The following is a 57,671-nucleotide window of genomic DNA, read 5'->3' on the forward strand; positions in this document are numbered from 1 at the left end:
CCCGTCCGCCACTCGTCACCCGAGAGCAAGCTCTCTGTGCTACCGTTCGACTTGCATGTGTTAGGCCTGCCGCCAGCGTTCAATCTGAGCCATGATCAAACTCTTCAATTTAAGTTTGATGCTCGTGAATTAAACTTCGTAATGAATTACGTATGTTCACTCAGAGACTTGGTATTCATTTTTCGTCCGAGGACGTTAAGAATCCATGTCACTTTGAGTGCCCACACAGATTGTCTGATAAATTGTTAAAGAGCAGTGCCGCTTCGTTTTCGCTGCGGCGCGGGGTGTGCATATTACGCTTTCCCGCTTCAGAGTCAAGCATTTATTTTCGCTTATCTCTGTTGGTGTTCATCTCTGAACCCCGCTAACCCGGCGGCGTGTGTGCCGTTGTTCCGTGTCAGTGGAGGCGCATTATAGGGAGTTATTCTGAAGTGACAAGCACAAAATACAAAAAACTTTTTCGTTCGCTCACTTTTCAAACTTCACGCCTATTTAAGCCGCGAATCGCCTGATAAATGTGCGATCTCCCGCGCAAAACTGGCGACCTGCGACCAGTCGGTATACACCACCTCTTTGCGCGTATCGGTTTCGCCGCCGGTCATCTTCATAATGAGGCGAATCATAAAGCGGTCATACCAGCGATAGCGCGGATAACGCAGCGCGCCGGCAAAGACGGCGCTGATGTCCGGCTGCCACGGAGAGCTCAACAGAAACTTGCGCGTATAGCTGTTGGTCTGCGGCGTACGTTTCTCAGGTTTACGCGCCACCAGATTGACCGAGTAAAAAGCCCCAGGCAGTTTATTGAGCACTGCCGTATGCTTTTTCACAAAACGATCCAGCGCCGGATGGAAATGCCCGTAACGAATAGACGCGCCAATAACCACACGGTCGTAATCCTGCCAGGCTATCTGCTCCGTGCGGTTCAGGTTCACCACATCAGAGTAAATCCCCAGCTCTTTTAATTCTGAAGCCAGATATGAGGCAATCTCACGCGTTTGCCCATCCCGCGTAGAGAAAAGAATAAGTGTTTTCACCGACGACTCCTTACTCGCGCCAGAATGTTGGGGTGAACAGCACCAGCAGCGTAAAGACCTCCAGACGACCAAACAGCATGTTGGCGATGAGGATCCATTTCGCGACCGGGTTCATACTGGCAAAGTTATCCGCCACAACCCCCAGGCCAGGCCCGAGGTTATTCAACGTTGCTACGACGGAAGCAAAGGCAGAGAAATCATCCACCCCCGTCGCGATAATCGCCAGCATACTGACGATGAAGACCAGCGCATAGGCCGAGAAGAACCCCCACACCGCTTCAAGAATACGTTCCGGCAGGGCACGGTTACCCAGTTTGATGCTGTAAACCGCGTTCGGGTGGACCAGACGTTTAAGTTCACGGTTCCCCTGCTTAAACAACAGCAGAATACGGATCACCTTCAGGCCACCGCCCGTCGACCCCGCACAACCCCCGATGAACGCAGAACACAGCAGCAGTACCGGCAGGAACAGCGGCCAGCGCGCAATACTGTCCGTTGTAAAACCGGCGGTGGTTGCCATCGACACCACCTGGAAGAACGCCTGATTTAACGTGGTCAACGCGGAGTTATAGACATCGTGGAACCACAACACCACGGTACAGATGATGACGAGCGTAAGCTGGACACCAATGAACATGCGAAACTCCGGGTCACGCCAGTACACCTTCAGGCTACGCCCGCTGAGTAAGGAGAAGTGCAGACCGTAGTTACAGCCGGAAATCAGCAGGAAGATGGCAATGATCGTGTTAATGGTGGGGCTGTCGAAGTAACCCACGCTGGCATCGTGGGTCGAGAACCCGCCGATGGCGATCGTCGCAAAGCTGTGCCCGATAGCGTCGAATGCAGGCATGCCGGCAAACCATAACGCTAACGCACAGGCGACCGTCAGTAAGACATAGATAAGCCACAGGGTTTTCGCCGTCTCGGCTATGCGCGGGCGCATCTTGTTATCTTTCAGTGGGCCCGGCATTTCCGCACGGTAAAGCTGCATCCCCCCGACGCCGAGAATAGGCAGGATGGCCACTGCCAGGACGATGATCCCCATCCCCCCGAACCATTGCAGCATCTGGCGATAAAAGAGAATGGCGTGCGGTAAGGAATCCAGCCCGACCAGCGTGGTCGCCCCGGTCGTCGTTAAACCCGAGAACGATTCAAAAAACGCATCCGTGACGGTCAGATTAGGCTGCTCAGAGAAGATAAAGGGTAGCGCACCCACACTTCCCAGCACTGTCCAGAACAGAACAACAATCAGAAAGCCTTCGCGAGATTTCAGCTCACCCTTTTGACGACGGTTTGGCCACCAGAGCAGTGAGCCAATCGCCAGCGCGACAAAGAAGGTCTGGGTAAATGCCCGCCCCGCGCCGTCCCGGTAGATAAGCGCTACCAGTCCTGGGAGAATCATCGTCCCGGAAAAAAGTATGACCAGCAGTCCAACGATTCGGGTAATGGCACGAAAATGCATCTCTGCCGCTTCCTTTGGTATTCAAAAAAGTGAGGTGGGGATTATTCTTCAATCGGCAGCAATTGCAACGAACCGCGACTAAAATCCGCCAGCTTTGCTGAAAAAGCAGCCAGTTCCGCCTGCGGAAGCGCCACGCGCAGTTGCACCATTGCCTGATAGTCACTGTGCGCGATGACGCCGTTAAACTGCTTTAGCAATGCCTCAATGCCGGATAACTGGCCGTAATCGCACAATAAAGTATATTCGGTGAGCGGCGTTTTGCGGGTGGTAATCAGCATATTCAGTGCCTGCTGAACCCCACCGCCATACGCTTTAACCAGTCCACCCGTGCCTAATAAGATACCGCCGTAGTAGCGAACGACCACGGCGGTGATTTCACCCACGCCGCTGCCCATCAACTGGGAGAGCATGGGTTTACCGGCTGTGCCTGCCGGTTCACCGTCATCGGAAAACCCCAGCTGTTGTGAATCGTTCGGCGGCCCTGCCACCCACGCCACGCAATGGTGACGTGCGTCAGGGTGCTGCGCGCGAACGGACTCAACAAACGCTTTTGCCGCCTCAACGCCGTCGGTATGTGCCAGCAGCGTAATGAATCGACTCTTCTTAATTTCCTCAACAAAGGTGACCGGTTCAGCCGGTATCAGCCAGCTATCCATCAGGCCAGCTTCAGGTCTCGCGTCATATTCTCAATACCGTTTTCGTGGATCACCACGTTGTCTTCGATACGAATACCGCCAAACGGTTTCAGCGCTTCAATTTTGTCCCAGTTGAAGTGCTTGCTGAACGGGCCTTCACGCCATGGCGCTAACAGCGATTCGATAAAGTAGATACCCGGCTCGATGGTCAGCACCATACGCGGCTCAAGAATACGCGTGCAGCGCAGGTAAGGATATTTAGACGGCGCGGCCAGGTGCGTACCGGTATCGTCCTGCATAAAACCGGCAACATCATGAACCTGCAGACCCAGCGGGTGACCAATACCGTGCGGCATGAACGGCCCGGTCAGATCGTTTTCCACCATCGCCTCTTCGCTCATGTCTTTCACAATCTGGTGCTTACGCAGCAGTTTAGCGATGCGCTGATGGAACTGGATGTGGTAATCCACATAGCTGGTTCCCGCTTTCATGGTGCCAATAAGCGCCAGTTGCTCATCGTTAACGTCTTTAATCAGCTGTGCAAAATCGGTATCCGCATTTGCCGCCCAGGTGCGGGTCAGGTCAGCCGCATAGCCGTTGTACTCTGCCCCGGCGTCCAACAGGAAGCTGCGCATCTCGGATGGCACCTGGTGATCGAGCCTGGTGTAGTGCAGAACGGACGCATGCTCATTCAGCGCGACGATGTTGCTGTAAGGGACATCAGTGTCACGGTGGCCGGTGGCGGTCAGATACGCCTGGTTAATATCGAACTCGCTCATGCCAGACTGGAACGCTTCATGCGCAGCACGGTGACCATTTACCGCCGTTTTTTGCGCTTCACGCATGCAGTAAAGTTCGTAGTCGGTCTTATAAGCGCGATAGTAGTGCAGATAATCCAGAACCCCTTTCGGATTGAGTTTATCCGCCGGAATATCCAGACCGAGCGCACGCTCAGGAACCGGGCCAATATAAGCAATATTGCCGCGCCCGGCTGGCAAGAGGCTGCCAATGCCATCGGCTTTTGGTAAAGCGATAACGTCCACTTCTTCCGTCCAGAAGCTGGTCGGCAGCGGCTCAACGTTGTGCCAGTAATCGACAGGCAAATAGAACCACAGTTTCGGCTTGTTCACCCCGTCCACCAGCAACCAGCAATTTGGGACCTGCGTGACCGGCACCCAGGCTTTGAACTGCGGGTTGACCTTAAACGGATACGCATGGTCATCCAGGAAGGTGTTAATCAGCTCTCCGGAGTGGATTAACAGCGCATCCAGCTTAAAGCGCGCCAGTACATCACGGGTACGTTCCTGTAGGGTAACGATATGATTTTTATAAAGCGAAGCCAGTGAGTCCATCTTTCTTCCTTTCATTTTTCTGAGCTCAAGTCATCGCATCTTAGCACACCTGACTCCGACTGCGTGATTTCCACCGACCGTGATCAATGCAGCAATTTCTTAATGAGAAATTTGCATTTTATTAACATAAATCCCACACTCCGTCTCATCTGGTATGACCAGATCCACTTGCTGGATTCAGGAGACTGACATGCTCTACAAAGGCGACACCCTGTACCTCAACTGGCTGGAAGATGGCATTGCCGAACTGGTGTTCGATGCCCCCGGCTCAGTCAACAAGCTTGATACCGCGACGGTGGCCAGTCTTGGCCAGGCGCTGGATGTGCTTGAAAAACAATCTGAATTAAAAGGACTGCTGCTGCGCTCAAACAAAGCGGCTTTTATTGTCGGTGCAGATATCACCGAATTCCTTTCACTGTTCCAGGTCCCGGAAGAACAGCTGAGCCAGTGGCTGCACTTTGCCAACAGCGTCTTTAATCGTCTGGAAGATCTGCCTGTTCCGACAGTCTCCGCCGTTAACGGCTACGCGCTGGGCGGCGGCTGCGAGTGCGTGCTGGCAACCGACTATCGTCTGGCCACGCCAGACCTGCGCATCGGCCTGCCGGAAACAAAGCTGGGCATCATGCCAGGCTTTGGCGGTTCCGTACGTATGCCACGTATGCTGGGTGCCGATAGCGCCCTGGAGATCATCGCCGCCGGTAAAGATGTCGGGGCGGAACAGGCACAGAAAATAGGCCTGGTGGACGGTGTGGTTAAACCAGAAAAACTGATTGAAGGCTCCCTCGCCATTCTGCACCAGGCCATTAATGGTGACCTCGACTGGAAAGCCAAACGTCAGCCGAAGCTGGAACCGTTGAAACTCAGCAAAATTGAAGCCGCCATGAGCTTCACCATCGCCAAAGGGATGGTGATGCAGACGGCAGGCAAACACTACCCCGCGCCCATTACCGCCGTTAAAACGATTGAAGCCGCAGCCCGCTTTGGCCGTGATGAAGCGCTGAAACTGGAAAACCAAAGCTTTGTTCCGCTGGCGCACACTAATGAAGCTCGCGCACTGGTGGGCATCTTCCTGAACGATCAATTTGTGAAAGGTAAGGCGAAACAGCTGACCAAAAATGTTGAGACGCCAAAACAGGCGGCGGTACTCGGTGCAGGCATTATGGGCGGCGGCATCGCTTATCAGTCGGCCTGGAAAGGCGTGCCTGTGGTGATGAAAGACATCAACGAGAAATCCCTGACGCTGGGCATGACCGAAGCGGCCAAGCTGCTGAATAAACAGCTGGAACGCGGCAAAATTGACGGTCTGAAACTCTCAGGGGTGATCTCGACAATCCACCCGACCCTGGACTATAGCGGTTTCGACCGTGTGGATGTGGTCGTTGAAGCGGTCGTTGAGAACCCGAAAGTCAAAAAAGCGGTGCTGGCGGAAACCGAAGAGAAGGTTCGTCCTGATACCGTACTGGCCTCAAACACCTCCACCATCCCGATTAGCGAACTGGCAGGCGTTCTGAAGCGCCCGGAAAACTTCTGCGGTATGCACTTCTTTAACCCGGTGCACCGTATGCCACTTGTCGAAGTGATCCGTGGGGAAAAAACCTCTGACGAAACGATCGCCAAAGTCGTGGCATGGGCCAGCAAAATGGGCAAAACCCCGATCGTGGTCAACGATTGTCCGGGCTTCTTCGTCAACCGCGTGCTGTTCCCGTACTTCGCCGGTTTCAGCCAGCTCCTGCGCGACGGTGCGGATTTCCGCAAAGTCGACAAAGTGATGGAAAAACAGTTCGGCTGGCCGATGGGTCCGGCGTATCTGCTGGATGTGGTCGGCATTGACACCGCACACCACGCCCAGGCGGTGATGGCGGCAGGCTTCCCGCAGCGCATGCAGAAAGATTACCGCGACGCGATTGACGCCCTGTTTGACGCCAGCCGCTTTGGTCAGAAAAACGGCCTGGGCTTCTGGCGCTATAAAGAAGACAGCAAAGGTAAACCGAAGAAAGAAGAAGACGCGGCGGTGGATGGCCTGCTGGCCGACGTCAGCCAGCCGAAACGTGACTTCACCGACGATGAAATCATCGCCCGAATGATGATTCCAATGATCAACGAAGTGGTGCGTTGCCTGGAAGAAGGCATTATCGCCAGCCCGGCAGAAGCCGATATGGCGCTGGTGTACGGCCTCGGCTTCCCTCCGTTCCACGGCGGCGCGTTCCGCTGGCTGGATACGCTCGGCAGCGCCCGTTATCTCGATATGGCTCAGCAGTACCAGCACCTCGGCCCGCTGTATGACGTGCCGGAAGGTCTGCGTAACAAAGCGCGCCATAACGAACCCTATTACCCAGCAGTTGAGCCATCCCGTCCGGTTGGCGAGCTGAAAACGGCTTAAGGAGTCACAATGGAAAAGGTTGTCATTGTTGATGCGATTCGCACCCCGATGGGCCGTTCAAAAGGCGGTGCATTCCGTAATGTGCGCGCGGAAGACCTCTCCGCGCACCTGATGCGTAGCCTGCTGGCGCGTAACCCGGCACTGGATCCCGCTGCGCTCGACGATATTTACTGGGGCTGTGTACAACAAACCCTCGAACAGGGCTTTAACATCGCCCGTAACGCTTCGCTGCTGGCGGAGATCCCGCATTCAGTTCCGGCGGTGACCGTTAACCGTCTGTGTGGTTCGTCAATGCAGGCGCTGCACGACGCGGCACGCATGATCATGACCGGTGATGCGCAGGCCTGTCTGGTCGGCGGCGTGGAGCACATGGGCCACGTGCCGATGAGCCACGGGGTTGATTTCCACCCGGGTATGAGCCGTAACGTGGCGAAAGCGGCGGGAATGATGGGCCTGACCGCTGAGATGCTTTCCCGCCTCCACGGCATCAGCCGCGAAATGCAGGATACCTTTGCCGCGCGCTCCCACGCACGCGCCTGGGCCGCAACGCAGTCCGGCGCATTTAAGCATGAGATCATCCCAACCGGTGGTCACGATGCTGACGGCGTTTTGAAGCAGTTCAGCTACGATGAAGTGATTCGCCCGGAAACCACTGTAGAAACCCTTTCTACGCTGCGCCCGGCGTTTGACCCGGTCACCGGTACGGTAACGGCAGGCACCTCGTCTGCCCTATCTGACGGGGCCGCCGCGATGCTGGTGATGAGTGAAAGCCGTGCCCGCGAGTTAGGCCTGACGCCTCGTGCCCGGGTGCGTTCGATGGCGGTGGTGGGTTGCGATCCGTCCATTATGGGTTACGGTCCGGTGCCGGCCTCGAAGCTGGCGCTGAAAAAAGCAGGCTTAACCACCAGTGATATCGATCTGTTTGAGATGAACGAAGCCTTTGCCGCGCAGATCCTGCCGTGCATCAAAGATCTGGGCCTGATGGATCAGATAGACGACAAGATTAACCTCAATGGCGGCGCGATCGCCCTCGGTCACCCGCTGGGTTGTTCCGGGGCACGCATCAGCACCACGCTGATTAACCTGATGGAACGCAAAGACGCTCAGTTTGGTCTGGCGACGATGTGTATCGGGCTGGGTCAGGGTATCGCGACGGTATTTGAGCGAGTGTAAATCTTCGAGGGGTTCTTACAGCCAGTGTCGCCAGAACACGGCGGCACGCGAGCGGCGCCCGATGCGCTTACGGAAGTAAGGGATTCGGGTGAGCACGCGCAGCCATCGCAGTTATGGCGCCAGTGGCGAAGAGATAAAGTTTAGTTGCCGTTCTTCCCGCCTGTCAGGGGCGGGTTTTTTATTTAAATGAACGCGAACGCATCGCCGAAGAGACGGTCTTCACGCGCGTCACGTTCGTTGCAGAACAGGTCACGGGCAATTTTCGCCATCTCAAAACGGCCAGCAATATAGATATCATGTCCCGCCAGCGTGCCGTGATCCTGCAGCACCGCTGTCAGCACCGTACCGCTGCGCCCACGCCAGCCCTCTTCAGGCTGCTCCACCACCGGCTCAATGCGCAGGTGTGGATGATTGACGCTTAATGCTTCCAGTTCAGACAGGTCGTAGAGATGTTTCTCTTCGCGGCCGCCCCAGTAGATGGTGATATCGCGATCCGGGTTACGCGCCAGGGCCGTCAGCAGGATAGAGCGCACGTAAGAGAAACCCGTTCCCCCCGCAATCAGGATCAGCGGACGGTCTTCATCTTCACGCAGCCAGGCATCACCGTGAGGAATATCCACCACGATTTCACGTTCTTTCAGAATGCGATCCATGACGGCCATCGCATACAGGTTAAGCTCAGACGCACCAATATGAAGCTCAATAAATTCCTGCTCTGCTGGCGTAGAAGCCATAGAGAAGGGACGCTTATCACGCTCATCCATCACGACCATCAAGTACTGACCGGCGCGGAAAGAGAATGCCGCTTCAGGTACTAAACGGACGCGATATACGGTGTCGGTGATAGCATCTACCGAGGTCACTTTACAGCTTAAGGTTGTCATTCGCTCTCTCTGTCGTGAAGTCTATAGGGCTTAACGGCCTGTTTCAGGTTTACCGTTATTCATTATGGCCAGTTCATCCCAGATCGCGTCAATGCGCGCGGTCACGGCAGGATCTTTTTTGATCGGTCGACCCCATTCACGCTCGGTTTCGCCGGGCCATTTGTTTGTGGCATCCAGTCCCATTTTTGAGCCAAGGCCGGAGACCGGCGAGGCAAAATCCAGATAATCTATCGGCGTGTTTTCGACTAACACCGTATCGCGCGCCGGATCCATTCGGGTAGTAATGGCCCAGATAACGTCATTCCAGTCGCGGGCGTTAACATCATCATCGCAGACAATAACAAATTTGGTATACATAAACTGGCGCAGGAAAGACCATACGCCCATCATCACGCGTTTAGCGTGACCAGGATATTGCTTCTTCATCGTCACCACCGCCAGGCGATACGAACACCCTTCCGGCGGCAGGTAAAAATCAACAATTTCCGGGAACTGCTTTTGCAGGATCGGCACAAACACTTCGTTCAGTGCCACTCCCAGTACCGCCGGTTCATCCGGTGGACGTCCGGTATAGGTGGAGTGGTAAATCGCATCTTCACGCTGGGTGATGTGCGTGACGGTAAACACCGGGAAGTTATCAACTTCGTTGTAATAGCCGGTGTGGTCACCGTATGGCCCTTCCGGTGCCATTTCGCCCTGCTCAAGGTAACCTTCCAGAACGATCTCCGCGCTGGCAGGAACTTCAAGGTCATTAGAAATACACTTCACGACTTCGGTTTTGGTTCCGCGCAGCAGGCCTGCAAAGGCATATTCGGACAGCGTATCCGGCACTGGCGTTACCGCCCCCAGAATCGTGGCCGGATCGGCGCCTAACGCAACGGAAACCGGGAAACGCTCTCCCGGGTGTTCAGCACACCACTCCTGGAAATCCAGGGCGCCGCCACGATGTGACAACCAGCGCATGATGAGCTTATTCTTGCCAATCAGCTGCTGGCGGTAAATACCCAGATTTTGTCGCTCTTTGTGCGGACCACGCGTGACGGTGAGCCCCCAGGTGATAAGCGGCGCAGCATCTTCAGGCCAGCATTGCATGACAGGAATTTTTGTCAGATCCACCGCATCGCCTTCCAGCACTTTCTGCTGACACGGTGCGCCGCGCAGACGTTTGGTTGGCATGTTAAGCACCTGCTTAAACTGCGGCAGTTTATCGAACAGATCGCGGAAACCTTTCGGTGGCTCTGGCTCTTTCAGAAACGCCAGCAGTTTACCCACTTCGCGCAGCGCCGTGACGTCCTCCTGTCCCATCCCCAACGCCACACGGCGCGGTGTACCAAACAGGTTGCACAGCACCGGCATCGAATACCCTTTTGGGTTTTCAAACAGTAAAGCGGGGCCACCGGCACGCAGGGTGCGGTCAGCAATTTCTGTCATTTCCAGATAAGGATCAACAGGAAGTGTAATGCGTTTGAGTTCGCCCTGCTTTTCCAGCAGCGTCAGGAAGTCGCGGAGATCGTGGTATTTCATGCAGTTAGTCATGGCCTCTCTGTAAGCGCTTCATTATACGGCGTAAGCCTGCTTGATGCTGTAATTTTGTTAAATTAGCGTGAACTTATGCATTCTGTTCCCTTTTCCCCCATTATAATCAACTTAGCGATCCCGCCAGGGTTTTGATATGCTTGCGCCCCGAACTAAGGGAAAGAGTGATTATGCAGGCCTGGTATTTACTGTATTGCAAACGCGGGCAACTTCAGCGCGCGCAGGAACATCTTGAACGTCAGTCTGTAAATTGCCTGACACCCGTGATCACGCTTGAAAAAATGCAGCGCGGGAAGCGCACGACCGTTAGTGAGCCATTATTCCCGAACTATCTGTTCGTTGAGTTCGACCCGGAAGTGATTCACACCACGACCATCAGCGCCACACGCGGTGTCAGCCACTTTGTGCGTTTTGGCGCTCACCCGGCCACGGTCCCGTCAACGGTGATTCATCAGCTTTCGGTGTACCAGCAACCTGAAGGCATCACCGATCCGGAAACCCCCTACGCAGGCGACAGCGTCGTCATCACTGAAGGGGCTTTCGAGGGCTTACAGGCGATTTTCGCCGAGCCTGACGGTGAAGCACGCTCCATGCTGTTGCTCAACCTGCTGAATAAGCAGGTATTGCAGAGCGTGAAAAACACCGACTTCCGCAAAGTTTAAACGTCTATCCCGAACAGGCGACGCACGTTGTCATCCGTCTGTGCGCACAGCCAGTGCGGGTCTTCTCCGCGCCAGCGCGCTACGCTCTCAAGAATATGCCCCAGATAGGCCGGTTCGTTACGTCGAGAAGCCGGTTTGGGTTGCATATCTCGCGGCAGCAGATAAGGTGCGTCGGTTTCAACAAGCAAGCGGTCCGCCGGGATCACCGGCAACAGCTCGCGAAGCTCAAGCCCGCGACGTTCATCGCAAACCCAGCCGGTAATGCCCAGATATAACCCGCGTTCCAGACAATCCAGCGCCTCCTGCCGTGAACCGGTAAAGCAGTGCAGTACCGCCCCGGGCAGTTTATCGAGCCAGGGTTCCAGTAAGGCGAGGAAGCGCTCATGCGCGTCACGGCAGTGCATAAACACAGGCATTCCAAGCTCTGCTGCCAGGGCGAGCTGGGCGGTGAAGGCATTTTCCTGTTCGGCTGGCGTGGAAAAGTTACGGTTGAAATCGAGACCACATTCGCCAATGGCCACGACTTCAGTGGTTTTCGCCAGCCTGTGTATGATTTCAGCGCTCTGCGGCGTCCACTGGCTGCTGTCATGAGGATGCACGCCAGCGGTTGACCAGCAGCGATCATAGCGCTGAGCAAGCTGCTGCGCCTGCTCGCTTTCTTGCAGGTTGGTTCCCGTCAGGAGCAGCCCTTTCACCCCGGCGGCAAAAGCACGCGCGACGACCTCATCGCAGTCTTTCGCAAACTGCGAGCTGGTCAGATTGAGTCCGATATCAAACATGCGATTCCCCATAGCACAACCGCCCTGACGGGCGGCTGGTTTTACTCTTCAGTGGTCTTTTCCGACGTATCGTCTTCGTCATCCGACCGACGCCCTTTTCCCACGTAGAAACGCGAGAAGAATACGCCAACTTCAAACAGACAATACATCGGTATTGCCAGCAGCGTTTGTGAGAAGACGTCAGGTGGTGTGAGCAGCATGCCAACCACAAACGCGCCGACCAGGATATACGGGCGCTTCTTACGCAGGTCATCAGGGGTCGTCACTCCTACCCAGCAAAGCAGCACAATGGCTACCGGCACTTCGAATGCCACGCCGAACGCCATAAACAGCGCCATCACAAAGCTGAGGTAGCTGGCGATATCCGTCGACACCTGAACCCCTTCCGGCGCGGTATGCGTCAGGAAGCCAAAGGCCAGCGGGAAGACAACAAAGTAGGCGAACGCCATGCCGATATAGAACAGCAGCGAGCTGGATACCAGCAGCGGGATCACCAGCTTGCGTTCATGCTTGTACAGCGCTGGCGCCACAAACGCCCACACCTGATATAGAATGACCGGCGCAGAGGCAATCAGCGATACCCAGAAGGTGAGCTTAATAGGGGTAAAGAACGGTGATGCAACGTCGGTTGCGATCATCGTTGCCCCCAGCGGCATCTGCTTGATCAGCGGCGCAGAGACAACCTGGTAGATATCATTGGCGAAATAGACCAGGCATAAGAAAATGAGGAAAACCGCGATAATGCAGTTTAACAGGCGCTTACGCAGCTCTATGAGATGCGTAATCAGCGGTTGGGTATCATCTACTGCCATGTTTACGCTTTATCACTCGACGAGGGGGATGATTCGGAAACAGGCGCGGCGGGCTTAACGTCAGCCGCTTTTACCACCGGTGCTTCCGGCTGCGTCTGTTTTTTCGGTTCAGATTCCTGCGGCGTTTGTTCAGGCGCGGTAGCCTGATGCTCCGCGCTGGCAGGCGTAACGCCCTCGCGCTGCGCTTCGCTGTCCTTCACCACCGGGTTGTGGATGGTGTTGGCTTCATCGCTCGCCTTTTCAGGATCGTTGACGCTGTAGGAGCGCTTCATGGATTCTGCCGCTTCACGCAGTTCATCCATTGAGGCTTTCAGTTCAGGCGTCAGGTTATCCATGCTCGCCTTTTCCACCTTTTTCAGGCTTTCCTGAAACTCCTGCAGCTTAAGTTCCTGCGCCAGCTCATTTTGTACGGTCGAAGCCAGCGATCTCAGCGCGCGTACCCAGCCCACAACGGTTTTCACCGCCACCGGCAGACGCTGGGGTCCTAACACTATCAGGCCAATCACAAAGACCAGCAGCAGCTCACTAAAACCAATGTCGAACACGAATTACACCTGCTCTTTATCGTGGCGTTTAGCGTCTTCTTTTTTCGCCTCTTCCTGCTTGTCGGAGATGGATTTAGCAGTAAAGTCAGCATCCTGGCTGGTTTTATCCTGCTTGCTCTCATCATCGCTCATCGCTTTCTTGAAGCCTTTGATAGACGCGCCCAGATCGGAGCCGATAGAACCGAGCTTTTTCGTGCCAAACAGCAGCACGACGATGACGGCAATGATCAACAATTGCCAGATACTGATACCACCCATACATGTACCTCAGGGATAGATGATTAATGAGTCAGGTCGCATTATACGTAGGCGACCCGTCGATAGCGACGCAAAATCAGCGCGTTTTTCTCCAGCCGGCGAGCCAGACCACAACACCGCCAGCCATCAGCCAGGCGGGCATCATCTGCCAGTCAGGGCGAGTGATCAGCAACAGCGTACCACTCAGCAGCAGCGTTGCTCCAATGCCAAAGAGATAGCGCGACTGCCCCTGTCGAACACGGCTGGACTGAAGCTCGCGGGCGATTTTATCCATGCTGTGCTGAAGGTTCTTGCTCTGACGCAAACTGTCGTAAATCAGTTCAGGAATATCAGGCATTTTTTCTATCCAGAACGGGCCTTTCTCTTTAATAGAGCGCACCAGCGCCGGAATGCCCACCTGATCCTTAATCCAGGATTCAAGGAAAGGTTTCGCAGTCTTCCATAAGTCTAACTGAGGATAGAGCTGTCGACCTACACCTTCAACGTAAAGTAATGTTTTCTGAAGTAAAACTAACTGTGGCTGCACTTCCATGTTGAAGCGGCGTGCCGTGTTAAACAGGTTCAGCAATACGTGTCCGAAGGAAATTTCTGCCAGCGGCTTTTCAAAAATCGGCTCGCAGACGGTACGGATAGCAAACTCAAATTCTTCGACGTTGGTGTCCGGCGGAACCCAGCCAGAATCAACGTGCAGCTCGGCCACCTTGCGGTAATCACGGTTAAAGAAGGCAATAAAGTTCTCAGCGAGATAGCGCTTATCTTCTTTGTTCAGCGAGCCCACAATACCGCAGTCAATACCGATATATTTCGGGTCTTCCGGGTGCTCATAACTGACGAAGATATTCCCCGGGTGCATGTCCGCGTGGAAAAAGCTGTCGCGGAATACCTGGGTAAAGAAGACCTGTACACCACGCTCGGCCAGCAGCTTCATGTTGGTTCCCTGCTTTTCCAGGGCTGCCACATCCGAGACCGGAATACCGTAAATCCGCTCCATTACCATCATGTTCTGGCTGCAGTAGTCCGAATACACTTCCGGCACATAGAGCATCGGGCTGTTTTCAAAGTTCCGGCGCAGCTGGATGGCATTTGCCGATTCACGCAGCAGGTTTAATTCATCAATCAGCGTTTTTTCATACTCCCGTACAACTTCCATTGGGCGCAGACGGCGTCCGTCGGGGAGCAGGCGCGGAACCCAGCGTGCAAGCCGATAGATAAGCTTCATGTCCGCTCGGATTACCGGCAGGATGTCCGGGCGGATCACTTTGATAACCACCTCTTTGCCGTTCTCTTTCAGACGTGCTGTATGCACCTGGGCGATAGAGGCTGAAGCAAGAGGTTCTATTTCGAAATCGTCAAACCAGGTCTCGACAGGAATATTGCCCATCGCCTCTTCGATCTGTTTTTTCGCTCTCACACCGTCAAACGGTGCAACGCGGTCCTGCAGCAGTGCCAGTTCATCGGCAATCTGCGGCGGGAAAAGATCGCGGCGAGTCGAGAGCATTTGCCCGAACTTAATCCATACCGGGCCCAGCTCCTGGAGCGCCAGGCGAAGACGTTCACCCAGCGGCTGATCTTTATGGCGATTAGGCATCCAGAACAACATCCGCCGCCAGATGCGAAGCAGCAGCGTGATACGCATTTTGGGGATAAGCTCGTCGAGCCCGTAACTCAAAAAGGTGTGGACGATAAAATAGAGGCGCCGAATTTCACCAGGCGTCATTTGCCCTCCAGTTTTTCCAGCCGTTTGGTTAAGGCATCCACCGCGCGTTCAACCGCTGCGGTCTCTTCCGCAAACCATGCAACTTCAAGCGCGCCAGGGGCCATACGCCACTCTTCAGTCAGCACTTCCGCCGCATAGCGTTGCTGCCGTTGCAGACTCTTGCGAAGAAAAGACGTACCGCCATGAATGGCTTTACCGATCCCTTCGGCAGCAATGTCGCCAATGAAAGGCGCAAGCAGCTCTGCCGGGTCAAACTCGGCCAGATCGCTGAGCGCAACGAAATTCTGTACGACCTGAATGTCGCCTTCCACTTCCAGCTCACCGCTGCGGATAAGCGCCGTAAGCTGCTGACGGTCACGTAATTTTGGCAGCACGCTCATGTGCGTAATCACGGAGCAGTCGGCTTCACCTTCCCACTCACCCAGAACGTCAAGCTGGCGTTCACTGAAAACCAGCACAAGCGGCGTCGAGAACTCTTTCAGAACAACACGCAGCACCTTGCCGTTAAGCCGCTGACGTGCGGCTTTTAGCGCCGGTGCGCGGTAAAGAAAGGCATTCAGGACATTCTCGATGCCTGCGGTGACTAAGGGTTTAAAGGGCACGGGAAACCTCCACTCAGAACTTATAACCGCGATGCAGCGCGACGACACCTGCCGTCATGTTGAAATACTCAACGTTCTCGAATTCCGCATCCTGCATCATGGCCTTTAAGGTGTCCTGATCCGGGTGCATACGGATAGATTCCGCCAGGTACCGGTAGCTTTCCGCGTCGTTTGCCACCAGCTCACCAATGCGCGGCAGCACATGGAATGAGTAAGCGTCGTAAGCTTTGCTTAACGGCTCAAGAATCGGTTTGGAGAATTCGAGCACCAGCAGGCGTCCACCCGGCTTTAGCACGCGGTACATGGAGCGCAGCGCTTTTTCTTTATCGGTGACGTTACGCAGGCCGAAGGAGATAGTGATGCAGTCAAAGGTATTATCCGGGAAAGGCAGCGCTTCGGCGTTCGCCTGCACATACTCGACATTACCTACCACGCCGATGTTACGCAGCTTCTCACGTCCCATTTTGAGCATTGAGTCGTTAATATCTGCCAGAACAACGTGACCGGTTTCGCCCACCAGACGGGAGAATTTTGCTGTCAAATCGCCTGTACCGCCGGCTAAATCCAGTACCGTTTGTCCACGACGCACACCGCTACAGTCGATGGTGAAGCGCTTCCACAAGCGATGAATGCCGAACGACATCAAGTCATTCATCACATCGTACTTCGCCGCCACGGAATGAAATACGTGGGCCACCATATCAGCTTTCTGCGCTTTGGCGACAGTCTGAAAGCCAAAGTGCGTCGTGTCTTGTGAATCGTCAACCATCTCAGAGCCTGCTTATCAGTAAAATGTTCGTGAAGTGTAACAGATTGGGCGCGTTTGCCCTACGTTTCAACCTTCGCGAAAGAAACGTGCCGGACGCTCGTCTGACGTTAAATCTGTCGCTAACGTATTGTCTTCACTGCTTGTCTTTTGTTCGCCAGCGCCTTCGCGCAGGCGAAACTCTTCATCCTGGGCGGTGGCCTGCTCAACTAATTCCGGATTAATCTCGCGCTTCACCTCCACACCCAGGGAACGAAACGCTTCGGCCTGCGCCAGTAAGTTGCCACGCCCGGAAGAGAGTTTTTTCATCGCCTGGCGATAGTTATCCTGGGCGCGGTCAAGGCTTTGCCCAACCGAGGACATATCATCCACAAAGAGGCGCATTTTGTCGTAAAGCTTGCTGGCGCGATCGGCAATCTGCTGCGCATTGCGGCTCTGATGTTCATAGCGCCACAGGTTGGCAATGGTGCGCAATGCCACCAGCAGCGTGGTGGGGCTCACCAGCATAATGTTATTTTTTAGGGCTTCGGTAATCAGTTCAGGCTGTCTGTCGAGCGCCAGCAAGAACGCGGGTTCAACCGGAATAAACATCAGGACGTAATCCAGCGAGCGCAGGCCGGGTAACTGCTGGTAGTCTTTTCTGCCCAGCAGACGAATGTGGTTACGCACGGAGGCGATGTGCTCCTGCAACGCCGACTCGCGAGTGTAGTCATCTTCCGCATTGAAATAGCGCTCATAAGCCACCAGCGTCATTTTGGCGTCTATCACCACATCTTTGCCCTGCGGCAGCCGCACAATCACATCAGGCTGCATACGCGAGCGGGCATCGTTCTCGATACTCACCTGCGTTTCGTATTCATACCCTTCCCGCAGGCCAGAGGCCTCCAGCACGCGGGTCAGCACCACTTCTCCCCAGTTGCCCTGGGTTTTGTTATCGCCCTTCAGCGCACGGGTCAGGTTGACCGCTTCCTGCGCCATTTGCGCATTCAGCTGCTGAAGATTACGAATTTCATGCGCCAGCGTGTGCCGCTCGCGAGCCTCCTGCCCAAAGCTGTCCTGTACCTGACGACGAAAGCCGTCCAGCTGTTCACGCAGGGGCGTTAGCAGGCTATTCAGGCTTTGGCGGTTTTGTTCGTCTACGCGGCGGTTGCTGTGTTCAAAAATGCGGTTCGCGAGGTTCTCGAACTGCTCGCTGAGGCGTTGCTCGCTGTTCATCATCTGGCGGATTTTATCTTCCGCATGCAGCTGGGTGGATTCGAGGCGGGTAGTCACTTCGCGGAGATCGGCCTCCAGCGAGGTGTTGATATCGCGAAGATTGCGCAGCTCGTTGTTGAGCAGTTCACATTCGTCACGCCAGTGTTCGCTCAGCGCAACCTGCTGTTTTGCCGCGCTTAAATCGGCGACTATCTCTTCGCGCTCGGCCAGCTGATCGGCCTTTTGTTGCGCGTGCTGGTAGCTGGAAATCAGCCAGCCTGCCCCCACGCCCACCAGCGCAATCACTGCATAAATCAGGATTGAGATATCCACAATGCCCCCTGCATCAACGTATTACCTGCACAAAATAGAATTGTGCTGTATAAACGTCCAGTTTGAAAGGATTTTCCTGCGAGGCGCTACGCAAAAAAAAGGCCGAACGGGTCGGCCTTTTTTCGTATAAGAAGGGATTAGATCAGGCGACGCGCTGCTTCAACCACGATTTTCACCGCATGACTTTCGGTCTGCTTCATGGTTTCCGCGTTCGGGATCTCCTGCTGGGTACGGTTGACGATAACGCCCGCCACCATACCGGCACGCAGACCCTGGCTTGCGCACATGGTCAGCAAGGTTGCAGATTCCATTTCGTAGTTCATTACGCCCATAGACTGCCACTCTTCCATAGAACCTTTGAAACGGCTTACCACGCGGCCGGAGAAGGTGTCATAACGCTCCTGGCCTGGGTAGAAGGTATCAGAAGAGGCGGTCACGCCTACGTGGGTGGTTGCGCCAACGGATTTCGCGGCTTCAACCAGTGCAGTGGTGCATTCGAAATCCGCCACCGCCGGGAATTCCATAGGGGCAAAGTGCAGACTCGCGCCGTCCAGACGCACGGAAGCGGTTGTCACCAGCACGTCGCCAACGTTGATATGCGGCTGAATGGCACCGGTAGTCCCGATACGCAGGAAAGTACGAATGCCCAGCTGCGCCAGCTCTTCAACAGCAATTGAGGTGGACGGGCCACCGATACCGGTAGAACAGACGATCACCGCTTTGCCATCCAGCTCAGCGCGCCAGGTGGTGAATTCACGATGGGCAGCAAGCTTAACCGGCTTATCCATCAGCGCGGCGATCTTTTCCACACGCTCAGGATCGCCCGGGACGATAGCCAGCGTAGCCCCTTGTAAATCGTTTTTAGTGAGGCCGAGATGAAAAACATCAGACTTAGACATAGGTGACTCCTCTGTGGGTCGGTTAGTCAGAAGAAGTAAAAAGGTACTTTACAGAAGCAGTAAGCAGAATTACGTGACACATCTCACCATGAATGAAAATGATTGCAGTAAATTTCCATGAAATAGTGATTCACATCACATTAACAAGTTATATCGTCAGGTGCTGCACAAAAGATAGACCGTTTAAGGCACTGTGAATTGTTAACCTGGTGACTATATTTACCTTTGCGCTAACTCATTGGTACGGAGAATGCCATGACTGAAAAAACCGGTTTTGCACCTGCAGCGGCCCCTCATACATCAACCATCGTCTCAACACCTGAAGAGGCCATTACGGCAGGTGAGACCTCCATCCCCTCGCAGGGGGAGAATATGCCTGCTTACCACGCGCGGCCAAAATCGGCCGACGGCCCGCTGCCCATCGTGATTGTGGTTCAGGAAATTTTCGGCGTTCACGAACATATTCGCGACCTTTGCCGCCGTCTGGCGCTGGAAGGTTATCTGGCCGTTGCGCCAGAGCTCTATTTCCGTCAGGGCGATCCGAACGACTACAGTGATATACCGACACTGTTCAGCAACCTGGTCAGCAAAGTGCCGGATGCACAGGTACTGGCCGATCTGGACCACGTGGCCAGCTGGGCTGCGCGCAATGGCGGCGACGCACATCGTCTGATGGTGACGGGTTTCTGCTGGGGAGGACGTATCAGCTGGCTGTATGCCGCACATAATCCGCAGCTTAAAGCCGCCGTTGCCTGGTACGGCAAACTGGTGGGGGAGAAAACGCTGAACTCGCCGAAGCATCCCGTTGATATCGCCACCGAGTTAAATGCCCCAGTCTTAGGGCTTTATGGCGGCCAGGACACCGGGATCCCGCTTGATACGGTAGAGACCATGCGCCATGCGCTCCGCGCAGCCAATGCAAAAGCTGAAATCATCGTTTACCCGGATGCCGGCCACGCCTTTAATGCCGACTATCGTCCGAGCTATCACGCGGAATCAGCTAAAGATGGCTGGCAGCGGATGCTGGCATGGTTCAGCCAGTACGGCGGGAAAAAAGCGTAAAACAAAAGCCCGGTCGCGGCTACGCCTTGCCGGGCTTCGGATTTATCAGGCCTGACGCAAATTCTGCGCCGCCCTGACCATGTTCGCGAGTGCCGCACGGGTCTCCGGCCAGCCGCGGGTTTTCAGTCCGCAGTCCGGGTTGACCCACAGGCGCTCAGCCGGGATCCGCTGGGCGGCTTTTTTCAGCAGGCTCTCAATCCACTCCACGCTCGGTACGTTCGGGGAGTGGATGTCGTAGACACCCGGCCCAATTTCGTTTGGATACTCGAACGCTTCGAAGGACTCCAGCAGTTCCATGTCTGAACGCGACGTTTCGATGGTGATCACGTCGGCATCCAGCGCGGCAATCGAATCCATAATGTCGTTAAATTCGCAGTAACACATGTGGGTGTGGATCTGCGTGTCGTCTTTCGCGACCGCGGCGTTGAGGCGGAAAGCCTCCACACCCCACTTCAGATAAGCATCCCAGTCACTGCGACGCAGCGGCAAACCTTCGCGTAGCGCCGGTTCATCAATCTGGATGATGCCAATACCCGCCGCTTCCAGATCGGCCACTTCATCACGCAGCGCGAGCGCAATCTGTTTGGCGATGGTTTCACGGGTCACATCTTCACGCGGGAAGGACCAGCAGAGGATCGTCACCGGGCCGGTCAGCATCCCTTTCACCGGTTTGTCGGTCAGGGACTGGGCGAATTTTGCCCACTCTACGGTGATTGCTTGCGGGCGGCTGACGTCACCAATCACCACCGGTGGCTTCACACAGCGGGAACCATAGCTCTGCACCCAACCGTTCTGCGTAAAGACGAAACCGTCCAGATGTTCGCCGAAGTATTCCACCATGTCGTTACGCTCGGCTTCACCGTGCACCAGCACGTCCAGACCTAAACGTTCCTGCTCAACAATCGCCTGTCTGATGTGCTCAGCGATGCCGGTGCGGTAGTGATTCGCATCAAGGTTGCCTTTTTTGAAATCCAGACGCAGGCCGCGGATCTCCGTCGTCTGCGGGAAGGAGCCGATGGTGGTGGTTGGCCACGCTGGCAGGTTGAAACGGGCACGCTGGGCTTCGGCACGCACTTCATAGGGGCTCTGACGCTGGCTGTCCTGCGCGGTAATGGTCGCCAGACGTTTTTCGACCGCCGGGTTGTGGACGCGCGCCGAATGACGACGCGCCTGAATGGGGGCGCTCCAGTCGGTAATGGCCGTGGTGTCACCGCTATTTAACGCATCACGCAGCAGCGCCAGCTCTTCACATTTTTGCAGCGCAAAGGCAAACCAGCTCTTCACCTCGGGATCCAGACGGGTTTCCACACTCAAATCGATTGGGCTGTGCAGCAGAGAGCAGGAGGAGGCCACCCACAGCTCACGTTTGCCGACGAGATCTTTAATCTGTGCATATTTCTCGCTCAGATCGGCGCGCCAGACGTTACGGCCATTCACCAGTCCGGCCGAGAGCAGCCACTCTTCGGGCAGACGTTTGTGCAGTTCGGCCACGTCATCTTTGCCGTGGACCAGGTCAACATGAAGACCCTGAACCGGCAGCGCAGTAATGGTACTCAGGTTCGGCGTCACGCCTTCAAAATAGGTGGTCAGCAATAGCTTCACCTGACCAGTAAGGGCATCGTAAGCGGGTTTAAACGCTTTCAGCCACGCCTGCGGCAGCTCCAGCACCAGCGCAGGCTCATCGATTTGCACCCACTGAATTCCGCGTTTACCCAGTTCAATCAGCACCTGTTTGTAGACCGGCAGAATATCGTTCAGCAGGCTGAGACGGTCAAACTGCTCGCCTTTCACTTTACCCAGCCACAAATACGTTACCGGCCCCAGCAGTACCGGTTTCACCTGGTGGCCCAGCGCCAGCGCTTCATCGACTTCGTCGAGCAACTGGGTCCAGCTCAGTTTGAACTGCTGGCCTTTCACAAATTCCGGCACCATATAGTGATAGTTGGTGTTGAACCACTTGGTCATTTCCGCCGCTGCCGCAGGCTCTCCCGTTGGCGCACGACCACGGCCAATGCGGAACAGGGTGTCGATATCTACCGATCCATCTTTGTTCTGATGACGAGCCGGCACGTTGCCAAGCAGCAGGCTGGTGGTCAGAACATGGTCGTACCAGGCGAAATCGCCCACGGGCAGCAGGTCAATGCCCGCCTGCTTTTGCTGTTCCCAGTGGCGCGCACGCAGTTCGCGGCCCACTGCCAGCAATTCTTCACGGCCAGAGGTACCTGCCCAGTAACTTTCCTGCGCTTTTTTCAGCTCGCGGCGAAGGCCAACGCGAGGGAAACCGAGAGTGTGATTGCGAATTGTCATGGTGTGTCCCCTGTGAATTTTTCGTATTTAGCCATCCAGATGTTTACACATCCATAATTGGCAGTTACTGTATATTCCTCAAGCGCAAAATGTTCATGGCGAAGTGAAGGACTTTCATGATCGAGATTAAACACCTGAAAACGCTACAAGCGTTGCGAAATTGCGGTTCTCTCGCGGCGGCGGCAGCCACGCTGCACCAGACCCAGTCCGCCCTTTCTCACCAGTTCAGCGATCTGGAACAACGCCTCGGCTTTCGTCTTTTTGTGCGTAAGAGCCAGCCGCTACGCTTTACGCCTCAGGGCGAGATCCTGCTGCAGCTGGCTAATCAGGTGCTGCCGCAAATAGCCAGCGCGCTGCAGTCCTGTAACGAGCCGCAACAAACCAGACTGCGTATCGCCATTGAGTGTCACAGCTGTATTCAATGGCTGACACCCGCGCTTGAGAACTTCCGCCAGAGGTGGCCGCAGGTGGAGATGGATTTCAAATCCGGCGTGACGTTCGACCCGCAGCCGTCGCTCCAGCAGGGCGAACTGGATCTGGTGATGACCTCAGACATTCTGCCCCGCAGCGGCCTGCACTATTCGCCAATGTTTGATTATGAGGTACGTCTGGTGCTGGCTCCGGATCATCCGCTGGCCAGTAAAACGCGTATCACCCCGGAAGATTTAGCCAGTGAAACGCTGCTGATTTACCCGGTACAGCGCAGTCGGCTGGATATCTGGCGTCACTTCCTGCAGCCGGCCGGCATTAGCCCGCAGCTCAAAAGCGTGGATAACACCCTGCTGTTGATTCAGATGGTTGCCGCCAGAATGGGCATCGCGGCGCTGCCACACTGGGTTGTGGAGAGTTTTGAACGCCAGGGTCTGGTTGTCACTAAAACCCTGGGTGAGGGACTATGGAGCCGGCTGTACGCCGCCGTGCGCGATGGCGAGCAGCGTCAGCCGATTACGGAAGCGTTTATTCGCTCTGCGCGGAACCACGCGTGCGATCATCTTCCGTTTGTGCGGAGCGCGGAGCGACCCAACGGCGATGGACCCACAGCGAAGCCAGAATCACTGCTCCCCCAATAAGGAAGCTCGGCCAGTGAGGCTGCTGCTGCCAGATGGCAAGGTTCACCAGCAGCCCTGCAGGCACATGCACGTTGTTCATGATCCCCAGCGTACCGGCGTCTACCTGCGTAGCGCCGTAGTTCCACATGAAGTACCCCAGCCCCGATGCCACCACGCCCAGCCAGACCAGAACGCCCCACTGCAGGCTTGTCGTCGGGAGCTTTTGCGGGTTGCCGAGCATAAACCATGCCGCCACCGCGACGATAGCTGCCCCCATATAGAACCAGGCGAACGCGTTATGCTGTGGCATCGGACGGGTTTCCATCAGGCGCTTGTACCCGACCATACCGATGGCAAAGCTGAGGTTCGCCAGCTGCACGAACATCAGCCCGGTCCAGAAGTGGTCGCTCACTTTGTCGTAGCGAATAATCGCCGCCCCGATCACCGCCAGCGCCGCGCTCAACAGATATCCCCAGCGCAAACGACGTTTGCTGAGTAGATCGTAAATCAGCGTGATATAGAGCGGCGTAAGCACGGTGAAAAGCAGAAATTCAGAGACAGACAGGTAGACGTAAGCCCGGAAGCTGAACAGGTACATGATGCCGAGCTGCATCGCCCCCACCAGCATGTACAGCAAAATGGTCTTCAGCGATTGCCCGCGTGTACGCAGGAAGGGCAGGAATACCAGCGCCGCCAGCCCCACGCGCATCAGCACCGAGAAGTAGCTGTCGACGTGCCCGGCGAGGTACTCGCCAATCAGGCTAAAAGAGAAGGCCCACAGGATAGTGGTAATAATGAGTAGCGCCACAATGCTTGTCTCTCAGAAAGAAGGACAGGCATTGTAGCGAACTCTTTAGTTGACAACTGAGCAATAAACAATCAAATGAAGATTATTCAAGGAACAGTTTGCGCAGGTATTTTGGTACCGCGTTGTCAGCGTTAGACCCAATCACTTCCAGTTCCGGGTGCAGGTCTTTCAGACGCTGGTGTGCATTCTGCATAATGCAGCCTTTGCCCGCCATAGAGAGCATCTCGGCGTCGTTCATGCCATCACCGAAGGCGATACAGTCTTTCAGTTCGAAGCCAAGACGTTTCGCCACGGCTTCCAGCGCGTGCCCTTTGGAAACACCCCCGGCCATAACTTCCAGACAGGTCAGGGTCGAGAAACTCACGTTGACGCGGTCACCCCAACGCGCATTAATCGCCTGTTCCAGCGGTAACAACGCTTCGTGGCTTTCGCAGGTAAAGAACACCTTGCTGATCCCTTCCGGCTCCAGCAGGCCTGGCTCGTACAGGGAATAGTTAAATACCGCTTCCTTGAAGAAACGCATTTCATCCGGGCGATGGCGATTCATGAACCAGTCGTCATCGCGATAAACGTTAGTGATAATGTCCGGGTTGTTATGCACTACGCCGAACAGATCGGCGGCAATGTCGCGATCCAGGTTATGCGTAAAGATCAGGTTGCCATCGGTATCGTGCACGCGCGCACCGTTGGAGGTGATCATGTACGATTTGATCTCAAGATTATCGCGGATCTGCCCCACGTCCACGTGGTGGCGGCCGGTGGCAAACACGAAGTTCACTCCGCGGGCGGTCAGAAGCTTTAAGGTCTCTTTCGCGTAAGGCGACAGGGTATGGTCGGGCGAAAGCAGCGTGCCATCTAAATCAGATGCAACAACCTGGTACATAGGGATTTCAACCTCTGGTGGTAAAACAACAATCAATTATGCCTGTCGAAAAATTCAACAATGGCGTTGAGCGCGACTGAGCGCATAGCGTCCTTTTCAAAAAGGATCTCATGGTACGCGCCGTTGATGACCAGCGGTTTACCCCCTTCGCAAGGGTGACCGGCCGCAGCGCGGAGTTCACAAAAGCGGTCATGCATGCGGTTATCCACCACACGCTCTTCTTCAGCCTGAATCAGAAGTGTCGGCGTATCATCTTTACCAACACCAGCAAGCACCTGTTCACCGGCAAGGATCCCTTCCCGCACCCAGTGATATGTCGGGCCACCGACGCGCAGGCGCGGTTCATCGGCATAAAAACGCAGGTTACGGCGATAACGCTGCCGGCTATGGGTCAATACGTTGAGGGCAAACGGCAGCGCGCGCCAGCGCCCTGTCCCGATGGCATACCCTTCACGAATGCGCTGATGGCCCTCAGCCCAGTCGAGAATATGGCGCACCATCCAGTCCGGAAAACGCATGACGATGCCATACATCGGCGCGGTGAGCGCAATGGCATCACACTGGTGGTCATAGCGCTGTAAAAACAGCGTCGAAATCGCCCCACCCATGGAGTGCGCCAGAATATAGCGCTTACGCCACGGGCCCGGCTGAACTTCCTGCTGCCAGAAGGCGGCAAGATCGTCGACGTAATCGCTGAAGTTATCCACATGACCGCGATGCGTGTCCGACAATAAGCGGCCAGAAAGCCCCTGCCCGCGATGGTCGATAATCAACACATCGAAGCCCAGATGGAACAGGTCATAGGCCAGTTCAGCGTATTTGATGTAGCTCTCAATACGTCCCGGACAGACCACGATCACCCGATCGTTTTTCTCATCATGGAAACGCACAAAGCGTACCGGAACATCGCCAACACCCGTAAACTCATCTTCCTCACGCTGACGCCAGAAATCGGTCAGCGGCCCCATAGAGAAAGCAGCAAATGCGTTTTCTCGTGTTTCCCAGTCCTTTTTCTGCTGAAACATCGGGTTTCCACCCCCGTAAGCCAAGGAATATCGTTTTTTCGTCACCGGTCACAAAATGACGTAACAATAGCGTATTGTGGCATAAAAACAGACAATTCGGGAGTTTCAAATGACCTTCGAGTGGTGGTTCGCTTATCTGCTGACATCCATCATCCTTAGCCTTTCCCCAGGTTCAGGCGCCATTAACACCATGACCACCTCCATCAACCACGGCTATCGCGGTGCCGCGGCGTCCATTGCCGGTTTGCAGACCGGTCTGGGCATTCATATCGTGCTGGTGGGCATTGGTCTGGGTACGCTGTTCTCCCGCTCGGTACTGGCCTTTGACGTGCTGAAATGGGCCGGTGCCGCGTACCTGATTTGGCTTGGTATTCAGCAGTGGCGTGCGGCAGGCTCAATTGATCTTAATACGCTCGCCCAGACGCAAACACGCGGGCGCCTGTTTAAACGCGCGGTGTTTGTGAACCTGACCAACCCGAAAAGTATTGTTTTCCTCGCCGCGCTGTTCCCGCAGTTTATCGTCCCGCATCAGCCACAGGTCATGCAGTACGTGGTGCTGGGTGCGACCACCATTGTTGTCGATATCATCGTGATGATTGGTTACGCGACGCTGGCGCAGCGGATTGCGGTGTGGATTAAAGGGCCTAAGCAGATGAAGGCCCTGAACAAAGTCTTTGGTTCGCTGTTTATGCTGGTAGGCGCGCTGCTTGCGTCAGCGCGTCATGCTTAGCGAGAAATAATGAGATGAATGCCAAAGCCGGCGAACAACGCGCCGGCGAAGCCGTCAATCCACTTCGCAATACGCTGGTAACCGCGGCGCATCGCCGGTAAGGCAAACAGGCTGGCAACCACGGTAAACCACGCAAAAGTTTCCACCACGATCAGCAGGAAAATGCCCCAACGCGCACCCGCCCCCACGTTGTCACCCACAAACAGGGAGAACACGGAGCCGAAATAGATAATCGCTTTTGGGTTCGCCAGGTTGGTGAGCAGCCCTTTAATAAAACTCCGGCCGCCCGTTGCCAGCTCAACTTTCGGCTCTTCCGGCTTTTTCTCTTCTTTCTTCAACGCCCCACGCAGCATCTGGTAGCCCATCCAGCAAAGGTAAAGCCCCCCGCCAACCATGATGATGTTGTGCAACCAGGCCATCTTCGCCAGAATCAGGTTCAGACCAAGCAGCGCCACGGCCGCCCAGACCATAACGCCCATGGTGATACCCAGCACCCCCATCATCGCTTCTTTGCGGGAGCGGCTGACGGCGGTTTGCGACACGAAGAAAAAGTCAGGGCCCGGGCTCATGAGCGCAACGATGTGCACTAACGCCACGGTAAGAAATAGCATTAACATAATTAACTCGCAGGGAAATAATTAAGTGAGTCACCATCCTGACATTTTTTAGGCTGGCTGACTACTCCTCATCGTCACCGTCGACATGAGCGCGGATAAGCGCCATAAACTCTTTGCCAAAGCGCTCCAGCTTGCGCGTGCCAACACCGTTGACGCTGAGCATTTCGCTGGCGCTGAGCGGCGTCTGCTCTGCCATCTCGATAAGCGTCGCATCGTTGAAGACCACGTAGGGCGGAATGTTCTCTTCATCAGCAATGGCTTTACGCAGCTTGCGCAGTTTGGCAAACAGCTTGCGGTCGTAATTGCCGCCGTACGATTTTTGCATCACCCGCGGCTTCAGGGCGACAACGCGCGGAACCGCGAGCTTCAGTTCGATATCCCCGCGCAGCACCGGACGTGCCGCTTCGGTAAGCTGAAGCGCGGAGTGTTGGGCAATGTTTTGCGTGGCAAAGCCCAGGTGAATCAGCTGACGGATGATGCTCACCCAGTGCTCGTGACTCTGGTCTTTGCCGATACCGTAGACGGGCAGTTTATCGTGTCCCATGTCGCGGATACGCTGGTTATTCGCCCCACGCAACACTTCCACCACGTAGCCCATGCCGAAGCGCTGGTTCACACGATAGATGGTCGAGAGCGCTTTGCGCGCATCCATCAGGCCATCGTATTGCTTTGGTGGGTCAAGACAGATATCGCAGTTGCCGCACGGCTCCTGACGCCCCTCGCCAAAGTAGTTGAGCAGCACCAGACGGCGGCAGGTTTGCGCTTCGGCAAACGCGCCCATCGCGTTGAGCTTGTGACGTTCGATATCCTGCAGTTGGCCCTGCGGTTTCTCTTCCAGACAACGGCGCAGCCACGCCATGTCGGCCGGATCGTAAAACAGCATGGCTTCTGCAGGCAGCCCATCACGCCCGGCGCGGCCAGTTTCCTGGTAGTACGATTCGATATTGCGCGGAATGTCGAAGTGTACGACGAAGCGCACGTTCGGCTTGTTGATCCCCATTCCGAACGCCACCGTCGCCACCACAATCTGCAGGTCATCGCGCTGGAATTTCTCCTGCACATCGGCGCGAACCGCGTTTTCCAGCCCGGCATGGTAGGCGGCGGCGCTAAAACCACGGTTCTGCAGGCGCGCGGCCGTGTCTTCCACCTTCGCGCGGCTGTTGCAGTAGATGATGCCGGACTTCCCGCGCTGCTCCTGCACGTAGCGCAGAAGCTGATCCAGCGGCTTGAATTTTTCCATCAGCATGTAGCGGATGTTCGGGCGGTCGAAGCTGCTGACCTGAATCAGCGGATCGTTCAGCCCCAGCAGCCGGACGATATCCTGACGCGTGGTGTCATCTGCCGTCGCGGTGAGTGCCATAAACGGCAGTTCGGGAAAACGCTGACGGAGCTGGCCGAGCGCCGCATATTCCGGGCGGAAATCATGTCCCCACTGGGAGATACAGTGGGCTTCATCCACCGCCAGCAGGACCGGATTCCAGTGCGACAGATGATCGAGGAAGTTATCCAGCATCAGACGTTCCGGCGCGATATACAGCAGGCGAACCTGCCCGGTACGGCAACCGGCCATGACCTCTTGCTGCTGCTCGCGGGTCTGGCTGGAGTTAAGACAGGCCGCCGCCACGCCGTTGGCAAGGAGCTGATCGACCTGATCTTTCATCAGGGAAATAAGAGGCGATACCACGACCGTCAGGCCGTTGAGCACCAGCGCGGGCACCTGATAGCAGAGGGATTTACCGCCGCCGGTAGGCATGACCACCAGACAATCGCGGCCTTCCAGCACGGTTTCAATGATGGTTTCCTGGCCAGGGCGGAACTGCTGGTAGCCAAAGGTTTCATGCAAAACCTGTTTAGCCAGCGATTCCTGATTCAATACTTCCGCCTGCGCCACGTTAACCCCATTTGCCAGAAATAAAACAGGCGCTATTTTCAGCGCCTGAGAGAGAAACTTCAACGTTTAACGAAAAAACATTCGAGCTGCCTAGAAAATATCGTTCAGCATCACGCCCACACCTACACGGGTCTGGTTGAAGTTGTAATCGATAAGCGACTCGCCGTAACCGCTGTAAACCTGAGTATAGAGGCGAACGTGCTTGCTCACCGGATAACTGAGACCCAGTTCCGCACCACCGTAACCGGTGTTCCAGTTGTACTGACCTTTGGCGCTCAGCACCGCGTCACCCAACTGATAGCCGATTTTGAGCTGATAATAACCCATATATTTGGTGATATCCGGGTTGTCGTCGGTATCGCCCACCACAAACCACGGCTTCACTTCCGCCATCCAGTTGCCGTTTTGCGCCATCAGTCGCGTATAGGCACGGTTCCAGCTGCGCGAGGTAGGGTCGGAGCGTCCATTTGAATCGTGGTTAAAGCCCACCTCAATGTCACGCAGCGTCCAACCCGCGAATTCATAATCGGTCGCAAAACCGAGGAACAGCTGCGGCTCATAGTTGGTTTCACGGAACGGTGAAGATTCGCCACTGTTGGAAAGCTGCCACCAGGATTTCTGCGTGTAAGAGGCGCCGAGCACCGAATTCGGTCCCAGAATGCCGCGCCAGAACGGGAACGCGAGACTTAACTGGAACTTCACTTCGTCTTTACGCGCATTATCGGACCAGTTATAGGAGCTTATCGCCTCTTTGTTGAGATCGCTGGTCTGCGTGTATATCACGTAGTTGGTGTCATACGGATACAGCGTGAACGGATTATCATGTTCCTGAAGAAGGTTCGCGATAATGCTGCCCTGCACGGCAGGTTGATCGTGAACTTCTTTAATCGTCGCTTCCTGGGCATATGCTGTGAGGGGCAGCGCAACCGCCGCCAGTAACCAGGCCAGATACGTCCGCATCGGTGGTGTTCTCCTGCAAAGAGTTAATTAGTTGAATTGTTATGTGGCGGATATTCTACATACTTCTGCGACAACTGCTGCATCCTCGTTTCTGAAAGTGGAATTCCTTATTGCTGAAGCATAAAATCAACATTTTATTAACAATAAGGATGTGATGCCTCATGTCAGCCATGCTTACCGCCGAAGAAGCGTTAAAACTCGTGGGCGAGATTTTTGTTTACCATATGCCGTTTAACCGTGCACTGGGTCTGGAGCTCGAGCGCTACGAGAAAGCGTTTGCCCAGCTCAGCTTCAACAACCAGCCGATGATGGTAGGCAACTGGGCGCAGAGTATTTTGCACGGCGGGGTGATTGCCTCAGCGCTGGATGTGGCGGCGGGTCTGGTCTGTGTGGGCAGTACGCTGACGCGCCATGACACCATCAATGAAGACGAGTTGCGCCAGCGTTTGTCGCGTATGGGCACCATCGATTTACGCGTCGATTACCTGCGTCCCGGGCGCGGAAACCGTTTTACCGCCACCAGCAGCCTGCTGCGCGCCGGGAATAAGGTTGCCGTCGCCCGCGTTGAATTGCATAACGAAGAGCAGGTCTATATCGCCAGCGCAACTGCCACTTATATGGTGGGTTGAAACCCTAAAATCGGGTAAAATTAATTCACTTTTTTGTAACGGATTATCCCGATGGATGCTAAACAAACGCGGCAGGGCGTACTACTCGCCCTTGCCGCTTATTTTATTTGGGGTATCGCACCGGCGTACTTCAAGTTTATCGCTTACGTTCCCGCTGACGAGATCCTCACACACCGTGTGATTTGGTCGTTTTTCTTTATGATCGCGCTGATGAGCGTTAGCCGTCAGTGGTCTGGCGTCAAAACGCTGCTGAAAACGCCGAAAAAGGTGTTCCTGCTGGCCCTCTCAGCCGTGCTGATAGGCGGCAACTGGCTGCTCTTTATCTGGGCAGTCAATAACCATCACATGCTCGAAGCAAGCCTGGGCTATTTTATTAATCCCCTGGTCAACATTGTTCTGGGCATGATTTTCCTGGGCGAGCGTTTCCGTCGCATGCAGTGGCTGGCGGTCATCCTCGCTTTTTGCGGCGTGCTGGTTCAACTGTGGACCTTCGGTTCGCTGCCCGTGATCGCTCTGGGCCTGGCGTTCAGCTTTGCGTTTTACGGGCTGGTCCGGAAGAAGATAGCCGTTGAAGCGCAGACCGGGATGCTGTTTGAAACCCTGTGGCTATTGCCGGTCGCGGCGATTTACCTGTTTGGTATTGCCGACAGCGCAACCAGCCATATGGGCAGTAACCCGTTGTCGTTGAATCTGATGCTGATGGCGGCCGGTGTGGTAACCACCATTCCTCTGCTGTGCTTCACCGGTGCCGCAACGCGCCTGCGTCTCTCCACGCTGGGCTTCTTTCAGTACATCGGTCCGACGCTGATGTTCCTGCTGGCAGTGGTGTTTTACGGCGAAGTACCGGGCGCAGATAAGATGGTGACGTTTGCCTTTATCTGGGTGGCGCTGGCGATTTTTGTTGCAGACGCCCTTTATACCCAGCGCAGAACGCGCAAAGGATTGTAAGCGGTGATAAGGCGGGCAGGCACAACGCCACCCGCCTGATGTTTACAGCCAGTTACGGCGCTTGAAGTAGAGGTACGGCGCCAGCCCGGCGAGGATCATAAAGATAATCGCGCCGGGGTAGCCAAAGCTCCACTTAAGCTCCGGCATAAACTCAAAGTTCATCCCGTAGCTCGAGGCCACCAGCGTTGGTGGCAGGAAGACCACCGAGACCACCGAGAAGATCTTGATGATGCGGTTCTGCTCGATATTGATAAAGCCCATCGCCGCCTGCATCAGGAAGTTGACCTTCTGGAACAACGATTCATTGTGCGGCAGCAGGGATTCGATATCGCGCAGGATCTCACGCGCCTGCTCCAGCTGACCGCCCGGCAGACGCGCCTTACGCACCAGGAAGTTCAGCGCGCGCTGGGTATCCATCAGACACAAACGCACCTTCCAGCCGATATCTTCCAGCTCTGCCAGCGTCGAAAGCGCTTCGTCGTATTCATCGCCCTGATGCCCTTCCATAATGACGCGGCTCAGCTTTTCCAGGTCGCTGTAGATGTTTTCAATTTCATCCGCCAGCTGTTCGATTTTGGTTTCAAACAGGTCCAGCAGCAGTTCGTAGGCATTACCGTCGACCATCGCCTGGCTACGGGCGCGCATGCGGTAGAGACGAAACGCGGGCAGCTCACGTTCGCGCAGGGTAAACAGGCGACCGTCACGAATGGTAAACGCCACGGTGGAGTTACCTGCGTGATCGTCGGCGTCTTCAAAGAAGAAGAAGGAGTGAATATGCAGACCGTCTTCATCTTCAAAAAAACGAGCAGATGCTTCGATGTCTTCCAGTTCCGGGCGGGTTGCCAGGCTTTGCCCCAGCTCAGATTGTACGCGAAGGCGCTCATCGTCGTCCGGCTCGACCAGATCCACCCATACGGCATCAATGAGGGGCTGTGACTCTTCGGCTTCAAGCCGAGTCAGTCGGTTATTTTCGAGTTGAAATGCGCTCAACATGACCGGGACTCCCAATGCAAAAAATATCGGACAGTTCGGTGGGCACACAGAAACAAATTGGGTTTCAGACCATTAAACAGCCTGACTCAGCGCGACGGGAATAATGCAGGTCGCTGACAACCACTAAGGCCATCAGCAAGAGGAGATAGCCTTAGGAGTTGTTCCTGGATGACAGGGAATTGAGCCAGTATCTACTGGGTGTGTCCAAGGCGAATGTCCTCTTAGCGTAATCGTGCGCGCATGTTACGCCAGCAGTAATAGTGGCGTCAACACGCAACGGAACGCTGAAGGGCATTAATTGACCTTCAACGTATAAGGCTAGCAGATTATTACAAAATAATGATATTTTTCTGAAAGTTACACAGTTTCCAGTCTGGCGTAGGCTGCCACCAGCCATTTGATACCTTGCCCCTGGAACGCCACCTGCAGGCGGCTGTGCTCGCCGCTACCTTCCAGATTGACGATGGTGCCTTCACCAAACTTAGCATGACGCACGCGCTGACCCAGCTTGTAGCCGGTGTCCGTTTCAGCAATCGGCGAGCCCATACGCTGATGGCTGACCGGGCGGCTGATACTGGCGCGCAGGCGTACCTCTTCCACGCACTCTTCCGGCAGTTCGCCGATAAAGCGCGACGGACGGTGATACACCTCTTTACCGTACAGGCGTCGGGTTTCGGCATAGGTCAGCGTCAGCTTTTGCATCGCGCGCGTCACGCCAACATAGGCCAGACGACGCTCCTCCTCCAGACGCCCACCTTCATCCAGCGACATCTGGCTCGGGAACATCCCCTCTTCCATCCCGACGATAAACACCTGCGGGAACTCCAGACCTTTGGCGGAGTGCAGGGTCATAAGTTGAACCGCATCCTGCCAGGTGTCTGCCTGCCCTTCGCCCGCTTCCAGCGCCGCGTGGGAGAGGAACGCCTGCAGCGGCATCAAATCTTCGTCTTCTTCGTTGTAGCTGAACTGGCGCGTTGCCGTCACCAGTTCCTCTAAGTTCTCAATACGGGTCTGGCCCTTTTCGCCTTTCTCCTGCTCATACATAGTGCGCAGGCCGGAGTCTTTAATCACCCGGTCGGTCTGAACGTGCAGAGGCATATCGGCCGTTTCCTGTGCCAGGGCATCAATCAGCTCCAGGAAGCGTTGTAAGGCGCTGGCTGCACGTCCGGCGAGCGCTTTCTCCTGCAACAACTCGCGGCACGCCTGCCAGAGTGTCAGCTGGCGATCGCGGGAGGCCTGACGCACCACGTCCAGGGTACGGTCACCGATGCCGCGAGTTGGGGTGTTCACCACGCGCTCAAACGCCGCATCGTCATTACGGTTTGCGATCAGACGCAGATACGAGAGTGCGTCTTTGATCTCCTGACGTTCGAAGAAGCGCATGCCGCCGTAAATACGGTACGGCATACTCACCTGCAGCAACGCCTCTTCCAGCACGCGCGACTGGGCGTTGCTGCGATAGAGAATGGCACACTGCTCCAGCGCGCCGCCGTTGTCCTGCCAGGTTTTAATACGGTTCACCACAAAGCGCGCTTCATCAAGTTCGTTGAATGCGCAGTAGATAGAGATCGGTTCACCGTCAACGCCATCGGTCCACAGCTTTTTACCGAGACGCCCGTTGTTGTTCTCAATCAGGGCGTTGGCGGCGCTCAGAATGTTGCTGGTCGAACGGTAGTTCTGCTCCAGACGGATGGTCTGAGCACCGGGGAAATCATTGAGGAAGCGCTGAATGTTTTCCACCTGCGCCCCACGCCAGCCATAGATAGACTGATCGTCATCACCAACGATCATCACCTTGCCGGTATCACCGGCCAGCAGGCGGATCCATGCATACTGGATGTTGTTGGTATCCTGGAATTCGTCCACCAGAATATTGGTGAAGCGTTCACGATAGTGCTGCAGGATATGCGGTTTGTTGAGCCACAGCTCGTGCGCACGCAGCAGCAGCTCAGCAAAGTCCACCAGACCTGCGCGATCGCACGCCTCCTGGTAGGCTTTATAAACGTTCTGCCAGGTTTGCTCGACCGGGTTGCCGAAGCTCTGAATATGGTGCGGACGCAGCCCTTCGTCTTTCTGGCCGTTGATGTACCACATTGCCTGACGCGGCGGCCACTGCTTCTCGTCGAGATTCATCGCCTTGATAAGACGCTTCAGCAGACGCAGCTGATCTTCGCTGTCGAGGATCTGGAAATCCTGCGGCAGGTTAGCGTCCATATGGTGCGCCCGCAGCAGGCGATGCGCCAGACCGTGGAAAGTACCCACCCACATGCCGCCCTGGCTGGTGCCCATCAGCTGTGCGATTCGGTGGCGCATCTCTGCCGCCGCCTTGTTGGTAAACGTCACCGCCATAATGGAGTACGGCGAGCAGTTTTCCACGCTCTGCAGCCACGCAATACGGTGTACCAGCACGCGCGTCTTACCACTGCCCGCCCCAGCCAGCACCAGCATGTTGGTGCGCGAAGCGGCAACCGCGTCACGCTGTTTGTCATTAAGGCTGTCGAGCAGGTAAGAAACGTCCATTGGCACCGTCACGTAATGTCAGGCAGGCGAATGTGATTCCTTCGCCAAAACCCTGTTAATTTATACAGAACAATTGATGATTATATCAGCGTCGTGAGGGATGCCAACCGTGAAATTTCCACGTGCGGCAGAAGACGGCTGTCCGGCGTTGTCATCAGGTCAGCGTTTTCCGGCTTGATCCAGCAGGCCTGCATGCCGCAGCGGATCGCCCCGGCCACGTCCGTGGTCAGGTCATCACCCACATGCAACATTTCGCCGAGCGGCAGGTTCAGTTTTTCCGCCGCCAGGTGATACATATCGTTAAACGGTTTCGAGCGCCCGTGCGGGCCCGCGCGCAGCACAAACTCAAAATAATCGCCAAGACCAAACAGCTCAGGCTGGGCATTGCCATTGGTAATCGCCACCAGCGGCCACTTCTCTGCCAGCGCGGCCAGCGTATCGTGGGTTTCCTGTGGCACATCAATACGGCTGCGCCATTTGGCGAAGTTTTCCATGGACGCTTCAGCCCCTATCGCCGCATCACGCGCGCTCATGCCAACATTCAGCATCGCCTGTTCAACCGCACGTCGACGCCATTCGGTCACGTCATGGTAAATGTCCGGCTCGGTCTCCCGCAGGGACTGACGCAGCTGCTGGAAGTCCTTGTTCTGCATCGTCTTCAGCGCCGGGTGATAGTTCTGCACAAACGTCAGCGACTCCTGCTCGGTACGCAGGATCACCTGGCGGTTATCATAAAGGGTGTCATCAAGGTCAAAGGTAAGGGCTGAAATCTGACCCAGTGGGCGGTAAAAACGCATTATTTCCCCCGTTTGGCGCGTGGATGCGCCGCGTCATACACCGAGGCAAGGTGCTGGAAGTCTAAGTGGGTATAAATTTGGGTGGTGGACAAATTCGCGTGGCCGAGCAGTTCCTGCACACCGCGCAGATCGCCGCTTGATTCAAGCATGTGGGTCGCAAAAGAGTGGCGCAGCTTGTGCGGGTGAACATGGCTGTTCAGCCCCTGCTTAATGCCCCACTCCGCAAAACGCTTCTGCACATTACGCGCCGAGATCCGCTTGCCGAGTTTCGACAGGAACAGCGCCTCTTCTTCCGCGCCAAACAGCCCGCGCAGGTCAAGCCAGTGCTCAATCCAGGCGACAGCGTTGCGACCAATCGGCAGGCGGCGCTCTTTGCTGCCCTTGCCCATCACCCACACTTCGCCGGTGTCCAGATCGAGATGTTTTATATCGAGATTGACCAGTTCTGACAGACGCAGTCCGGCACCGTACATCACCTCCAGCATCGCGCGGTCACGCACCGCCAGTGGATCGTTAAGATCGATATCCAGCAGGCGATTGACATCATCGACGTCGATATTTTTAGGCAGATGACGCGGTGCTTTTGGCGTGGCAATGCCTTTCGCCGGGTTGGCTTTAAGGCTGCCCTGGCTCACCAGCCAGTCGAAGAAACTGCGCAGGGCAGAGAGCCTGAGCGCCAGACTCGCCGGACCTAACCCTTTCCTGCGGCTACGCACGACGACGCCACGAACCGTCGCAGCGTCACATTGTTGCCAGCTTTTCAGGCCGATTTCATCGGCAATCTGCATGATGGCATCAAGCTGACGCTGATAGTTCAGCAGCGTTATGGGGCTAAGCTGGCGTTCAACCCCCAGGTAGCGCAGAAATCGCGCGACGTCAGTGGCAAGAAGTCCGTCCGTCATACGCGCTCAATCCAGCGCTCCAGCAGCTCAGGCAGCATCAGGGCGATCTCCTGCAACAGGTGCGTACCTTGCCCCTGCTCATAGTGATGCGCGTCGCGACTGGTAAATAACATCACGCCTAAGTCGCCATCGCGCCCCATCAGTGACATGGCCACCGAACCAATCGCTTTGGCTTCTGGCAATACCACCAGCAGTTCTGGTCCGTTCAGCGGCCCCAGATAGTGATGTTGATGCCCCAGACGCTGAATACGTAGCGGCTCAAACGCCTGACGGCTCAGTGCCAGATGGGTGAAACCAGACGGTGCACCAATGCGCCAGCGGTCGGGGAAGAGACGAAGGGTTGCGCCTGCAAGCCCCAGTTCTCGCGCCCAGCGGTGGAAACGGCTGAGAAACTCGTCAAGGCTGTGGGCCGAGGCCAGACGCGCCTGCAGATGCAGCAGTCGATAGAACAGGCTTTCGTTATTGTTCGCCTGTTCCATGAGCAGCGTCATGTTCTCTTCAAGCTGATTGATGTGGTTGCGCGCGCGGGCCATGTGCCATTCGACCAGCGACACGGTCCCGCGCACCGGATGCGGCACGCGCATCTGTTCGACAAGACGTGCATTGCGAATAAAAAACGCGGGATTGTTCAGCAGATAATCAACAACAGCACTGTCGTCCAGTTCCGTCACCGTTTCCTGCAGTTCTTCCCCTGGTTGCTTCATAGATGGATAAACCCGTCATAGACATGTACCGCCGGGCCAGTCATAAACAGCGGATGACCCGGTCCTTTCCAGGCAATATCAAGACGACCGCCTGGTAACTCCACGCGAACCTCTTCTGCCAGTAACCCCTGAGCGATGCCGACGGCCACTGCCGCGCAGGCACCGCTTCCGCAGGCCTGGGTTTCGCCCGCGCCGCGTTCATACACCCGCAGACGGATGTGTTCACGCTTCACCACCTGCATAAAACCAATGTTCGCGCGTTCCGGGAAGCGTTCATGGCTTTCCAGCACCGGGCCGAGGGTTTCAACGGCGGCGGTCTCCACATCATCAACCTGAATCACGCAGTGCGGGTTTCCCATCGAGACGACGCCACACAATACTGTCTGCTCGGCCGCACGCATAATATAGGTCTTTTCCGCTTTGTTTGCGCGAAACGGCACGGCGGAAGGTTCAAAGTTCGGCTCGCCCATATTCACACGAACCAGATCGTCATCGGTGACGCTGAGCACCATGCGACCATTCGCGGTACTGACGCGGATATCGCGCTTGTTCGTCAGCCCTTTCAGGCGGACAAAGCGGGCAAAACAGCGCGCACCGTTGCCACACTGGGAGACTTCACTACCGTCAGCGTTAAAAATACGGTAGTGGAAATCGAGGTCAGGATCGTACGGCGGCTCAACCACCAGCAGCTGATCGAACCCCACGCCCAGATGCCGATCCGCCAGGCGGCGGATCAGTTCCGGGGAGAAAAAGACATTCTGCGTTACCGCGTCGACGACCATAAAATCGTTGCCAAGGCCATGCATCTTAGAGAACTGCATCATTCGCTCCATTGCGCGGGTACAGAACGTAATCGTCAGAGATTAACCTGAGTCGGACCACCATTATTGCCACGATCGTTCGTGTCTGGCGTGGAAGACTCAATACCGCTTTGCACAGGTTTCGTCGGCGGCGGCGCCGTTTTATCCGCTGGCGGGAAGTAAAGCGGTCCCTTCAGTCCACAGCCCGTCAGACTAAACAGCGTGATGAGAACGGCAAGCGTTCGGAAAACGTTTTTCATTATAAAGTTGCCCGTAAGTTCAAATCTGTTTCTATCATCGCAGGAGAAGACACAAAAGCAAGAGTTTGCCGCTTTCCTGCAACGGGAATTATTTAGCGTTATACTGCCGGCATCACGAAAAACAGGAACAAAACCATGAATGACAGTGAATTCCATCGCCTTGCAGACACCTTATGGATGACCATCGAAGAGCGGCTTGACGACTGGGACGGCGACAGCGATATCGATTGTGAGATCAACGGCGGCATTCTGACCCTGAGCTTCGAAAACGGCAGCAAAATTATTATTAACCGCCAGGAGCCGCTTCACCAGGTCTGGCTGGCCGCCAAACAGGGTGGCTACCATTTCGATCTGAAAGAGGGCGAATGGGTGTGTGACCGTAGCGGCGAAACGTTCTGGGATCTGCTGGAACAGGCGGCGACCGCGCAGGCAGGCGAAGACGTGCGTTTTCGTTGAGTCTGTTTTGCCCGGTGGTGCGCTGCATACCGGGCAAAAACTGTCAGGAGAAATACTGCTGCAACAGCGGGGTAGTGTCCTGGTTGGCGGGAAGCGCTGGCGTAACGGCCTGCGTACGGAACGGAATCACCTGCGAACGTCCGTCTACATTCACAATCTGGTAGAACTGCGGCAGGTTAAAGTTGATGAAGCTGGAGCCGTAGGTAAAGCGGTCATGTGAGGACGAGTAGAAGCGGCTGACGTCGCGCACCAGCTCTTCTTTACTGCCTTCACAGTGGTGATAAACCTCAGCGCGGTTCGTCTCATCCAGGATGTAGATGTTGAAACCGGCGTCGTCACCCGACTCTTCAAAGAAGAACTGAATAATCCCTTCGCTCGCAAAGCCATCCACGACCTGTGGCAGTTTCACGTGGTTGGTTTCCACCTGCACTGACAGGCCATGCAGCTTGTTGTGCGAAATGGCGCCGTAGAACTCGATGGCGTTTTCCAGCTTCTGTACTGAAACATTCAGGCGCTCGAAGAACAGGCCCCAGGTCTGTCCGGAGACGCGCAGCGCTTTAAAGCGACCGGTTTCCTGACGGGTACTGGAGAGGCGCAGTTCGATGCACTCTGAAACCAGCTGCTGCACGCGGGTACGGATCAGACCGCGCAGATGCTGGCTATAGCAGAACACCTCAACGCTGTCCGGCGGTGCAGCGTCCTGATGCATCTTGCCGAGAATCGTTTTCAGCGCTTCGATCATCGCTTGCTCGCCGTTGAAGTGCAGAGTACGCACTTCGTTCCACGAGTTGCGGTACAGCAGGTCTACGCTGCCCACCAGGCAGTTTTGCTGCTCGCCAAAGCTAAAGACATCCAACTTGCGGAAATCAAAATGGACCACCTGATTGCGGAAGGCCGCCGTCGGGTCATATTCCAGGTTGACGATGATCGCCAGATGGCGAATTTCACACGGGCTGTAGAGCGCTTTTGGCGTCGGCGCCGGCAGACGCAGCGGGAAGTGGTGGGAGACATCCGCCACCATCTCCTGCAGTTTGGCTAAATCGACAACCTCGTTGCCTTTGATAAACAGCCGGGTACGCGAGGTCAGCAGGCCGTTGAACCAGGCCCAGGCCACCAGCTTGTTCAGGTAGCGGTTATATTCCAGCGGCTGATGGCTGATGATCGAGTCCATGCTTGGCGCACGGTTGTACAGGTACCAGCCGGTGCGGTTTGCGCGGCCCGGCGGCACATAGATAAAGGTCAGGTTCGGTTCTGACAGGTCCGGCGAAATCTGCGGGTTAACCAGCGTGACTTTACCCGGCAATGCTTCAAACGCCGCATACAGTTTACGCGTCAACACCCCGATATCCTGCGGGCTGGCGGAAACGCTGAGATTGTTACGACGCGCAAAGCGGATAAGGTTGCGGTAGCTTTGCATCATGGCATCGAGCAGTTCGTTGTGCGCTTCACGCACCTGATCGATTTTCCAGTTGGCGCGGTTATCAAGCATCGACAGACGTTCTTCGTCCCATCCCCACTCTTTCACCAACTGACTGACCACTTCACGACGCCAGCCCACGCATGCGCGTTCGCGGCTGAGTTTTTCACAGACTTTGAGATAGAAACATCGACGCACCAGATCGAGACGCGTGGTGTCATCAATGGCTTTCAGGTATTCGGTGACGCGTTCAAGCATCATGCAGTAAGCATCCAGCCCGTAGGAGACAATTTCTCCGTCGTGCAGACGCTGTTTGATATCTTTCGCCAGCAAACGCGGCGTGGGGTATTCCCAGGAATAGGCTTCCAGCAGCAGGGTTTTCAGCACGGCCTTATACGGCGAATCAATGCTTTTATAGAGCTGCCAGAGGCTCGCGCCAAAGTACTCTTCGGCGGAAAGCGAACTGAGGCCACCCAGATCCAGCCATTCATTTGGTGTCAGCACACCCTGGGAGTACAACGACATTACGTAATCGTCGTAATGCTCTTCTTCGTCGCACGGCACCATATTCCACAGAATACGCTTACCGGCCAGGCGAACGGCAGTACGGTAAAACTCGTCCAGCAGTAAGATGTGCTGGGTTGAGCCGCAGTCTTCACCACCCAGACTGCCACTTTCGTTATGACGGAAACGGTTTTCATCAATCAGGAAGAAACTGACTTCCACGCCAAGCGACGCGGCCCAGCTTTCCAGCAGGCTGCACTTTCGTTGCAGCAGCTGACGCTCGTCGTTATCGAGCCAGGACTGATGACAGACCCAGATGTCCAGGTCCGAAGAACAGCTTTGCCCAACCGAGGAGGTGCTGCCCATGGTGTAAACGCCTGTAATCGGCAGTTCACCTTTCGGTGATTCCTGCGGCGGCATGCCACGGTAGAGTTCAAGTTCGGTCAGGTAGTGTTGTTGGGTTTCATCAGGCGTGAAAAGACAGATGCCTCTGGGAACGTTACCGTCAAGGTAGCCAGGCATCAGCGGATGGTGATAGTGCAATAATGTCGGCAGAAGACTGTATACCTGCTGGAAAGCAGGGCCCATAGCAGCAAGCGCGCGATCGACACGCAGTTGGTTTATGGCATCCAGTCTCTGTTTCAGAGTCTCAATATAGAGGTACAAGACGTATCGCCTGATGTTTCCGGGTGTCGCACGCTATTCAAAACAGAAATAACAGCGGACCCGCAGTATTACAAAAAGAGAACCGTTACCTTTTTTCGCCCTTATCATTATGGTGGTACCGACGAAAAAATGGTCTAAAACGTGATCAATTTAACACCTTGCCGGTTGACCGTAAAGAAAGATGCGCTACATACAGTGTAGCACCGTTCTGTACGTGTAAATTCCTTAATACGGCTGTGGCTGACGAGAACCCCGCCCTGTCCCTCTCTTCTTCATCACCGTAAAACTGCCATCCCAGAGTCAACAATGTTAGGATGGTTAGCGATTGATAATGACGGTAACAAGCATGTTAGACAATGTTTTGAGAATTGCCACACGCCAAAGCCCTCTTGCGCTCTGGCAGGCACATTATGTTAAGCAGCGCCTTGAAGCCTGCCACAGTGGATTGTGCGTCGAGCTGGTGCCGATGGTCACGCGCGGTGACGTGATCCTTGATACGCCACTGGCTAAAGTGGGCGGCAAGGGCCTGTTTGTCAAAGAACTGGAACTGGCATTGCTTGAGAACCGCGCCGATATCGCCGTACATTCGATGAAAGATGTGCCCGTCGAGTTCCCGGAAGGGCTGGGGCTGGTGACCATTTGCGAGCGTGAAGATCCGCGCGATGCGTTTGTCTCCAATCACTATGATTCGCTCGATGCGTTGCCAGAAGGCAGCGTGGTTGGCACGTCCAGTTTACGTCGTCAGTGCCAGCTGGCAGAACGTCGTCCGGACCTGATCATTCGTTCGCTGCGCGGTAACGTTGGTACGCGTCTGAGCAAGCTGGATAACGGCGATTACGATGCCATTATCCTCGCGGTTGCGGGTCTGAAGCGCCTGGGGCTGACGTCGCGCATTCGCGTCGCGTTGCCGCCTGAGCTGTCGCTGCCGGCTGTGGGTCAGGGGGCCGTCGGCATTGAATGCCGTCTGGATGATGAGCGTACCCGCGCGCTGCTTGCCCCACTGAACCATGATGAGACCGCTATCCGCGTTAACGCCGAGCGCGCCATGAACACCCGCCTCGAAGGAGGGTGTCAGGTGCCGATTGGCAGCTATGCTGAATTAATTAACGGTGAACTGTGGCTGCGAGCGCTGGTTGGCGCACCGGACGGTTCACAGATGGTCCGCGGCGAACGTCGTGGTAAAGCGCAAGATGCCGAACAGCTTGGCGTGTCGCTGGCAGAAGAGCTGCTGGATAACGGCGCCCGTGAGATCCTGGCTGAGGTTTATAATGGAGAACCCCCTGCATGAGTATTCTTGTCACCCGCCCTTCTCCCGCAGGAGAGCAATTAGTGAGCCGTCTGCGCGCACTGGGGCAGGTGGCCTGGAGTTTTCCGCTCATTGAATTCTCCCCCGGTCGGGAGCTGTCCGCGCTTGCCGACCATATGAATACCCTCCAGCAGGGCGACTTGCTGTTTGCGCTGTCGCAACATGCGGTGGAATTTGCCCAGGCACAGCTGCAACAGCAGGGTCTTAACTGGCCAACCGCTCCTCACTATTTTGCGATTGGTCGTACAACGGCACTGGCGTTGCATACCGTAAGCGGAACAGACGTTCGTTACCCGTTAGATCGGGAAATCAGCGAAGTCTTGCTACAATTACCTGAATTACAAACTATTGCCGGAAAGCGTGCACTCATTTTACGCGGTAACGGCGGGCGCGAACTGTTGGGCGAAACGCTGCGGGAACGCGGGGCCGAGGTCACGTTCTGCGAATGCTATCAGCGTTGTGCAAAACATTACGATGGTGCGGAAGAGGCGATGCGCTGGCATATGCGCGGCATTACGACCCTGGTGGTGACCAGCGGCGAAATGCTGCAGCAGCTCTGGTCGCTGGTGCCCCTTTGGTATCGTGAAAACTGGTTACTCCACTGCCGGCTTCTGGTCGTCAGTGAGCGTCTGGCGAACCAGGCCCGGGAACTGGGCTGGCAAGATATTCGGATCGCTGATAACGCTGACAACGATGCGCTGCTGCGCGCATTACAATAACTCTCATAATGGGAAGCCATAATGACGGAACACGATAAATCCTCCGCCGTGGTTGAAGAGACCAGGGAGACTGTGGACATCACGCCGCAGTCAGAAACGACTGAGAAAACCGTTGAGAAGAAGAACGGCAGCAATAAAACCAGCCTCGCGCTGAGCGCGATAGCCATCGCCATTGCGCTGGCCGCCGGCGTTGGTCTCTATGGCCTGGTGAAACAGCAAGGTTCCAGCCAGACGGCGACCAACGACACGCTGGTCAATCAGCTTACCGCCCTGCAAAAAGCGCAGGAGACGCAGAAAACTGAACTGGAAACGGTGATTAAACAGCAGTCCGCGGCGCTCGCTGAGGCGAACAGCAAACAGGAAGAGCTGACCAAACAGCTGGACGACGTGCAGCAGAAAGTCGCCACGATTTCCGGTACCGATGCCAAAACCTGGCTGCTCTCGCAGGCCGATTTCCTGGTGAAGCTGGCCGGACGTAAGCTCTGGAGCGATCAGGACGTCACCACCGCCGCCGCACTGCTGAAAAGCGCTGATGCGAGCCTGGCAGACATGAACGATCCGAGCCTCATTACCGCGCGTCGTGCCATTACCGAAGATATCGCCAGCCTCTCTGCCGTTTCGCAGGTGGACTACGATGGCATCATCCTGAAGGTCAATCAGCTTTCAAACCAGATTGATAACCTGCAGCTGGCGGATAACAACGACGATGACTCCCCGATGGATTCTGACGGCACCGAGCTTTCCAGCTCCCTGAGCGAATGGCGCGTGAACCTGCAAAAAAGCTGGCAGAACTTTATGGATAGCTTCATTACTATCCGCCGCCGCGACGAAACCGCCGTTCCACTGTTAGCGCCGAATCAGGACATTTATCTGCGCGAAAACATTCGCTCCCGCCTGCTGGTGGCGGCTCAGGCCGTGCCGCGTCATCAGGAAGAAACCTACAAACAGGCGCTTGATAACGTCTCGACATGGGTACGTGCTTACTATAATACCGATGATGCCACGACCACGGCTTTCCTCGATGACATTGATAAACTGAGCCAGCAGAACATCACCATGAACGTGCCGGACAAGCTGGAAAGCCAGCCGATTCTGGAGAAACTGATGCAGACGCGCGTGCGCAACCTGCTGGCGCAACCGGGCGTTCCGGCAGAACCTCACGCCCAGGCCCCTGCCGCCGCGCCAGCGCCAGCGCCTGAAAGCGCGCCACAAGGAGAGTAATGATGCTTAAAGTACTCTTACTCTTCATCCTGCTGATCGCCGGGATCGTGCTGGGGCCGATGCTTGCCGGTCATCAGGGTTACGTCCTGATCCAGACCGATAACTACAACATCGAAACCAGCGTAACGGGTCTGGTGATCATCCTGATCCTCGGTGTGGTGGTGCTCCTTGCGGTGGAGTGGATCCTGCGCCGAATTTTTCGTACCGGTGCGCATACGCGTGGCTGGTTCGTTGGCCGTAAACGCCGCCGCGCCCGTAAGCAGACTGAGCAGGCACTGCTTAAGCTGGCCGAGGGTGACTATCAGCAGGTTGAAAAGCTGATGTCGAAAAATGCTGACCATGCCGAACAGCCGGTGGTGAACTATCTGCTGGCCGCCGAGGCAGCGCAACAGCGGGGTGACGAAGCCCGCGCCAACCAGCATCTGGAACGCGCGTCAGAACTTTCTCCGAAAGACCCGATTCCCGTTGAGATCACCCGCGTTCGCCTGCAGCTGGCCCGCAACGAAAACCACGCCGCGCGTCACGGTATCGACCGTCTGCTGGAAGTCTCGCCACGCCACCCGGAAGTGCTGCGTCTTGCCGAGCAGGCCTATATTCGCACCGGTGCCTGGGGTTCACTGCTGGATATCATTCCGTCGATGGCCAAAGCCGACGTCGGTGATGATGAGCATCGTGATGAACTCCAGCGTCTGGCATGGATTGGCCTGATGGATCAGGCGCGTGCCGATCTCGGCAGCGATGGCCTGAAAACATGGTGGAAGAATCAGAGCCGGAAAACGCGTCAGCAGGTTCCGTTGCAGGTTGCGATGGCAGAACATCTGATTGAATGTGACGATCATGACACGGCGCAGGAGATCCTCCTCGACGGACTGAAGCGACAGTATGACGATCGCCTGGTTATGGTGATCCCGCGTCTGAAAACCAATAACCCTGAGCAAATTGAAAAAATGCTGCGTCAGCAGATTAAAGCCGTCGGCGACCGTCCACTGCTGTGGAGTACGCTGGGCCAGTCGCTGATGAAGCACGGTGAATGGCAGGAAGCGAGTCTCGCCTTCCGTGCAGCGCTGAAACAGCGCCCGGACGCGTTTGACTACGCGTGGCTTGCCGATTCGCTGGACAAGCAGCACAAGCCGGAAGAGGCTGCCGCCATGCGCCGCGATGGGCTGTTATTAACGCTGCAAAATAATGGCATCCAGCAATAAATAACAAGGAGGCCAGACGGCCTCCTTTTTTTATTCCCCTTCGCCTGCTACATTCTTTACCACGTCATCTGAAAACGAACCCGCCAATGTAACGACGTCTTTTCATTAACTTTTTTCCATACACGCGACGAGTGCCGCGTGGACTGAATCGTTTTTGAAAGGAAATCGTCATGAACTCCCTTTTGTACGCGCTTATTGAAGCGCTGCGCTGCCACCGCTGGCTGCGCCTGCTGGCCTGTGCCTTTATCTTTACATCACTGGGAAATGGCGTCACCCAGGTGGTGGTCTTCGGCTTACTGTTAGCATGGTCCGCCCCGCCCGCACTGCTTACCCTCGCCTTTCTTTTCGCCACGCTACCTGGCTTTGTCGGCAGCCTCATCAGTGAAAAGCTGTGCGCGCGCTATTCTCCGATACCCCTGTTGATACTCACCGAGGGGCTTGGCTTACTGGCCCTGCTCTTTCCCCTGCTGGGCGTGCACTATCACAGTATCCCTGCGTTACTGGCCGTGCAGTCCACCGAAGCACTGCTTAGCGGAATGAGCTGGCCTGCCCTGACGCTGCTCTTTAAACGCGGACTCAGAGAAGCAGAACTGCCTGCCGCAACCTGCCTCGAGAATGTGATTTTTGCCGCTCAGGTTTTGTTAGGCACCGGGCTGGGGATGGTACTTTTCCAGAAGATCGCCATCCTCGCCTTGCTGGCCATTGATGCCATCAGCTTTCTCGGATCGCTGTTCATGCTCTGGCAGGCGGGTCGTGTATTTTTAGCGCCCACACTGGCAGTACCCGCTGAAGAGAAAGCGCCTGCGACTTTACGCTGGCAGATGTTGACCATCCGGCAGAAACGCAGTTTGCTGATTTTGCCTGCGCTGGCCGCCGTCGGTTCACCGGCCATGGCGCTTCTTCCGGCAATGGCACAGCAGATCCATCCTCAGGATGCGGCCAGCCTTGCTTTGCCACTGCTTTTTGCAAGGAGCATGGGACAACTTTGCGGTCCCCTGCTGCTAAAAAGAGACAGCCTGACGCGTTTTGCAGCACGCACGCCACGGATTTTACTGTGTCTCGGCATCTTCCTTGCTGCGTATGGGATGCTCCCGCTGTTGTCCGGGTGGATGGCATGCGCGCTGGGGATGATATTTGTCGCACACCTGGCCTCAAATGTTCTCTTTGCGGCCGGCACGTTTGCCGTACTCAGCAGTTTTCAAACCACACACATGGCTTCGGCCAGCAGTAAAGTCTGGCGCTGGCAAACGCTCAGTGCCTCGCTTTTCACCGGTATTGCCGCGATGGCGGCAGCAGGGTTTGGCTCCATACAAGCGCTTTACAGCGTTTCGTCAGCCGCTCTCATACTGGTCGCCCTGATCATGTACGTTTACCGGGAATAAGGCATAAAAAAACGCCTGCTATAAAAGCAGGCGTTAAAACAGGTCTGTAAGACAACATATTTGGTGCTTCACTCAACGTTATGCCCATGGTGTCTGATGAGGCCGAAGCGACATCTGTCAGTGGACGATAAGCACCGTAAATGGCTCTGCGTCATTCCTGAGTTTATGAGGCACTAAGGCGAACATAAGAGATGGAATGAGCATCTACACGTACATTATTGCACGTAACGTGCCAACTTGACACGCAGAACTTTTACATCGCGCAACATTTTAAGATAAAAGGAAATTATGTTGTTGAGCGGTATCTTAGACCCTACAACCTGCTGATAAACACGACGAAATGTCGTCTGGAGGAGACACGAAAGCCGCCAAATTATTATATCTTTTACTTTCAGTGTGTTATGTGTCGCTGAATCGCGACAAGGAAGCCAGCTGTTGTCGTGGAATCACTACAGAGGGGGAAAGGCGCAGAAAACAAAAAACCCCGCCGAAGCGGGGTTCAAAATTGGTCGGCGAGAGAGGATTCGAACCTCCGACCCACTGGTCCCAAACCAGTTGCGCTACCAAGCTGCGCTACTCGCCGATGTACTGCTTTTTGAATTTTTAGTTCAATTCATTAAAAAGTCGTGGTGCGAGGGGGGGGACTTGAACCCCCACGTCCGTAAGAACACTAACACCTGAAGCTAGCGCGTCTACCAATTCCGCCACCTTCGCAATTCACAACTCTTTCAATAATGGGGTGGCTAATGGGATTCGAACCCACGACAACTGGAATCACAATCCAGGGCTCTACCAACTGAGCTATAGCCACCACTGTATTCTTTCACGCGGTACTGACTACTTCTCAGACCACCGCAGCTCTAGCGCCGGGACTAAAATGGCGCGCCCGACAGGATTCGAACCTGAGACCTCTGCCTCCGGAGGGCAGCGCTCTATCCAGCTGAGCTACGGGCGCTTAGCGCCGTTGCGGGGCTGGATATTACGTACCTCCGACCCCGCTGTCTAGTGCTTTTTTGAAAAAAATGCGCGTTTGGTTATGGTTTGCACATTTTGCCGCTTATTCCTCCACTTTCTGCGAGGTAGCGCGGCGGCCCAGACCAAAAAGCTTATACGCCGCGGTCACCGCCGCCAGGAAGATCATCCCGACAAACAGCGACATGCGCGTATCTTCATTAAAGTACATTCCGATTAATACGCAAACCAGGAACGCCATCGTCAAATAGTTGGCGTACGGGAACAGAATGGAACGGAACGGATGGCTGGCGATGGCCTTTTTATGTGCCTGGCGGAAACGCAGCTGGCTAATCAGGATAACAAACCAGGGCACCATGCCTGGCAGCACGCTGGCGCTGTAGACATAAACGAACACGCGCTGCGGATTCGGGATGATGTAGTTCAGGCAAGAGCCAATCAGCAGGATCACAATCGACACCGCCACACCCGCAACCGGTACGCCCGCACGCGAAACTTTCGCCATTGCCGCTGGCAGCTGATTGTTTCTGGACAGCGCGTAGAGCATACGTCCGCAACTGTACATCCCGCTGTTGCAGCCTGACAACGCCGCCGTCAGAACCACAAAGTTAATGATGCCTGCTGCTGCCGTGATGCCAATCTTCGCGAAGGTCAAGACAAACGGGCTACCGGTCGTGCCAATTTCATTCCACGGGAAGATGGTTACGATAACGAAGATCGCCCCCACATAGAAAATCAGGATACGCCACAGCACCTTGCCTACGGCGCTGCGCAGCGTAACCTGCGGGTTTTTCGCTTCACCCGCGGTAATACCGATAAGCTCGACCCCCTGATAAGAGGCCACAACGATACACAGTGCCGTCAGGAAGCCCTTCCAGCCGCCCGCAAAGAAGCCGCCGTTTTCGGTCAGGTTACCAAAGCCAATGGCGTGCCCGCCGTTGCCAAAGCCGAAGAAGATAACGCCCAGCCCGACCACAATCATCACGATGATGGTGGTGACTTTGATCATCGCAAACCAGAATTCGATTTCACCATAAAGACGAACGGCAGCAAGGTTTGCCAGTGCCACCAGCCCCACGGCAATCAGCGCCGGTATCCACTGGACCATGTCCGGGAACCAGAACTGCACGTAGACCCCTATCGCCGTGATTTCAGAGATGCCGACCGCCATCCACATAAACCAGTATGACCAGGCCGTCAGGTAGCCAAAGAACGGGCTCATATATCGGTGCGCGTAAACGGCGAAGGAACCCGTGACGGGCTCCATGAAGAGCATTTCGCCCATCGAACGCATGATGAAGAAAACGAACAATCCCGCAATGATATAAGCCAGCAAGACCGAAGGTCCTGCCCATTTGAGCGTGCTTGCGGAGCCCATAAACAGGCCCACGCCGATAGTGCCGCCCAGCGCTATCAGTTCAATATGACGAGCCTCCAGCCCACGCTGTAGCTCCGGTTTTTTCTCTGCCATAGATCCTCGATTGTGTTTGCTGTTTCCCGACTTAAGGCCGGGTATTGTTTTTTAGGGGTACTAAAATACGGGGCGAATGGTTTCTTAAAATGCGGCAAATGGCAAACGATGCATAAAAAAAATGAATGCATTGCACAGATTCGCAGCAGTTTTGCAGGGGAGTTGCAGCGCGAACAGCATATCGCGCTACATTTTGATTACATTTTCCCGGTGTAGTGCCAGGTAAGGTAGCGAAGCAGACGGATCTGTCGTGTAATCCGCGTCGGCTGAGATAGCAGGCGATACAGCCACTCCAGCCCCAGGTTTTGCCAGACTTTGGGCGCGCGCTTAACGTGGCCGGTAAAGACGTCATACGTTCCGCCGACGCCCATATAAAGGGCATCCGGACACACCTGACGGCAGTCACGCATCAGGATCTCCTGGCGTGGGGAGCCCATCGCCACGGTGATGATTTTCGCGCCACTGTCGCGAACGCGTTCAAACAGCGCCTGCCGGGCCTCTGGTTTGAAGTAGCCATCCTGGCTGCCCACGATGTTAACATTCCATTGACTGCGCAATTTCGCTTCGGTCTGCGCCAGCACCTCCGGCTTACCGCCAATCAGGAATACCGGCGTGCCTTCCGCCCCTGCGCGTGCCATCAGTTGCTCCCAGAGATCGGCCCCTGCCACGCGAGATACATTAGCGCCAGGATACTTTTTGCGGATTGAACGCACCACGCTGATACCGTCGGCATATTTAAATTCAGCCGCTTCTATCAGGCTTCTCACTTCGGCGTTGTCTTCCACCGCCAGCATCTTTTCCGCATTGATGGCGACCAGCGTACCGGATTTCATCTGACCACCAGCGAACAGAAAATCCAGCGCGTGTTGCATATCGCGCCAGCCAATAAGCTGCAGACCGCGCAGCGTATAGCGCGGTGCAGAAGTTTTATCCGTCATGACTTTCCCTACTCACACTTGCGACAGCGTTGTGCTGCCCTGCGGCTCGCGCTTATGCACAAGCCCTGCACTGTCAAACAGCCAGTACAACAGTTTGGCCAGTAACAGGCAGATGCCAAAAACGACCATGAAGAAAACCACGCGCGACACGAATGAATCCAGCCCTTCACGCGCCAGAACGATCATATTGAAAATGGCACCAAAGCAGAAACTGTGCAAAATAGCCGCCTTATAGCGGTTTGTTTCTTCGTTGCCGCGCACGTAGAGCCAGTCAAACCACTTGATGATCAGCCCCACCACCACCGCCCCCGGCAGGATAAACCAGCTTCCCCCCATCACCACCAGCGAGCCAATCAACGTAGGTGAGATCGCAAGGCCTGAGTGGTTGTTCAGCACTTCCCAGGTAAAATAGTTTGCCGTGTTGAGTACGACGCCGGGGCGGTCTGGCCACAGCCAGGTTGGGATAAAGACATAAAAGTCGCGCACAATAGGCGCAAGGCCCTGGAAATCGATTTTGTCGTAGTTTTGCAGCAACAACGCCAGGTTTTCCCACGGCGAGAAGGTGTCGCGCGTGAGATAGAGGAACGTGTAAAACGCCTCGTCACCGGCTACGTTGAGCCCGTAGCGCTTCAGGGCAAGCCAGAACATACCAACAATGCCAAACACCCCAGCAGCCACCAGCATCCATAAAGAGATCCACCCGCGGATGATGCCGATAAACAGGAAGATTGCGAAAGCGATGATGATATTTGCACGCGTCCCTCCCACAATCATGTAGGTCAGGAAACCGAAGGCGACGGTACTCACCAGGAAAAACAGCCAGGCTTTGCTGTCCTGACGCAGGAAAAAGATCACCAGCATCGCCGGAATGAAGAAGTAGAAGAAGCGCTTAAGCGCCACGCCCGACACTTCGGCAGAAAAAATCTGGCTGTAGGACTGGAGCTTGAACAGCAGAAAACCATTGTGCATGAAGAAGATACCCACGCTTACCAGCGCGATCGTCATCAGCATCACCCACGTCAGGTGCGTCTCCACCCGGTTCATGGTGAAGAGCGCCCGGCGCGGCGCGGTGGATTGCGCTGAACGCAGGCGCGTTTTATAGGTGGCGTAGTAGACGGCGTAGAAGCAGGTCGCTGCCAGGATCGCCTGAAGCAGGATCTCGGGCGGGGCAACGCTCACGTCAAACCGGAAGACCAGAATGCTGGTCAGCGGGAATCCGAAAAAGAAGGTCAGAAGAAACAGTAACGAGAAGAAGACGTTAAAGTTAAAACGCACCCGGCGAAACTCGAACCAGGTGAGCGTGGCGATAAATAAAGTGCTCAGAAGCCAAACGATCAGTAAGCCGCTGAATTGCAACTGGCTCATGCTTTGTCTCCTGCAGCGATACGCAGCGCGCGGTGCCACGGCGTGAGGTAGTTCGGGCTAAAGAAGTCGATGGCACTTTTGTCCACCAGCGCCAGTTGTCTCTGCGCTTCGCGGACCACCTCTTCGTTAAGCACATCGGAAGTAAACAGCACCGGCAGATGCTGCTCCGCCATGTCCTGCCAGAATGGGTTTTCGCGATTGAGTACGCAGGGCACACCCGCCTGAATCAGCAGACACAGCGTGCCAATTCCTTGCTGACGCGCAAAGATGAAATAGCCCAGATCGCACCGACGCAGCAGCGCAAGATACTCATCAAATTCCAGCTTATCGTGGAGAATGTGCACATTCGCGGCGCTAAATAACGCGAGTGCCTGCTGGCGGACCTCATTGATATAGGCATCGTTATTGGCCGGATACCCCATCGGCACAATCACATTGACGGTGTCGCCAAACTGCTGATGTACCGCCCTGAGCGCGGCAAGATGTTCATTGCTGCGATCGCCTGAGTTACCCACCAGAATCGTCAGTTTACCCTCGCGCGGCGTATCATTCGCCATGTTGTTCAGCGCCGGGTTCATTCGGGTCGGGAAATAGAGTAGCTCACCGCGTACGTCAGGGTGGCGTTTAGCAAAATAATTGAGATCGCCACGGGTCGCGAAAACGCATCCCACACGCCCCTGCGCCATGCGCCGCAACGGGTAGAAAAGACGGAATTTCCAGCCGCTGGAGACTTCGTAGAGATCGGCTCCCCAGATATGCCAGCTGCACTGCGAAGGTTTGATCCCCCCGCTCAGGAGCGCCAGCCACAGGCCGGTATTAAACTGCCCATGGAAAAAGAAACGTTGCTCACGATCCGCTTTGGCTTTGGCAACAACCGCCTTCGCCAGCGCAGCCTTGTCCGGCCAGAAAGAGAGTGTCAGCGTCGGACACGCCACGCTCAGGCCATTATCCTGACCGGCAACCATAAACTCACGAGCGTCGGGATCCCCCGATGCCAGTTCATCATTGAAGAACCGTAACACGGTCTGGTTATGGTGTGGGATATCCGATCCCAGTATGTGAATCAGTGCAGTCATGCGCGTTTACGCCAAAGTAAAAATACGCCGCAACAGGCAGCGAAATAAACGATATAGGTTGCCATATAGGCCTGAGCCGCCCCCAGCGCACCGTGTGCCGGGATCAACCAGTGTGAGAATGCGGTCAGTAATGCAAACTGGCTGATTTCCGCCAGGATATACAACCGTAGCGAGGCTTTCGCAATCACCAGATAACCAAAAACGTAAGCCCCCACTTTCAGTACATCGCCCACCAGTTGCCAGGCAAACAGATCGCGCATGGCGGTAAACTTCGCGGAGAAGAGCAGCCAGATGGCGACATCGCGCAATAGCCATACGGTTAAACTGGCTGCCGCAACGGCGGGAAGGACAAACCGCAGTGAGCGGGAAATTTCGCGCGTGATATCCTGCCTGGAGGTCAGGCGCGATAAGGTTGGCAGCAAATAGACGCTAAAGGAAGCCGTTATAAATTGGAGGTAGGCATCGGAAATACTGCTCACCCCTTGCCAAATCCCAACTTCGTCCCAGCTGTAATGCGCCGCCAGCAGGTTTCGCATCATCACATAGGCGACGGGGAGCGTGACGGAGGTGATGAGCGCCATCAGGGTAAATTTTCCCAGCTGGCTTGCCAGCACCTTATCCCATTGAGGTTTCAGGTAACTCAACGGAATGGTGCCCCGACGCATTAGCATGAACGCCGCCGGAACGACCACTAATGCCGGTACCAGCGCCAGCCCCAGCAACGCGCCTTCATAGCCGCCCAGCCGATAGCAAAAATAGTAGGCAATCACGCCGATGACGCTGCCGAGGATTAACGCCAGTGCGTTCCCGGCCGCATCACGAAAGCCTTTCATCAGCGCCAACAACAGGTTAGCCCAGGCAATGCCCAGCTGAACCAGCGCGACCAGACGAACCAGCCCCTGATAATGGGTGTGTCCAAATAACCCCTGGCTTATGGGTGCCGCTGCCAGCAGGAAAATAACCGCCATCAGGGTCGAAAAGCCGGTGACCATCGCCGAGGATGTACCGACAACACGGCGAAGCTGGGCCGCATCATCATGGTACTGCGCAACGTATTTCGTGACGCCGTTGAAAATCCCTGCGCCAGCCAGTACCCCAAGGACGGTCACAAGCTGACGGAAATTGCCCGCCAGCCCGACGCCTGAAGGGCCGAATGAGACGGCCAGCAGCTTGACGACCAGTAGCCCGGCGCCAATTTTGACAAGTGTGGACGCGGCGGTCCACACCGATGCTTTTGCCAGAGACATATCAGCCGAAATAACTCAGAAGGGTGTTAATCACCGTACGCTGGTTAACAGGCGCGAGGTTGTAGAACAGTGGCAAACGAAGCAAACGCTCACTTTCTTTCGTGGTGTAGCGATCTTCACCCGCGAAGACCCCAAATGCCTCTCCTGCAGGGCTGGAGTGCAGCGGGATATAGTGGAACACCGCCAGAATTTCGGCTTCTTTTAGCCAGGCAATCAACTTGCTGCGATCGTCGTTATCGCGCAGTTTGATGTAGAACATATGGGCATTATGGACGCAATCAGCCGGAAGGGTCGGCAGCTCAATTCGCCCGGCTTGGGCCAGCGGTTGCAGCGCGTCGTAATAAGTTTGCCACAGGGACAGGCGCTGCAGATTAATGCGGTCCGCTGCCTCCAGTTGCGCCCACAGGTATGCCGCCTGCAGATCGGCCATCAGATAGCTTGAGCCAATATCGCGCCAGGTATATTTGTCTACCTGCCCCCGGAAGAACTGGCTGCGGTTGGTGCCTTTTTCACGGATCACTTCCGCGCGCTCGACCAGCGCACGGTCGTTAATCAGCGTCGCACCACCTTCGCCACCGGCGGTATAGTTTTTGGTTTCGTGGAAGCTAAAGCAGCCGATATGGCCGATCGTTCCCAGCGCTCGCCCTTTATAGGTCGACATCACGCCCTGAGCGGCATCTTCAACCACGAACAGGTCATGTTTTTTGGCGATCGCCATGATGGTGTCCATCTCACACGCCACACCCGCGTAGTGAACCGGCACAATCGCGCGCGTTTTGTCCGTGATTGCCGCTTCAATCAGCGTCTCATCAATGTTCATGGTATCCGGGCGAATATCCACAAAGACGATTTTCGCACCACGCAGGACAAAGGCATTCGCTGTAGAGACGAAGGTGTAGCTCGGCATGATCACTTCATCGCCCGGCTGGATATCCAGCAGCAACGCCGCCATTTCCAGCGATGCGGTACAGGACGGGGTCAGCAGGACTTTAGCGCTGTGAAACCGCTGCTCCATCCACTGCTGGCAGCGACGGGTAAAACCACCGTCACCACAGAGTTTGCCGCTGCCCATAGCAGACTGCATATAGTCGAGTTCAGTGCCCACGACGGGTGGTGCGTTAAATGGAATCATCTTGTCACCTGTATAACCAGTAAGCGGTGGCGTCGATGTTGGCACCACTCGCGATATAACGTTTAAGCGCGGTGGTGTTGCCCATCTGGGTTGCCACCCGCAGAGTCAAAAGCTGTTGCTGCTGCGCCCAGTGAAGCGCCGCCTGCATGAGTTTTTCGCCCATGCCGTGCCCGGCTAATAAACCAATACGCCCCTCGTTCGCGTTGAGCTTACGAAGCGAGACAAATCCCTCAATCTGGCCGTCTGCAGTGCGAAACACCAGGCACACATGGTCAAAGGTGCCTTTTACCGCGTTCTCTACCCACTGGGCGTAGAAACGCCCGCTGTCGTCCGGTGCATACCACGGTGCGCGAAAGCGGCTCCGGGCAAACACCTGTGCCGCCATCTGACGCAGCGCGGGGATATCCTGCTCCGTTGCCACTTCCGCACCGGGCGAATCATGGCGGACGAGCGTAATGGACAGATCAACCTCGCCTTCAACCAGCTGAAAACCTTGTTGCTGGAGCGCATCGAGCAGGTCGGCACGGTCTGCGGGGATCCTGGCCTGCACCCGCGGCCAGGCGGTGAAATCGGCGTCAGTCAGAACCGGCGCATCGTCGCGCAGGCGCACGATGGCTGATGGCAGACCAAAAAAGGCACTCTCCCACTCAAGGGACTCGAGAACCCCCTTCAGGTGGCTCAACGCCAGACACCTTTCGTATCAACCACGTACTGTTGGCGTACGGCATCACCGGACGTCGCTTTAAATTCTTTATGATCCACCAGCAGCACCAGCACATCCGCCGTCGCCAGTGCCTCATCCAGCGCGGTCAACGTACAGTGGCCCGCCAGTTTTGCCGGCAGTTCATGAATATTGGGTTCAACCACCAGCGTTTCGCCGGTGTGCCAGCCAGCGATCATCTCTGCAATCTCCATCGCCGGGCTTTCGCGTAAGTCGTCAATATTCGGTTTGAATGCCAGACCAAAGCAGGCAATTTTCAGCTCACTGGCGCGTTTGCCGCTCTCAGCCAGACAGTCCGCTACGGTGGCTTTCACCTGACTGAGCACCCAGTGTGGCTTGCTGTCATTCACTTCACGCGCGGTGCGGATCAGGCGGGCCTGCGCCGGGTTTTGCGCCACAATAAACCACGGGTCGACGGCGATACAGTGACCGCCCACGCCCGGGCCAGGCTGGAGGATATTCACGCGCGGATGGCGATTCGCCAGGCTAATCAACTCCCAGACGTTAATCCCCTGATCGGCGCAAATCAGCGACAGTTCATTCGCGAAGGCGATATTCACGTCCCGGAAACTATTTTCCGTGAGCTTGCACATTTCGGCGGTGCGGGAGTTGGTCACCACACATTCGCCTTCAAGGAAAATCTTGTAAAGCGCGCTGGCGCGTGCAGAACAGACTGTCGTCATGCCGCCGATCACGCGATCGTTTTTAATCAGCTCTACCATCACCTGACCTGGCAGCACGCGCTCAGGACAGTAAGCAATATTGATATCAGCTTGCTCGCCCGCCTGCTGCGGGAAGCGTAAGTCAGGTCGGGCTTGCGCCAGCCACTGCGCCATCTGTTCGGTAGCACCGACGGGCGAAGTGGATTCCAGGATCACCAGAGCCCCTTTTTTCAGGACCGGTGCAATCGATTTTGCCGCCGCTTCGACGTAAGCCATGTCGGGCTCATGGTCGCCTTTAAAGGGGGT

Annotated in this window: 53 protein-coding genes and 4 tRNA genes (1 of these 57 only partly in view); 14 read left to right on the forward strand and 43 right to left on the reverse strand. The window is 55.6% G+C overall.

Annotated elements, in window-relative coordinates; all coding sequences use genetic code 11:
• Positions 1-488: 488 nt before the first annotated feature.
• The 4 genes from hemG to pepQ are packed head-to-tail and all read right to left on the reverse strand — an operon-like array spanning position 489 to position 4,483.
• Complete coding sequence (gene hemG / locus L462_RS05655) at positions 489-1,034, reverse strand: menaquinone-dependent protoporphyrinogen IX dehydrogenase (RefSeq protein ID WP_020882866.1); 546 nt, start codon at positions 1,032-1,034, stop codon at positions 489-491.
• A gap of 10 nt (positions 1,035-1,044) precedes the next feature.
• Entirely contained in the window at positions 1,045-2,496 is a 1,452-nt protein-coding gene (trkH, locus tag L462_RS05650) for a Trk system potassium transporter TrkH (RefSeq protein ID WP_025202793.1), read from the reverse strand.
• 41 nt (positions 2,497-2,537) lie between these two features.
• Positions 2,538-3,152 (reverse strand): IMPACT family protein, encoded by a 615-nt coding sequence (locus L462_RS05645; RefSeq protein WP_020882868.1) that lies wholly within the window; start codon positions 3,150-3,152, stop codon positions 2,538-2,540.
• A complete protein-coding gene (gene pepQ / locus L462_RS05640) occupies positions 3,152-4,483 on the reverse strand; it encodes a Xaa-Pro dipeptidase (RefSeq protein WP_020882869.1) in 1,332 nt (443 codons plus the stop codon). Before pepQ ends, L462_RS05645 begins: the two co-directional genes overlap by 1 nt.
• Before the next feature lie 190 nt (positions 4,484-4,673).
• On the opposite strand from pepQ, the gene fadB reads away from it, so the two are divergent.
• Together fadB and fadA are read left to right on the forward strand one after the other, a co-directional pair.
• A complete protein-coding gene (gene fadB, locus L462_RS05635) occupies positions 4,674-6,863 on the forward strand; it encodes a fatty acid oxidation complex subunit alpha FadB (protein ID WP_032679204.1) in 2,190 nt (729 codons plus the stop codon).
• Positions 6,864-6,872: 9 nt separating this feature from the next.
• Complete coding sequence (gene fadA, locus L462_RS05630; RefSeq protein ID WP_014172105.1) at positions 6,873-8,036, forward strand: acetyl-CoA C-acyltransferase FadA; 1,164 nt, start codon at positions 6,873-6,875, stop codon at positions 8,034-8,036.
• Positions 8,037-8,218: 182 nt separating this feature from the next.
• Here the strand turns inward: fadA and fre are convergent, their stop codons facing one another.
• Positions 8,219-8,920, reverse strand: a complete 702-nt coding sequence (gene fre, locus L462_RS05625; RefSeq protein ID WP_014172106.1) for an NAD(P)H-flavin reductase — start codon at positions 8,918-8,920, stop codon at positions 8,219-8,221.
• A 30-nt stretch (positions 8,921-8,950) separates the two neighbouring features.
• Positions 8,951-10,456: a 4-hydroxy-3-polyprenylbenzoate decarboxylase gene (ubiD, locus tag L462_RS05620; RefSeq protein ID WP_014172107.1), complete on the reverse strand. Its 1,506-nt coding sequence runs from the start codon at positions 10,454-10,456 to the stop codon at positions 8,951-8,953.
• A gap of 170 nt (positions 10,457-10,626) precedes the next feature.
• Here ubiD and rfaH point away from each other — a divergent pair, with 170 nt between their 5' ends.
• On the forward strand, positions 10,627-11,118 hold the full coding sequence (gene rfaH, locus L462_RS05615) for a transcription/translation regulatory transformer protein RfaH (RefSeq protein ID WP_020882871.1): 492 nt from the start codon (positions 10,627-10,629) through the stop codon (positions 11,116-11,118).
• Here rfaH and tatD read toward each other — a convergent pair.
• From tatD to udp, 9 genes are all read right to left on the reverse strand, one after another.
• On the reverse strand, positions 11,115-11,897 hold the full coding sequence (gene tatD, locus L462_RS05610; protein WP_032679206.1) for a 3'-5' ssDNA/RNA exonuclease TatD: 783 nt from the start codon (positions 11,895-11,897) through the stop codon (positions 11,115-11,117). The two genes, rfaH and tatD, sit on opposite strands and share 4 nt — an antisense overlap.
• A gap of 41 nt (positions 11,898-11,938) precedes the next feature.
• Positions 11,939-12,709, reverse strand: coding sequence for a Sec-independent protein translocase subunit TatC (gene tatC, locus L462_RS05605; protein ID WP_014172110.1), 771 nt, complete (start codon positions 12,707-12,709; stop codon positions 11,939-11,941).
• Between the two features lie 2 nt (positions 12,710-12,711).
• Positions 12,712-13,254: a Sec-independent protein translocase protein TatB gene (gene tatB, locus L462_RS05600; protein ID WP_032679208.1), complete on the reverse strand. Its 543-nt coding sequence runs from the start codon at positions 13,252-13,254 to the stop codon at positions 12,712-12,714.
• A gap of 3 nt (positions 13,255-13,257) precedes the next feature.
• Positions 13,258-13,512, reverse strand: a complete 255-nt coding sequence (tatA, locus tag L462_RS05595; RefSeq protein WP_020882874.1) for a Sec-independent protein translocase subunit TatA — start codon at positions 13,510-13,512, stop codon at positions 13,258-13,260.
• 76 nt (positions 13,513-13,588) lie between these two features.
• Complete coding sequence (gene ubiB, locus L462_RS05590; RefSeq protein WP_014172113.1) at positions 13,589-15,229, reverse strand: ubiquinone biosynthesis regulatory protein kinase UbiB; 1,641 nt, start codon at positions 15,227-15,229, stop codon at positions 13,589-13,591.
• Complete coding sequence (gene ubiJ, locus L462_RS05585; protein ID WP_025202788.1) at positions 15,226-15,831, reverse strand: ubiquinone biosynthesis protein UbiJ; 606 nt, start codon at positions 15,829-15,831, stop codon at positions 15,226-15,228. The genes ubiB and ubiJ overlap by 4 nt, the downstream gene beginning before the upstream one ends.
• Positions 15,832-15,844: 13 nt before the next feature.
• Positions 15,845-16,600 (reverse strand): bifunctional demethylmenaquinone methyltransferase/2-methoxy-6-polyprenyl-1,4-benzoquinol methylase UbiE, encoded by a 756-nt coding sequence (gene ubiE, locus L462_RS05580; RefSeq protein WP_032679209.1) that lies wholly within the window; start codon positions 16,598-16,600, stop codon positions 15,845-15,847.
• 66 nt (positions 16,601-16,666) lie between these two features.
• On the reverse strand, positions 16,667-18,124 hold the full coding sequence (rmuC, locus tag L462_RS05575; protein ID WP_032679210.1) for a DNA recombination protein RmuC: 1,458 nt from the start codon (positions 18,122-18,124) through the stop codon (positions 16,667-16,669).
• 137 nt (positions 18,125-18,261) lie between these two features.
• Complete coding sequence (udp, locus tag L462_RS05570; protein ID WP_003860792.1) at positions 18,262-19,023, reverse strand: uridine phosphorylase; 762 nt, start codon at positions 19,021-19,023, stop codon at positions 18,262-18,264.
• 255 nt (positions 19,024-19,278) lie between these two features.
• Between udp and L462_RS05565 the strand changes: the two genes are divergently transcribed.
• The gene (locus L462_RS05565) at positions 19,279-20,085 is read left to right on the forward strand and encodes a dienelactone hydrolase family protein (RefSeq protein WP_032679211.1); all 807 of its coding nucleotides are present in this window, start codon (positions 19,279-19,281) and stop codon (positions 20,083-20,085) included.
• Positions 20,086-20,130: 45 nt separating this feature from the next.
• On the opposite strand, the gene metE is transcribed toward L462_RS05565, so the two are convergent.
• Complete coding sequence (gene metE, locus L462_RS05560) at positions 20,131-22,392, reverse strand: 5-methyltetrahydropteroyltriglutamate--homocysteine S-methyltransferase (RefSeq protein WP_032679212.1); 2,262 nt, start codon at positions 22,390-22,392, stop codon at positions 20,131-20,133.
• A 116-nt stretch (positions 22,393-22,508) separates the two neighbouring features.
• Between metE and metR the strand changes: the two genes are divergently transcribed.
• A complete protein-coding gene (metR, locus tag L462_RS05555; RefSeq protein ID WP_014172120.1) occupies positions 22,509-23,462 on the forward strand; it encodes an HTH-type transcriptional regulator MetR in 954 nt (317 codons plus the stop codon).
• Here metR and L462_RS05550 read toward each other — a convergent pair.
• From L462_RS05550 to pldB, 3 genes are all read right to left on the reverse strand, one after another.
• On the reverse strand, positions 23,350-24,249 hold the full coding sequence (locus L462_RS05550; protein ID WP_025202785.1) for a carboxylate/amino acid/amine transporter: 900 nt from the start codon (positions 24,247-24,249) through the stop codon (positions 23,350-23,352). The two genes, metR and L462_RS05550, sit on opposite strands and share 113 nt — an antisense overlap.
• 82 nt (positions 24,250-24,331) lie before the next feature.
• Positions 24,332-25,132, reverse strand: a complete 801-nt coding sequence (gene yigL / locus L462_RS05545) for a sugar/pyridoxal phosphate phosphatase YigL (protein ID WP_020882878.1) — start codon at positions 25,130-25,132, stop codon at positions 24,332-24,334.
• Positions 25,133-25,164: 32 nt separating this feature from the next.
• On the reverse strand, positions 25,165-26,157 hold the full coding sequence (gene pldB, locus L462_RS05540; protein ID WP_020882879.1) for a lysophospholipase L2: 993 nt from the start codon (positions 26,155-26,157) through the stop codon (positions 25,165-25,167).
• 109 nt (positions 26,158-26,266) lie between these two features.
• On the opposite strand from pldB, the gene rhtB reads away from it, so the two are divergent.
• Entirely contained in the window at positions 26,267-26,887 is a 621-nt protein-coding gene (gene rhtB / locus L462_RS05535) for a homoserine/homoserine lactone efflux protein (RefSeq protein WP_032679213.1), read from the forward strand.
• On the opposite strand, the gene rhtC is transcribed toward rhtB, so the two are convergent.
• The 3 genes from rhtC to pldA all read right to left on the reverse strand — a co-directional run bounded on the left by rhtC (position 26,884) and on the right by pldA (position 30,355).
• Positions 26,884-27,504: a threonine export protein RhtC gene (gene rhtC / locus L462_RS05530; RefSeq protein WP_014172126.1), complete on the reverse strand. Its 621-nt coding sequence runs from the start codon at positions 27,502-27,504 to the stop codon at positions 26,884-26,886. The genes rhtB and rhtC overlap by 4 nt on opposite strands.
• 61 nt (positions 27,505-27,565) lie before the next feature.
• On the reverse strand, positions 27,566-29,395 hold the full coding sequence (gene recQ, locus L462_RS05525; RefSeq protein WP_025202782.1) for an ATP-dependent DNA helicase RecQ: 1,830 nt from the start codon (positions 29,393-29,395) through the stop codon (positions 27,566-27,568).
• A gap of 90 nt (positions 29,396-29,485) precedes the next feature.
• On the reverse strand, positions 29,486-30,355 hold the full coding sequence (gene pldA / locus L462_RS05520; protein ID WP_020882880.1) for a phospholipase A: 870 nt from the start codon (positions 30,353-30,355) through the stop codon (positions 29,486-29,488).
• 161 nt (positions 30,356-30,516) lie between these two features.
• Here pldA and yigI point away from each other — a divergent pair, with 161 nt between their 5' ends.
• Complete coding sequence (gene yigI, locus L462_RS05515; RefSeq protein WP_014172129.1) at positions 30,517-30,984, forward strand: acyl-CoA thioesterase YigI; 468 nt, start codon at positions 30,517-30,519, stop codon at positions 30,982-30,984.
• A 51-nt stretch (positions 30,985-31,035) separates the two neighbouring features.
• On the forward strand, positions 31,036-31,932 hold the full coding sequence (gene rarD, locus L462_RS05510) for an EamA family transporter RarD (RefSeq protein WP_014172130.1): 897 nt from the start codon (positions 31,036-31,038) through the stop codon (positions 31,930-31,932).
• A gap of 42 nt (positions 31,933-31,974) precedes the next feature.
• Here the strand turns inward: rarD and corA are convergent, their stop codons facing one another.
• The 8 genes from corA to L462_RS0123775 form a co-directional block, all read right to left on the reverse strand.
• The gene (gene corA, locus L462_RS05505) at positions 31,975-32,925 is read right to left on the reverse strand and encodes a magnesium/cobalt transporter CorA (RefSeq protein WP_020882881.1); all 951 of its coding nucleotides are present in this window, start codon (positions 32,923-32,925) and stop codon (positions 31,975-31,977) included.
• A gap of 151 nt (positions 32,926-33,076) precedes the next feature.
• Entirely contained in the window at positions 33,077-33,133 is a 57-nt protein-coding gene (gene ysgD, locus L462_RS25415; protein WP_212743980.1) for a YsgD/CorL family protein, read from the reverse strand.
• Positions 33,134-33,282: 149 nt separating this feature from the next.
• Positions 33,283-35,445 (reverse strand): DNA helicase II, encoded by a 2,163-nt coding sequence (gene uvrD, locus L462_RS05500; RefSeq protein WP_020882882.1) that lies wholly within the window; start codon positions 35,443-35,445, stop codon positions 33,283-33,285.
• An 80-nt stretch (positions 35,446-35,525) separates the two neighbouring features.
• Positions 35,526-36,242 carry a 5-amino-6-(5-phospho-D-ribitylamino)uracil phosphatase YigB gene (gene yigB / locus L462_RS05495; protein ID WP_032679214.1) on the reverse strand — a complete coding sequence of 239 codons (717 nt, stop codon included), beginning with the start codon at positions 36,240-36,242 and terminating at the stop codon, positions 35,526-35,528.
• A complete protein-coding gene (gene xerC / locus L462_RS05490; protein WP_032679215.1) occupies positions 36,242-37,144 on the reverse strand; it encodes a tyrosine recombinase XerC in 903 nt (300 codons plus the stop codon). Before xerC ends, yigB begins: the two co-directional genes overlap by 1 nt.
• Positions 37,141-37,848, reverse strand: coding sequence for a DUF484 domain-containing protein (locus L462_RS05485; RefSeq protein WP_014172135.1), 708 nt, complete (start codon positions 37,846-37,848; stop codon positions 37,141-37,143). The genes xerC and L462_RS05485 overlap by 4 nt, the downstream gene beginning before the upstream one ends.
• A complete protein-coding gene (gene dapF / locus L462_RS05480) occupies positions 37,845-38,669 on the reverse strand; it encodes a diaminopimelate epimerase (RefSeq protein WP_020882883.1) in 825 nt (274 codons plus the stop codon). The genes L462_RS05485 and dapF overlap by 4 nt, the downstream gene beginning before the upstream one ends.
• 35 nt (positions 38,670-38,704) lie before the next feature.
• Entirely contained in the window at positions 38,705-38,908 is a 204-nt protein-coding gene (locus L462_RS0123775; RefSeq protein ID WP_025202779.1) for an LPS translocon maturation chaperone LptM, read from the reverse strand.
• Between the two features lie 135 nt (positions 38,909-39,043).
• Between L462_RS0123775 and cyaY the strand changes: the two genes are divergently transcribed.
• Positions 39,044-39,364, forward strand: coding sequence for an iron donor protein CyaY (cyaY, locus tag L462_RS05475; RefSeq protein ID WP_014172137.1), 321 nt, complete (start codon positions 39,044-39,046; stop codon positions 39,362-39,364).
• 43 nt (positions 39,365-39,407) lie between these two features.
• Here the strand turns inward: cyaY and cyaA are convergent, their stop codons facing one another.
• Positions 39,408-41,951: a class I adenylate cyclase gene (cyaA, locus tag L462_RS05470; protein ID WP_032679216.1), complete on the reverse strand. Its 2,544-nt coding sequence runs from the start codon at positions 41,949-41,951 to the stop codon at positions 39,408-39,410.
• A 346-nt stretch (positions 41,952-42,297) separates the two neighbouring features.
• On the opposite strand from cyaA, the gene hemC reads away from it, so the two are divergent.
• The 5 genes from hemC to L462_RS05445 all read left to right on the forward strand — a co-directional run bounded on the left by hemC (position 42,298) and on the right by L462_RS05445 (position 47,781).
• Positions 42,298-43,239, forward strand: a complete 942-nt coding sequence (gene hemC, locus L462_RS05465; protein WP_032669623.1) for a hydroxymethylbilane synthase — start codon at positions 42,298-42,300, stop codon at positions 43,237-43,239.
• Positions 43,236-43,976, forward strand: coding sequence for a uroporphyrinogen-III synthase (hemD, locus tag L462_RS05460; protein ID WP_014172140.1), 741 nt, complete (start codon positions 43,236-43,238; stop codon positions 43,974-43,976). The genes hemC and hemD overlap by 4 nt, the downstream gene beginning before the upstream one ends.
• A gap of 21 nt (positions 43,977-43,997) precedes the next feature.
• On the forward strand, positions 43,998-45,197 hold the full coding sequence (gene hemX / locus L462_RS05455; RefSeq protein ID WP_032679217.1) for a uroporphyrinogen-III C-methyltransferase: 1,200 nt from the start codon (positions 43,998-44,000) through the stop codon (positions 45,195-45,197).
• A 2-nt stretch (positions 45,198-45,199) separates the two neighbouring features.
• Positions 45,200-46,399 (forward strand): protoheme IX biogenesis protein HemY, encoded by a 1,200-nt coding sequence (gene hemY / locus L462_RS05450; RefSeq protein WP_032679218.1) that lies wholly within the window; start codon positions 45,200-45,202, stop codon positions 46,397-46,399.
• Positions 46,400-46,569: 170 nt separating this feature from the next.
• The gene (locus tag L462_RS05445) at positions 46,570-47,781 is read left to right on the forward strand and encodes an MFS transporter (RefSeq protein ID WP_032679219.1); all 1,212 of its coding nucleotides are present in this window, start codon (positions 46,570-46,572) and stop codon (positions 47,779-47,781) included.
• A gap of 506 nt (positions 47,782-48,287) precedes the next feature.
• Here the strand turns inward: L462_RS05445 and L462_RS05440 are convergent.
• The 12 genes from L462_RS05440 to wecC form a co-directional block, all read right to left on the reverse strand.
• Positions 48,288-48,364: transfer RNA gene (locus tag L462_RS05440), tRNA-Pro, on the reverse strand.
• 44 nt (positions 48,365-48,408) lie between these two features.
• Positions 48,409-48,495, reverse strand: a tRNA-Leu gene (locus L462_RS05435).
• 21 nt (positions 48,496-48,516) lie between these two features.
• Positions 48,517-48,592, reverse strand: a tRNA-His gene (locus tag L462_RS05430).
• 67 nt (positions 48,593-48,659) lie between these two features.
• A tRNA-Arg gene (locus L462_RS05425) sits at positions 48,660-48,736 on the reverse strand.
• Positions 48,737-48,838: 102 nt separating this feature from the next.
• On the reverse strand, positions 48,839-50,224 hold the full coding sequence (locus tag L462_RS05420; protein ID WP_014172144.1) for a bifunctional threonine/serine APC transporter ThrP: 1,386 nt from the start codon (positions 50,222-50,224) through the stop codon (positions 48,839-48,841).
• A 197-nt stretch (positions 50,225-50,421) separates the two neighbouring features.
• On the reverse strand, positions 50,422-51,162 hold the full coding sequence (gene wecG, locus L462_RS05415; RefSeq protein ID WP_020882887.1) for a lipopolysaccharide N-acetylmannosaminouronosyltransferase: 741 nt from the start codon (positions 51,160-51,162) through the stop codon (positions 50,422-50,424).
• A gap of 12 nt (positions 51,163-51,174) precedes the next feature.
• Positions 51,175-52,527 carry an ECA oligosaccharide polymerase gene (gene wzyE, locus L462_RS05410; RefSeq protein ID WP_020882888.1) on the reverse strand — a complete coding sequence of 451 codons (1,353 nt, stop codon included), beginning with the start codon at positions 52,525-52,527 and terminating at the stop codon, positions 51,175-51,177.
• Positions 52,524-53,603 (reverse strand): TDP-N-acetylfucosamine:lipid II N-acetylfucosaminyltransferase, encoded by a 1,080-nt coding sequence (locus L462_RS05405; protein WP_032679220.1) that lies wholly within the window; start codon positions 53,601-53,603, stop codon positions 52,524-52,526. The genes wzyE and L462_RS05405 overlap by 4 nt, the downstream gene beginning before the upstream one ends.
• The gene (wzxE, locus tag L462_RS05400; protein WP_014172149.1) at positions 53,600-54,850 is read right to left on the reverse strand and encodes a lipid III flippase WzxE; all 1,251 of its coding nucleotides are present in this window, start codon (positions 54,848-54,850) and stop codon (positions 53,600-53,602) included. Before wzxE ends, L462_RS05405 begins: the two co-directional genes overlap by 4 nt.
• Position 54,851: 1 nt before the next feature.
• A complete protein-coding gene (rffA, locus tag L462_RS05395) occupies positions 54,852-55,982 on the reverse strand; it encodes a dTDP-4-amino-4,6-dideoxygalactose transaminase (RefSeq protein WP_020882890.1) in 1,131 nt (376 codons plus the stop codon).
• Positions 55,983-55,986: 4 nt separating this feature from the next.
• The gene (rffC, locus tag L462_RS05390; protein ID WP_032679221.1) at positions 55,987-56,664 is read right to left on the reverse strand and encodes a dTDP-4-amino-4,6-dideoxy-D-galactose acyltransferase; all 678 of its coding nucleotides are present in this window, start codon (positions 56,662-56,664) and stop codon (positions 55,987-55,989) included.
• On the reverse strand, positions 56,661-57,671 hold the 3' portion of the coding sequence (wecC, locus tag L462_RS05385) for a UDP-N-acetyl-D-mannosamine dehydrogenase (RefSeq protein ID WP_032679222.1). 252 nt of this gene lie beyond the right edge of the window; the window shows 1,011 of its 1,263 coding nt (coding positions 253-1,263); its start codon lies off the right edge, out of view; it ends in the stop codon at positions 56,661-56,663. The genes rffC and wecC overlap by 4 nt, the downstream gene beginning before the upstream one ends.

Source organism: Enterobacter sp. BIDMC 26 (genome assembly GCF_000534435.1).
GTDB lineage: Bacteria > Pseudomonadota > Gammaproteobacteria > Enterobacterales > Enterobacteriaceae > Enterobacter > Enterobacter ludwigii.

Excerpts from the sequence above, each read along its gene's own strand:
- trkH (WP_025202793.1), bottom strand. The coding sequence starts at position 2,496 with ATGCATTTTCGTGCCATTACCCGAATCGTTGGACTGCTGGTCATACTT.
- L462_RS05645 (WP_020882868.1), bottom strand. The coding sequence starts at position 3,152 with ATGGATAGCTGGCTGATACCGGCTGAACCGGTCACCTTTGTTGAGGAA.
- pepQ (WP_020882869.1), bottom strand. The coding sequence starts at position 4,483 with ATGGACTCACTGGCTTCGCTTTATAAAAATCATATCGTTACCCTACAG.
- fadB (WP_032679204.1), top strand. The coding sequence starts at position 4,674 with ATGCTCTACAAAGGCGACACCCTGTACCTCAACTGGCTGGAAGATGGC.
- fadA (WP_014172105.1), top strand. The coding sequence starts at position 6,873 with ATGGAAAAGGTTGTCATTGTTGATGCGATTCGCACCCCGATGGGCCGT.
- fre (WP_014172106.1), bottom strand. The coding sequence starts at position 8,920 with ATGACAACCTTAAGCTGTAAAGTGACCTCGGTAGATGCTATCACCGAC.
- ubiD (WP_014172107.1), bottom strand. The coding sequence starts at position 10,456 with ATGACTAACTGCATGAAATACCACGATCTCCGCGACTTCCTGACGCTG.
- rfaH (WP_020882871.1), top strand. The coding sequence starts at position 10,627 with ATGCAGGCCTGGTATTTACTGTATTGCAAACGCGGGCAACTTCAGCGC.
- tatD (WP_032679206.1), bottom strand. The coding sequence starts at position 11,897 with ATGTTTGATATCGGACTCAATCTGACCAGCTCGCAGTTTGCGAAAGAC.
- tatC (WP_014172110.1), bottom strand. The coding sequence starts at position 12,709 with ATGGCAGTAGATGATACCCAACCGCTGATTACGCATCTCATAGAGCTG.
- tatA (WP_020882874.1), bottom strand. The coding sequence starts at position 13,512 with ATGGGTGGTATCAGTATCTGGCAATTGTTGATCATTGCCGTCATCGTC.
- ubiB (WP_014172113.1), bottom strand. The coding sequence starts at position 15,229 with ATGACGCCTGGTGAAATTCGGCGCCTCTATTTTATCGTCCACACCTTT.
- ubiE (WP_032679209.1), bottom strand. The coding sequence starts at position 16,600 with ATGGTTGACGATTCACAAGACACGACGCACTTTGGCTTTCAGACTGTC.
- udp (WP_003860792.1), bottom strand. The coding sequence starts at position 19,023 with ATGTCTAAGTCTGATGTTTTTCATCTCGGCCTCACTAAAAACGATTTA.
- L462_RS05565 (WP_032679211.1), top strand. The coding sequence starts at position 19,279 with ATGACTGAAAAAACCGGTTTTGCACCTGCAGCGGCCCCTCATACATCA.
- metE (WP_032679212.1), bottom strand. The coding sequence starts at position 22,392 with ATGACAATTCGCAATCACACTCTCGGTTTCCCTCGCGTTGGCCTTCGC.
- metR (WP_014172120.1), top strand. The coding sequence starts at position 22,509 with ATGATCGAGATTAAACACCTGAAAACGCTACAAGCGTTGCGAAATTGC.
- yigL (WP_020882878.1), bottom strand. The coding sequence starts at position 25,132 with ATGTACCAGGTTGTTGCATCTGATTTAGATGGCACGCTGCTTTCGCCC.
- pldB (WP_020882879.1), bottom strand. The coding sequence starts at position 26,157 with ATGTTTCAGCAGAAAAAGGACTGGGAAACACGAGAAAACGCATTTGCT.
- rhtB (WP_032679213.1), top strand. The coding sequence starts at position 26,267 with ATGACCTTCGAGTGGTGGTTCGCTTATCTGCTGACATCCATCATCCTT.
- rhtC (WP_014172126.1), bottom strand. The coding sequence starts at position 27,504 with ATGTTAATGCTATTTCTTACCGTGGCGTTAGTGCACATCGTTGCGCTC.
- pldA (WP_020882880.1), bottom strand. The coding sequence starts at position 30,355 with ATGCGGACGTATCTGGCCTGGTTACTGGCGGCGGTTGCGCTGCCCCTC.
- yigI (WP_014172129.1), top strand. The coding sequence starts at position 30,517 with ATGTCAGCCATGCTTACCGCCGAAGAAGCGTTAAAACTCGTGGGCGAG.
- rarD (WP_014172130.1), top strand. The coding sequence starts at position 31,036 with ATGGATGCTAAACAAACGCGGCAGGGCGTACTACTCGCCCTTGCCGCT.
- corA (WP_020882881.1), bottom strand. The coding sequence starts at position 32,925 with ATGTTGAGCGCATTTCAACTCGAAAATAACCGACTGACTCGGCTTGAA.
- uvrD (WP_020882882.1), bottom strand. The coding sequence starts at position 35,445 with ATGGACGTTTCTTACCTGCTCGACAGCCTTAATGACAAACAGCGTGAC.
- yigB (WP_032679214.1), bottom strand. The coding sequence starts at position 36,242 with ATGCGTTTTTACCGCCCACTGGGTCAGATTTCAGCCCTTACCTTTGAC.
- xerC (WP_032679215.1), bottom strand. The coding sequence starts at position 37,144 with ATGACGGACGGACTTCTTGCCACTGACGTCGCGCGATTTCTGCGCTAC.
- L462_RS05485 (WP_014172135.1), bottom strand. The coding sequence starts at position 37,848 with ATGAAGCAACCAGGGGAAGAACTGCAGGAAACGGTGACGGAACTGGAC.
- dapF (WP_020882883.1), bottom strand. The coding sequence starts at position 38,669 with ATGCAGTTCTCTAAGATGCATGGCCTTGGCAACGATTTTATGGTCGTC.
- L462_RS0123775 (WP_025202779.1), bottom strand. The coding sequence starts at position 38,908 with ATGAAAAACGTTTTCCGAACGCTTGCCGTTCTCATCACGCTGTTTAGT.
- cyaY (WP_014172137.1), top strand. The coding sequence starts at position 39,044 with ATGAATGACAGTGAATTCCATCGCCTTGCAGACACCTTATGGATGACC.
- hemC (WP_032669623.1), top strand. The coding sequence starts at position 42,298 with ATGTTAGACAATGTTTTGAGAATTGCCACACGCCAAAGCCCTCTTGCG.
- hemD (WP_014172140.1), top strand. The coding sequence starts at position 43,236 with ATGAGTATTCTTGTCACCCGCCCTTCTCCCGCAGGAGAGCAATTAGTG.
- hemX (WP_032679217.1), top strand. The coding sequence starts at position 43,998 with ATGACGGAACACGATAAATCCTCCGCCGTGGTTGAAGAGACCAGGGAG.
- hemY (WP_032679218.1), top strand. The coding sequence starts at position 45,200 with ATGCTTAAAGTACTCTTACTCTTCATCCTGCTGATCGCCGGGATCGTG.
- L462_RS05445 (WP_032679219.1), top strand. The coding sequence starts at position 46,570 with ATGAACTCCCTTTTGTACGCGCTTATTGAAGCGCTGCGCTGCCACCGC.
- L462_RS05420 (WP_014172144.1), bottom strand. The coding sequence starts at position 50,224 with ATGGCAGAGAAAAAACCGGAGCTACAGCGTGGGCTGGAGGCTCGTCAT.
- wecG (WP_020882887.1), bottom strand. The coding sequence starts at position 51,162 with ATGACGGATAAAACTTCTGCACCGCGCTATACGCTGCGCGGTCTGCAG.
- wzyE (WP_020882888.1), bottom strand. The coding sequence starts at position 52,527 with ATGAGCCAGTTGCAATTCAGCGGCTTACTGATCGTTTGGCTTCTGAGC.
- L462_RS05405 (WP_032679220.1), bottom strand. The coding sequence starts at position 53,603 with ATGACTGCACTGATTCACATACTGGGATCGGATATCCCACACCATAAC.
- wzxE (WP_014172149.1), bottom strand. The coding sequence starts at position 54,850 with ATGTCTCTGGCAAAAGCATCGGTGTGGACCGCCGCGTCCACACTTGTC.
- rffA (WP_020882890.1), bottom strand. The coding sequence starts at position 55,982 with ATGATTCCATTTAACGCACCACCCGTCGTGGGCACTGAACTCGACTAT.